The sequence below is a fragment of the Nonomuraea composti genome (genome assembly GCF_012034275.1).
GTDB lineage: Bacteria > Actinomycetota > Actinomycetes > Streptosporangiales > Streptosporangiaceae > Nonomuraea > Nonomuraea composti.
The window spans coordinates 167,600-223,152 of sequence record NZ_JAATEP010000005.1; the positions used below are offsets into that span (position 1 = coordinate 167,600).

A 55,553-nucleotide genomic window follows, 5' to 3' on the forward strand; every position below is an offset into this window, starting at 1 on the left:
TGCCTCGCGCGCGGCCTGGCGGTGCCGGGCCGACACGACGTTGCGTGCGATGCCGTACAGCCAGGCTGTCTCGTTGCCCCGGCCGGGCACGTAGGTGTGCGCGGAGTCCAGGGCCGCCAGGAAGATGTCGGCCGTCAGGTCGGCGGCGAGGTGAGGATCACTCACTCGCCGGACCACGAAACGCAACACGGCATCGACGTGGCGGCGGTAGAAGGCCTCAAAGGCCGCAGGGTCCTCGTGGAGGCGCACTGGCCTCGCTCCCTTCGTCGTTCGCCCTTACACCTTTACTTGGACCGGGCGACGAGGAGCGTTTCCGCGCAGGTCAGGCGGGTTTGCGGGGCTGGAAGAGCCAGGCGTCGAAGAGCGCGTCGAGGTTTTTGCCGGACAGCCGCTCGGCGAGCGCGACGAACTGCTCGGTGGTCACGTGACCGTAGCGGTGGGCGGAGGTCCAGGCTTTGAGCAGGGTGAAGAAAGTGGGGTCGCCGATGGCTCTGCGCAGCGCGTGCAGGGTCATGCCGCCGCGGATGTAGACGGACTGGTTGAACAGGTCGTCGGGCTTGGCGCGGCCCGGGGGATACTTCCACATCGGGTCGGCGGCGGGGCGCTTGAGCAGTTCTTTGTACGTGGCCTCCGCCGTCTTGGTGCCCTTGTGCTCGGCCCAGAGCCATTCGGCGTAGGTGGCGAAGCCCTCGTTGAGCCAGAGGTCCTTCCAGCGCTTGATCGTCAGGCTGTTGCCGAACCACTGGTGCGCCAGCTCGTGCGCGATGATCGTCTCGTCGGGCTGGAAGCCGCCGTACAGGGGCTTGGTCTGGTTCTCCAGGGCGTAGCCGGCGGAGTAGTCGTCGACGATGCCGCCGGTGGAGGAGAACGGGTAGGGGCCGAACACGGTCGCCCAGTAGTCGGTGATCTGCCCGGAGAGCGTGTAGAGCGGGCCGAGCGAGCTCTTGAACCTGGGGTCGGTGGCGGCGAGGTTGGGGATGCCGGCGGCGGTGCTGCCCTGGCGCAGGTCGAACTTGCCGAGCGTGGCCGTGGCCAGGTAGGTCGCCATCGGGTGGCGCTCGCGCCAGCGGTAGGTGGTCTTGCCGCCGGAGGTGACGGGCTGCCCGACCATCTCGCCGTTGGCGAGGGCGGTCACCCCGGCGGGCACGGTGATCGTGAAGTCGAACGTGGCCTTGTCGGCGGGGTGGTCGTTGCTGGGGAACCAGGTCTTGGAGCCGTTGGGCTCGGAGGCCACGAACGCGCCGTCGGCGGTGGGGATGAAGCCGTAGGTGCCGAGGTTGGCGTTGTCGTTGGCCGGCTTGGGCAGCCCGCTGTAGACGACCTTGACCTTGAAGGAGGCGTCGTCGGGGATGGCCCGCGCGGGCCGGACGGTCAGCTCGTCGCCTTTCCTGGTGAACGCGGCGGGCGTGTCGTTGACGGCGACCTCGCGCACGTCGAGCCCGGCCAGGTCGAGGTTGAGGCTGGTCAGCTCGTGCTTGGCGGCGGCGCTGAGCGTGGTGACGCCGTCGAGCCGCTTGGTGGCGGGCGTGTAGTCGACGACGAGGTCGTAGTGGGTGACGTCGTAGCCGCCGTTGCCGTCGCGCGGGAAGTCGGGGTCGCCGATGCCGGGCGCGCCCGCGCGCCGGTCGGCGACGCTCTGCCCGGCGGCGGGCGGGGTGGGCTCGTCGGCGGGTGAGCAGGCCAGCACGCTGACGAGCGTGACGAGCATGGCCACCCCGCGTCTCTTGGAACGCATGAGAGTAACGAGCCCCCTTCAGTCCGTGACCTGAATATTACGCTGAGTCAGGCGTTCACGACGACCGTCCTGGCGGCCTTGTCGTGTACGGCCTGTTTGCGGGGGTCGAAGAGGATCCAGCCGAGGTCCACGAGGGAGCCGACGCAGCACAGCCAGCCGAGCGCGGTGAACACGGCCTGCCTGACCGCTGCCTGCCCCACGCCTATTCTCCCGCCGAACTCGGACACGACACGGAGACCGAACAGCTTCTTGCCCAGAGTCTGACCGTTCCAGAAGGCGTGCAGCAGCCAGAAGTAGAGGAAGGCGACGAGGCCGGCCACGAAGGTGTGCTCAACAGGGTAGGGCTGCGTGCCGTCCCTGCTCCCGTCCCAGACGGGGCTCCAGCTCGTCCAGGTGAACGGACCGACGGCGACGTTGACGATGAGCAGGTCGAGGACGCCGGCGAACAGCCGTCGCCAGCGCCCCGCCAGCCCCGGTGGCGGCAATCCCATGATGTCTGGATGACCCCCACCAAGTCGGGACAAACTAAAGGTTGCCCCTGCGTTCCTGCTCCCGCTCGATCGCCTCGAACAGCGCCTTGAAGTTGCCCTTGCCGAATCCGAGCGAGCCGTGCCGCTCGATGAGCTCGAAGAAGACCGTGGGCCGGTCCTGGACGGGCTGGGTGAAGATCTGCAGCAGGTAGCCGTCCTCGTCGCGGTCCACCAGGATGCCGCGCTTCTTCAGCTCCTCGATCGGGGCGCGCACCTGCCCGATGCGGGCGCGCAGCTCGGGGTCGTCGTAGTACGAGTCGGGCGTCTGCAGGAAGCTCACGCCGGCGGCCCGCATGTGGTCGACCGTGGTCAGGATGTCGTTGGTGGCCAGCGCGATGTGCTGCACGCCCGGGCCCCGGTAGAACTCGAGGTACTCGTCGATCTGCGACTTCTTGCGGCTGATGGCCGGCTCGTTGAGCGGGAACTTGACCTTGCGCGTGCCGTCGGCCACGACCTTCGACATGAGCGCGGAGTACTCGGTGGCGATGTCGTCGCCGATGAACTCCGCCATGTTCGTGAAGCCCATCACCTTGCGGTAGAACTCCACCCACTCGTCCATCTTGCCCAGCTCGACGTTGCCGACGCAGTGGTCGATCGCCTGGAACAGCCGGCCGTTCTTCGTCGCGGGCGGCGCGACGAGCGGCTCGGCGGGGACGTAGCCGGGCAGGTAGGGGCCGCCGTAGTTGGAGGTGTCGACCAGGGTGTGCCGGGTCTCGCCGTACGTGGCGACGGCCGCGAGCACCACCTTGCCGTGCTCGTCCTCCACGGTGTGCGGCTCGGCCAGGCCCTTCGCGCCGTGGGCGACGGCGTAGGCGTAGCCGGCCTCCACGTCGGGCACCTCGATGGCCAGGTCGATGACGCCGTCGCCGTGCTCGGCCACGTGCCGCGCCAGGTCCGTGCCGGGGCGCAGTGAAGCCCGCAGCTCGAAGGTGGCGCTGCCCGAGGTCAGCACGTACGCGGCCACGTCGGGGCTGCCGTTCTCCGGCCCCTTGTAGGCCACGAGCCGCATCCCGAAGGCGGTGGAGTAGTAGTGGGCGGCCTGCCGGGCGTTCCCGACAGCGAACACCACGGCGTGCATGCCGTTGACCGGAAAGACATCACTCATACCCCTAACTCTTGATTTGGCTGGACGAGTTGCGCAAGAGTTACTTGAATGAGTAGACAATCTGCCTAGTGTTCGGGCGAACAGTGCGGTAGTTCTGTACAGCATGACGACGATCGACGAACTCGACTCCCGGCTGATCGCCCTGCTGACCGCCGAGCCCCGGCTCGGCGTGCTGGAGTGCTCGCGGCGGCTCGGCGTGGCCCGCGGCACGGTCCAGGCCCGGCTCGACCGGCTCATGGAGCGGGGAGTGATCACCGGCTTCGGCCCCGACGTGTCGCCCGCCGCGCTCGGCTACCACGTCACCGCGTTCGTCAGCATGGAGATCAGGCAGGTGGCCGGGCACGATCCGGTGGCCGACCGGCTGGCCCGCATTCCCGAAGTGCTGGAGGTGCACACGATCACCGGCGACAGCGATCTTTTGTGCCGCGTGGTCGCCAGGACGAACGCCGATTTACAGCGCGTCATCGATCGAATCGTCGATGTGCAGGGAGTGTTGCGGACGAATTCGATCATTGCGCTCGACACGCCGGTTCCCTATCGGGTGCTGCCGTTGGTCGCCGATGTTCCGCGTCGGGAGGGGCGATAGACGTACTATCGACAGGGGACTAGGCACCGTTGTCGATCGTTTACCCTTACCATTCGCCCAGCTTGCGGGGGTTGGACGAGGCTTGACGAGGGGGTCGAGGGTGCGGAGTGGCGGTGGTAAAGGAATGCGGAAGCGGCGGCGGATTCTCCGGGTTCTCCTGGTTTCCATAGGCACGGGAATCGTCGTACTGGCGGGGCTTTTCGCCATTGCCTGGGCATTGACTCCCATTCCCGACACGACGCAGAAGCAGGCGACCGCGCAGGGCTCGGTGATCTATTACCGCGACGGTAAATCCGTGCTCGCCCGGCAGGGCGTCGACCGCAGGAAGGTCGAGCTCGCCAGGGTGCCCGAACACGTGCGCGACGCGGTCATCGCGGCGGAGAACCGCTCCTTCTACGAGGACGCCGGCGTCTCGCTCAAGGGCACCGGCCGGGCCGTCTGGTCCACCCTCACCGGGCAGCAGCTCCAGGGCGGCTCCACCATCACCCAGCAACTCGTCCGCAACTACTACAGCGGGCTCAGCCAGGAACGCTCCGTCACCCGCAAGTTCAAGGAGATCCTCATCGCGATGAAGGTCGACCAGTCCAAGTCGAAGGACTGGGTGCTGGAGCAGTACCTCAACACGATCTACTTCGGCCGCGGCGCCAACGGCATCCAGTCGGCCGCCCGCGCCTACTTCGGCAAGGACGTCGAGGAGCTGACCGTGTCCGAGGGCGCCTACCTCGCCGCGGTGATCCAGCAGCCGAGCCGCTTCGCCGACCCCAAGGGCACCGACCTGGTCGCCGCCAGGGAGCGCTGGCAGTCGGTGATCAACGCCATGGGCCAGACCGGCGCCCTGACGGCCGAGCAGGTGGCCGCGCAGCAGTTCCCCGAGCTGACCACGCCGAAGAAGCCGTTCGAGCTCAAGGGCCAGGCCCAGTACATGCTGGAGCAGGTCACCGCCGAGCTGAACCGGCGCGGCTACACCGACGAGGACATCAACAGCGGCGGCCTCAAGATCGTCACCACGTTCGACAAGAAGCTCATGACCGCCGCCCAGCGCGCGGTCGAGGACACCCTGCCGGACGACACGCCCAAGAAGGTGCGTACCGGCCTCGCGGCCGTCGACCCCGCCACCGGCGAGGTCGTCGCCTTCTACGGCGGCAAGCCGTCGCAGTCCCGGTACTACGACAGCGCCTTCTCGGCCAAGGTCATGGCCGGGTCCACGTTCAAGCCGTACACGCTGGCCGCCGCGCTCGACAACGGCTTCGAGCTGTCCGACCGCGTCGACGGCAACTCGCCGCTGCGCGTCGCCTCGGCCTCCCAGGCCATCCCCAACGACGGCGACCGCTCCTACGGCCAGATCAATCTCATCAGCGCCACCCAGAACTCCGTCAACACCGCCTTCGTGGACCTCGGCCAGAAGGTCGGCCTGGACAAGGTGGCCAAGGTCGCCGAGGCGGCCGGCATCCCCGCCGAGCAGCTCGACAAGCAGAAGGAGGCTGCCTCCTTCCCGCTCGGCGTCTCCTCCGTCAGCGCCGTCCAGAACGCCTCCGGCTTCTCCACCTTCGCCAACAAGGGCGTGCACGTGGAGGCGCACGTGGTCAAGTCCGTCACCGACGCGGAAGGCCGCAAGGAGGTCGTCAAGCCCGTCGAGACCAAGGTGGTGGGCGGGCAGGCCGCCGCCGACACGACGTACGCGATGCAGCAGGTCGTCAAGTACGGCACCGGCACCGCCGCCCGCCTCTACGACCGCCCGGTGGCCGGCAAGACCGGCACCACCGACGACTCCAGGTCCGTCTGGTTCAACGGCTTCACGCCGCAGCTCGCGGTCGCGGTGAACATGTTCCGCGACGACAACGCCACCGTCACCATCCCCGGCTACGGCACCCAGTTCGGCGGCCAGCTGCCCGCGCAGATCTGGCGCGAGTTCATGACCGTCGCGATGGAGGGCAAACCCGTCGAGGAGTTCCCCGAGCCGTCCGAGTACGGCTGGACCTCCCGCTACTCCGAGCCCGACCGCGACACCCAGCAGCCCGACCAGGGCTACAGCCCGCCGCCCAGCCAGGACGGCTGGGACGACCGGCCCGAGCCCGGCACGACCCCGCCGCCGTTCTCCGACGAGCCACCCGTGACCGAGACCCCGGACGACGGCGGGCGCGGGCCCGACGAGCAGCCGGAGCAGACCTCACCGCCCGACCCCGACCTGCCCGACCAGCCGTCGGTGCCGGAGGGCGGCGTGGACCAGGGCAGGGGCGGCCGCCAGGAACAACCGGGCGGCGGCCGCTGACCCGCCGTCTCAGCCCCTCAGCCCGCGGTCAGCTCAGCCCGCGGTCAGCTCAGCCCGCGGTCAGCTCAGCCCGCGGTCAGCTCAGCCCGCGGTCAGCTCCGCGCGCAGCTCCTCGACGGTCGTCACCGGCATCCGGCAGGTGAACCCCCTGCACACGTACGCGGCGGGCGCCTCGCCCACCAGCCCCCGCCCCTCCAACAGGGCGGGGAAGGCGGCCTCGCGCGGCACCAGCGCGTCACCCGTGCCCCGGTCGACGGTGTCGCCCCTGCCGAGCGCCACCACGAGCCCCGGCACGTCCGCGAGCAGCGCCTCCCGGTGCAGCGCCGCCGTACGCGGATCGTCGGCCGGCCCGACGACGGCCACCTCCACGGGCCCCGACAGCGCCGCCCGCGCCACGGCCAGCCCCCACCCGGCGAACCTCGCGTGCCCGGCCGCCAGCACCGACACGGTGCCGAGCGCCGCCTGGGCGGCCTCGCGGTGGCGGGTGGAGCCGGTCAGCGCGCCGTAGGAGAGCAGCGCGCCCGCGGCCGCGTACTGGCCGGAGGGGGTGGCGTTGTCGGTCGGGTCCTGAGGGCGCTGGAAGAGGCGCTCGGCGTCGTCGGCGGTGTCGTAGAAGCCGCCGTCGTCGTCGGAGAAGCGGGCGAGCACGGTGTCGAGCAGCGTGCCCGCCAGCCGCAGCCAGCGCGGCTCGCCCGTCACGCCGTACAGGGAGATCAGGCCCTCGGCCAGGTTCGCGTAGTCCTCCAGCACCCCGGCGTTCTTGCCGGGCCTGCCGTCTCTGGACGTGCGCAGCAGCCGGTCGCCGCGCACGTGCGTGGCGGCCATCAGCTCGGCGGCCGCCGTGGCCGCCGCCACCAGGTCGGGGCGCTCGAAGACGGCGCCGGTCTCGGCCAGGGCCGCGATGGCCAGGCCGTTCCAGGAGGCCACGACCTTGTCGTCACGCCCCGGGCGCACCCGCAGCTCCCTGGCGGCCAGCAGCCGGGCCCGCACGTCGGCGTAGCGCGCCTGGTCTTCGGGGTCGCGCAGGAGCTGCAGCACCGACGTGCCGTGCTCGAACGTGCCCGTGGGCGTCACCTCGAACAGGCCGGCCGCCCACCGCCCGTCGTCCTCGCCGAGCACCTCGCGCAGCTCGCCGGGCGTCCAGACGTAGAACTTGCCCTCCACGCCCTCGCTGTCGGCGTCGAGGGCCGAGGCGAAGCCGCCCTCAGGCGTGCGCAGCTCGCGCAGCAGCCAGTCGGCCGTCTCCAGCGCGATCCGCCGGGCCAGCTCGCCGCCGCCCGCCTTCCACCAGTGCGTGTAGACGCGCAGCAGCAGGGCGTTGTCGTAGAGCATCTTCTCGAAGTGCGGCACGACCCACCGCGCGTCGACGCTGTACCGGGCGAACCCGCCGCCGAGCTGGTCGTACATGCCGCCACGCGCCATGGCGTCGAGCGTCTTGCCGCTCATCTCGCGCTCGCCCGAACGCAGCAGGAACTCCAGCACCATCGAAGGCGGGAACTTCGGCGCCCCGCCGAACCCGCCGCTCGCCGCGTCGAACGACTCCCGCAGGTTGTGCACGGCCTGCCGCAGCGTCTCCTCGCCCGGCAGCGGCCCGCTGGGCAGCGTGGTGTGCGTGTTGAGCGCCTCCACCACCTTCGCCCCCTGCTTGAGCACCGACTCCCTGTCGCCCGTCCACACGTTGTGGACCTCGGTGAGCAGGCGCTGGAAGTGGGGGCGCGGGAAGTACGTGCCGCAGTAGAACGGGTGCCCGTCGGGCGTCGCGAACACCGTCATGGGCCAGCCGCCCTGATGCGTCATGGCCTGCGTGGCGCCCATGTAGACGGCGTCGACGTCGGGCCGCTCCTCGCGGTCGACCTTGATGTTGACGAAGTGCTCGTTCATCAGCCGCGCCGTCTCGGCGTCCTCGAAGCTCTCGTGCGCCATGACGTGGCACCAGTGGCACGCCGAGTAGCCGACGCTGATGAGCAGCGGCACGTCACGCCGCCTGGCCTCCGCGAACGCCTCCTCACCCCACGGATGCCAGTCGACGGGGTTGTCGGCGTGCTGCAGCAGGTAAGGGCTCGTCGCGTCTTTCAAGCGGTTCATCAGGGACCTCCACCGCCCACCCTAGCCGGGCGGGCGGCGATGACTTGGCAGGCCGGTACGGCGTAGGTTACGCACGTGGATATGGACTTCGTCTGCGCCCAGGCCGGTCGTCCGGCGTCGGCCCTCACGCGCAGGGACGTGGCACGCGCGCTGCTCGCCGTGCCGTCGGGCGTGGCGCTCGTGGCGCTGCCCGACCTGCGGCGGGCCATGATGTCGGCGGGCAACCCGCTCTCCCTCGCCTTCTGGGAGTCGGCCAAGTCGACGCTCAGCTCGATCGAGGCGGGCGTGGCCACGGTGGGTGACGTGCAGCGGTGGGTGGAGTCCACGGGCACCGAGCCGATCCTCATGACGCCCAGCTACTTCGTCTGGCCGGAGGAGGACGAGCGCGGGCCCGTGGCGACCGAGATGTTCGCCCGGCTGGTGGCGTACCTGGAGGAGCGGGTCGAGGCGGGGGAGATCGACCCCGACGCGCTGGCGACCGGCGACCAGGACGCCCGCGCGGCCTACGAGGAGCTGCAGGAGCGCTGGCTGGGCACGCCGCTGCCCGACGGGCGGGTGCCCGGGTTCGCGGTCAGCGACGAGCAGGACGAGGAGCTGTTCGCGGCGTGGGACGAGGAGGAGGCGTTCGCGCTGTCGGAGCTGCGGCGGATCATGGCCGAGCTGCCCAAGCAGCCCGAGCTGCCCGTCGCGGAGCTGACGGCGGCCGCCGGACGGCTGCGCGCGCTGCTCGCCCTGCCCGGCTACCCGGCCAACGTGCTGCGGGCCTGCGCCGGCTTCGGCGACCGGCCGGTGCCGGACGACGACGTGGAGCTGTGGCTGGCGGTCGCGGCAGGCGTGGCGGGGCCCATCTCGGACCTGTCCGACGGCGAGGACATGCTGGAGGAGTTCGCCGACCTCGACGGGGACCTGAGCGACGAGGACACCGCGCTGGCCAACCTCTGCGCGATCCAGCACGCCGACTGGCTGGCGGGGGTGGCGGCGCTCGTCCGGCTGGGGCCCGGGGTGCTGGCCTCGCCGGAGCGGATGGCCCGGCTCATCGCCGAGTCGGAGGACATCGACATCGACGAGCAGGACGACGACGACCTCGACGCGACGGAAGGGTTGTTCGAGTCGGTGGTGAGCCTGTGGCGCCACCTCGGCATCGTCGACCAGGACGAGGTGCTCACCCCGCTGGGCTGGTGGGGGCTGCCCAAGGCGCTGGAACGCGCCTGGACGCCCTCCTCGGAGTGACCCGGATACAGGACGGCTACGCGTCCACCAGGCTCTGGAACTCGGGGTGGCGCTGGATGTACTTGGCCACGTAGGGGCAGCGCGGCTCGACGCGCAGGCCGGTGTCGGCGCTCGCCCGCAGGGCGTGCTCGACCAGCCGGCCCGCCAGGCCCTGCCCTTCGTAGGCGGGCAGCACCTCGGTGTGCGTGAAGACGATCTTCGTGGGCAGCAGGAGGTAGTCGGCGAACCCGGCGACCTTGCCGTCCACGAGGATCTCGAAGCGGCTCTCCGCCGAGTTGTCGACTGTTTCGATCGCCATCTACTTCTTGGCCTTCTCCTCGTCGCGGGCTTCGCCCTCGGCCTCGCCCTCGCGGGGCACCTGGATCTTCGACATCTGCTTGTTCATCGACTTGATCAGGATGTACAGGGCGAGCCCGAGCAAGGCCACGACGACGAACCCGAGCAGGCCCGGGCTCACTTCACCTGCTGCTAGAACCATCACCCCTCCAGTCTGCCACCAGGGGGTGATGGTCCGGCCAGAGGAGTCGTCAGTGGCAGGCGGGCTCGACCTCGTCGGCGTGGATGCCGGCGAACAGGTCGTCCTCGGGCAGCTCGGTGTCGACCAGCGAGCGGGCGAGGTGGTAGTCCTCCGTCGGCCAGATCTCCTGCTGCAGCTCGCGCGGGCAGACGAACCACCAGCTGTCGGGGTCGACCTGGGTGGCGTGCGCCTTCAGCGCCTCGTCGCGGATCTCGAAGTAGTCGCCGCACGGCACGCGCGTGGTGACCGGCCACTTGGCGGGGCGGTCCTCCCAGCGGGAGATCCAGTCGGCGTACGGGGAGCCGAGGCCGCGCTCGGTCATCGCCTCGTGCAGCGCCTCGAAGCGCTCCTTGGTGAAGCCCATCTGGTAGTAGAGCTTGAGCGGCTGCCACGGGTCGCCGGTGCCGGGGTAGCGGTCGGGGTCGCCGGCCGCCTCGAACGCCTCCACGGAGACCTTGTTGGTCATGATGTGGTCGGGGTGCGGGTAGCCGCCGTCGTCGTCGTAGGTGATGATCACGTGCGGCCTGAACTCGCGGACGGCGGCCACCAGCGGCGCCGCGGCGTCCTCCAACTTCTGCAGCGCGAAGCAGCCCTCGGGGAGCGGCTCGTCCTCGTTCTCCGGCAGCCCGGAGTCCACGAAGCCCATGAAACGCTGCTCCACGCCGAGGATCTCGCGCGCCCTGGCCATCTCGGCCCTGCGCACCTCCGCGATGTTCGCCACGATCTCGGGCCGGTCCATCTTCGGGTTGAGCACGGATCCGCGCTCGCCGCCCGTGAGGGTACAGACCAGCACTTCCACGCCTTCACGCACGTAACGCGCCATCGTGGCGGCGCCCTTGCTCGACTCGTCGTCGGGGTGGGCGTGAACGGCCATCAGCCTCAGCGGTGCACTCACGGGCTCGATGCTCCTCAGTAGGGACCGGTCAGTCGCCCAGAGAGGTTAGTTTCTGCTGGGCGGTCGCGAGGGCACACCCCTCGCGGGCGACAATTGTCTCGGATAACGCCGAGGGAGTGCAGGGAGATTCCGCCATGGTCACCAGAGATGCCGGGAACGGGCCAGTTCTCGGCACGCCCGACGACTTCCCAGACCGACCCAAACGAGGTGGCCGGCTGGTCGTCCACGTGGTGATCGGCGTGCTGGTGGCCATCATCGCCGGTGGCTGGGGCTACGTCATGTGGTCGATGACGGCCGGCGGGTCGGAGGCGCCGGCGCAGGTCGTGACGTTCAAAGTCAACGGTCCCAGCAGCGCCGAGATCACCTTTGAGGTATACAAGCCAGACGATAGGGTGGCCGTCTGCCGGATCAGGGCTCTGGACGTCAATCATGCGGAAGTGGGCAGCAAGGAAGTAAGAATCGCGGCTGGTGAGGGTAGTAAGCAGCTCAAGGAAAGCCTCGACACGAGCGGTCAGGCGACTTCCGTCCACATCCAGTACTGCAATCTCGTATAGTGAGACATTTGGGGAAGCGTTCGAGCGGTTAAGTTGTTAGCCTTTCGCAATTCAACCGTACGCAACCTCAAGTGATCTCAGGGCCCCCTAGGCAAGCAAGGAGAACCCGTGGCCGACTCTCGCGATGAGAACGTCACCTGGCTGACGCAGGAGGCGTACGACCGCCTGAAGGCGGAGTACGAGTATCTCTCCGGCCCCGGGCGCGTCGACATCGCCAAGAAGATCGAGGCCGCTCGTGAAGAGGGCGACCTGCGCGAGAACGGTGGATACCACGCCGCCAAGGACGAGCAGGGCAAGATGGAGGCCCGGATCTTCCACCTCCGGCAGATTCTCGACAACGCCCAGGTCGGAGAGGCCCCCAAGGCCGAGGGCGTGGTGGGCCCCGGCATGACCGTGACCATCCGGTTCGTCGGTGACGACGACGAGGTCACCTTCCTGCTCGCCTCCCGCGAGGAGAGCGGAGCGCCGATCGACGTCTACTCGCCCAAGTCCCCGCTCGGGGCGGCGATCAACGGGAAGAAGATCGGAGAGAAGGCCACCTACTCCCTGCCCAACGGACGGCAGAACACCGTCGAGATCCTCGAGGCTGTGCCGTACATCGGCAACTGACCCCCACGGACCACGACCGCCGGGCCCACGCTGGCCCGGCGGCGTTTTGGCATGGGCCCGCTCAGCATGGGCCGCATGGGCCTCATGGGGCGGGTCCGTACGCGCAGGGCTCCGGGATCCGGCAGGACCTCAGCTTCCTGGTCAAGAGCCGTAAGCGGCGCAACACGTACAAGCTGGTGCCGTTCATCGTGGTGGCCCTGGTCGCGGTGCTGACCGCCGACGTGCTGTTACTGACCCGGCCGGACGCCTCGCTGGCGCCCGGCGAGGCCGTGCGCGCCACCCCCAGGCAGACGCCGCTGGCGCAGAAGCGGCCCCTGCGGCCGCCCGCCCGGCAGACGCAGCCGCCGGCCCAGCAGCCGGTCACGACGGGGCAGCCGGTGGCGCCGCTGAGCAAGCTGCACAAGCCGAACCTGTTCGTGCTCACCAACAAGCCGTTCACGAACGAGATGCTGCAGAAGGTCGCCAGGCTCTCCGGCGTGCGGGCGCTGGAGCTGGCCGACGCGGCCTCGGTCACGCTCGACGGCAAGCGGGTGCAGACGCTGGCCGTCAACCCCTCCACGTTCCGGTCCTACACGCCCAAGGTGACCGCCTCGTCCGACGCGCTGTGGCAGAACGTCGCGGCCGGGGACGTGGCGGTCTCGTTCGTGCTCGGCAACGACGGCGGCCTGACGCTGCACAGCCGGGTGTCGGCGGGCGGGGCCCGGCAGCTGCGCATCGGCGCGTACGCCACCACGGGGTTCGGCGCCGTGGACGCGGTCGTGTCCAAGGAGGTCGGCCGCGCGCTGGGGCTGCCCCGCGACAACGCGCTCATCGTCAGCGCGCCGAAGGCGAACTCCGACACGCTGGCCAGGAAGATCAAGAAGGTGCTGGGCAAGGGCACGCAGGTGGCCACGGTCAACCCGGTGCTGCCGCAGCCGCGGCAGAAGGTGACCGAGCGGAGCTGGCCGGCGGGCTCGTTCATGTCCGGCGAGCAGCTCACGGTGGCGCTCCGGGCGGCGGTCTCCAAGCTGGGCCGCCCGTACGTGTGGGGCGCTGAGGGTCCCGACACCTTCGACTGCTCCGGTCTGGTCCAGTGGGCCTACGGGCAGGCGGGGGTGCGGATGCCGCGCGTGACGCACCAGCAGTGGGTGACGGGGCCGCAGGTGCCGCTGTCGCAGGCGCAGCCCGGTGACCTGCTTTTCTGGCGGAACGACCCGACGAACCCCGACTACATCTCCCATGTGGCGATTTATTGGGGTAACGGGAAGATGCTTCACGCACCCCGTACCGGTGACGTCGTGAAGATCGTCCCCGTGAACACCAGGAACCTGGCGGGCGTCGTCCGGGTCAGCCCCATAGCGGCGGCCAAGGTCCGCTGAGCCTTTCCTCCACGGCAGGTCCTCCTAGCCCTGCGTGCGTTGCGGCCCGCAAGAGTGTAATGATGATTACATGGCAACAGACGACACGACCGCGCAGGTGCGGGCCTGGTTCACCGGCCGCCTGCCCGAAGGCTGGTTCACCGCAGCGCCCGAGATCGTCAGGGACCGCGAGGAGATCGCGGTGCTCGGCACCCTGCCCGACCCCCCCGCCGACACGCCCGAGGCCGAGCGGCCGGCCCTGATCGAGGGGCTGGCCAGGCGGTTCAGGGAGGAGACGCGGGAGCGGCGCATCGAGATCGCCAGGGAGGCCGAGCGCCGGTTCCGCCAGAAGGTGTCGTGGGGCGTGGTCTGCGGCGGCGAGACTGTGATGTTCACCACACTCTCCGTGCCCGTGATGACGCGGCTGCGCCAGGCCGAGCGGCAGGTGCTCGACACGCTCGTGGCCGCCGGCGTGGCCAGAAGCCGCAGCGACGCGCTCGCCTGGTGCGTCCGCCTCGTCGGGAAGAACGCCGACGAATGGCTCGCCGAGCTGCGCGACGCCCTGCAGCACGTCGACCGCGTCCGCTCGGCGGGGCCCGACGTCCATTCATAGACCGTCCAGCGGAAACGGCTCACGGAAAGGACTAAACCACTGCGCTAATTGGTTTAGACCAGCTTAATTGGACTGGACCACTGGCCTCCGAAGGTGCTGGAAATTGCTCTTTTAAATCCTTCGCGGCTGGGTAGGCTCCCCCAATCATCAGGGCCGCTGCCTGCGGCGACACGCCCGGCCGACAGGTCTACGCCAATTGGCTTTCTGGGTGCTTCGTCGTTAATGATGACTGGGCCCTGAGAGAGTGGAGGAGTCAAGTCGTGTCCGTTTCCGTGGAAGTAGAAGCGCCCACCAGCAATAGCCAATTGGCCGCGTGGGTGAACGAGATCGCAGCCCTCACCCAGCCGGACCGCGTCGAGTGGTGCGACGGGTCGGAGGAGGAGTGGACTCGGCTCACCAACCTCCTCGTGGAGCAGGGCACGCTCACGCGTCTGGCCGCCCGGCCCAACAGCTTCTACGCCAAGTCCGACCCCACCGACGTCGCGCGGGTCGAGGACCGTACCTTCATCTGCTCCGAGCGCCGCGAGGACGCCGGGCCCACCAACAACTGGATCGCGCCCGGCGAGATGCGCCAGACGTTCGGCGAGCTGTTCAAGGGCTGCATGCGCGGCCGCACCATGTACGTGGTGCCGTTCTGCATGGGCCCGCTGGGCGGCGAGATCTCCCAGCTCGGGGTGGAGATCACCGACTCCCCGTACGTCGCCGTCTCCATGCGGATCATGACCCGCATGGGTGACAGGGCGCTGCGGCTGATCGAGGAGCGCGGCGACTTCGTCAAGGCGGTCCACTCCGTCGGGGCCCCGCTGGAGCCCGGCCAGGCGGACGTGCCGTGGCCGTGCAGCTCCACCAAGTACATCAGCCACTTCCCCGAGACCCGCGAGATCTGGTCCTACGGCTCCGGCTACGGCGGCAACGCGCTGCTCGGCAAGAAGTGCTACGCGCTGCGCATCGCCAGCGTGATGGCCCGCGACGAGGGCTGGCTGGCCGAGCACATGCTCATACTCAAGCTCACGCCGCCCTCAGGGGAAACCCGCTACATCGCCGCGGCCTTCCCCAGCGCCTGCGGCAAGACCAACCTCGCCATGCTCAAGCCCACGATCCCGGGCTGGAAGGTCGAGACGATCGGCGACGACATCGCCTGGATGCGGTTCGGCGAGGACGGCCGCCTGTACGCGATCAACCCGGAGGCCGGCTTCTTCGGCGTGGCGCCCGGCACCGGCCAGGTCACCAACGCCAACGCTATCGAGACGCTGTGGGGCAACAGCATCTTCACCAACGTCGCGCTCACCGACGACGGCGACGTGTGGTGGGAGGGCCTGACCGAGGAGCCGCCGGCCCACCTGACCGACTGGAAGGGCCGCTCCTGGACGCCCGACAGCGACGAGCCGGCCGCCCACCCCAACGCCCGCTTCACCACGCCCGCCGCGCAGTGCCCGACCATCGCGCCCGAGTGGCAGGACCCCAAGGGCGTGCCCATCTCGGCGATCCTGTTCGGCGGCCGCCGCGCCACCGCCGTGCCTCTGGTCACGGAGTCGCTGAGCTGGCAGCACGGCGTCTTCCTCGGAGCCAACGTCGCCTCCGAGAAGACCGCCGCCGCCGAGGGCAAGGTCGGCGAACTGCGCCACGACCCGTTCGCCATGCTGCCGTTCTGCGGCTACAACATGGGCGACTACTTCGGCCACTGGCTGGAGATCGGCCGCCGCGAGGGCGCCAAGCTGCCGCGCATCTACTACGTCAACTGGTTCAGGAAGAACGACGAGGGCAAGTTCGTCTGGCCGGGTTTCGGCGAGAACAGCCGCGTGCTCAAGTGGATCGTGGAGCGGCTCAACGGCGAGGCCAAGGCCGTGCCCACGCCGATCGGCCTGCTGCCCGCCGACCTCGACACGCAGGGCCTCGACCTGTCGGAGGATGACCTGCGCCTGCTGCTGACCGTCGACCGGGACGTGTGGCGCGAGGAGGCCGCGCTGATCCCCGCGCACTTCGACACGTTCGGCAGCCACCTTCCCAAGGAGCTGTGGGACGAGTACAACGCCCTGCTCGACCGCCTGGGCTGAGCTCCGGCCGAGCTCCGTGTGAGCTCCGTGTGAGCTCCGTCCGAGCTTCCGCTGAGCTTCGCCTGAGGAGCGCCTACGGCGCCGGCGTCCGCGTGACGGCCGGCGCCGTTCGCGTGTCGCCGCCACGGCACGGTGATGTAACCGGCGGGAGCTAAACGAGCAAAACCCCGGCCCCCGGCACCCCGGCCTCTACCTTGCGGATAAGTGTCTTTCCGGCACGCAGGCTGATCGGCCGCACGAGGGGAGGCCGCACATGGACCTGTTCCTGCTCATCGTATCGGTGGCCATCGCGGCTTACGCCGCCGTCACCACTTCCGCCATCACCCGCGCGCACGCCGCGATCAGGTCGGCCGCCACGGGATCCGGGCTGGGGGAGCTCGGCCACTACGACCTGGCGTACCTGGTCGGTGGCCCCAACAGGGTGGCCGACACGGCCATCGCCATCCTCGCGGAGCGGCACGAGCTCCGCGTCTCACGCGGTGGACGGGTGCACCGCGTCATCGCGAGCACGACCGCACGGGAGCCCATCGAGGAGGCGGTGCTGGGCGTGGTCGCCACCCGCTCGGGCCTGCCCGTGATGTCGCTCAGGATCGAGGCCGTCAGGAGCCTCGCCATGGAGGAGATCAAGCAGCGCCTCACGGCGCAGGGGCTGCTGCTGCCCGACGGGGCCTTCGTCCAGGCCCGCAGGCTGAGCGTACGGCTGCGGGCGCTGTCGGTGCCCGCGTACGCCGGGTTCGCGATCGAGGGCCTGACCATGGCCCTGGCCCCGAACCTGCACGCCCTGCTCGCCACGCTCGTCTTCCTGGGCACGATGATCGGCGCGGAGGCCGTGCTCGGCAACCACCGCCGCATCGTGCGCCACGCGCTGACCGAGTCCGGCCGGGACGCGCTGGACTCGGCCAGGCGAGCCCACGCCCCCGGCGCCGACGGGCCGGTGCCGCTCGCGCTCTACGGCCTCGGCGAGCTGCGCGACGCCAAGCTGCGGGCCGAGCTCAGCCGGCGGGCGCCCCAGCGGGAGCGGCGGCCCAGGAGCTCGTACGCGGGCAGCGGCTCGTCCCGGCGCGGCGGCGCCTGGTACGGCGGCGGCGGCTCGCACGGCGGCGGCTCCTACGGCTGCGGTGGCGGCTCGTCGAGCTGCGGAAGCGGATCGTCGGGCTGCGGCGGGGGCGGCGGCTGCGGCGGTGGTGGCTGCGGCGGGGGAAGCTGACCATGGCGAGCCTGGGAGTGGGCATCGGCTGGCGGTCCGAGCTGGACCTGACCATCGAGCGGATGGGCGGCGTCGACTTCCTCGAAGTGGTCGCCGAGAACATCCGGCCGGGCCGCCTGCCGGAGTCGCTGCGCGTCCTGCGGGCCAGGGGCCTGCCGGTCATCCCCCACGGGGTCTCGCTCGGGGTCGGCGGCGCGGAGCCGCCCTCCCCGGCCCGGCTGGCCCACCTGGCCGCGTGCGCGCAGGCCCTGGACGCGCCGCTGGTCAGCGAGCACCTGGCGTTCGTCCGGGGCGGCGGCATCGAGGCGGGGCACCTGCTGCCGGTGCCGCGCACCCGCGAGTCGCTGAAGGTCGTCATCGAGAACGTGCGCAGAGCCCAGGACGCGCTGCCCGTCCCGCTGGCCCTGGAGAACGTCGCGGCCGTCTTCGGCTGGCCCGATGACGAGCTGACCGAGGCGCAGTTCCTGGCCGAGCTGGTCGCCGCCACCGGCGTGGGGCTGCTGATCGACGTGGCCAACCTCTACACCAACCAGGTCAACCTGGGCCTGCCGGCCGTGGCGGCGCTGGACACGCTCCCGCTGGAGCACCTGGCGTACGTCCACGTCGCCGGCGGCTACGAGCACCACGGCATCTGGCACGACACGCACACCACGACGGCCCCCCAGGCCGTCCTCTACCTGCTGACCGAGCTGTGCTCCCGGGTCACGCCGCCCGGGGTGCTGCTGGAGTGGGACGACGAGTACCCGAGCGACGCGGTGCTGGCGGACGAGCTGTCCAGGATCAGGGCCGCGATGGTGGTGCCGGGGCAGGCGCGATGACCCCGATGGAGGCGCGGCGGCTCGCCGGCGCACAGGGGCCGCCGGCGCAGCCGCCGCAACTCACCGCCCCACCACTGGAAGTATCGGAGCAGGCCGCACGAGAGGACGCCGCACGTGAGCGCGTCTCACCGGAGGAGGCGCGGGAGCAGGGCGAGGAGCGGCGCAGGCGGCTGGCGGAGGCGCAGGGGCGGGTCGTGGCGGCCCTGGTGGCCGGGGCGGAGGTGCCCGAGGGTTTCGACCCGGAGCGCATGCGTGCCCAGGCCGTCAGCCTGATCTCCAAGCGGCGCGCGATCGTGGCCAGGCTCCGCCCGGACGCGGCCGCGGCGGCGGGCCCCGGCCTGGCCGCCGAGTTCGCCGCGTACGCGCAGGCCCGCGCCACGCCCCCGCCCGGCTACCGCGCCGACGCCGACGACTTCGCCGCCTGGCTGCGCGAGCGCGGCCGGATGCCCGGCGAGCCGCCCCCGAAGCGCCGCTGGTGGTCGCGCCTGCCTGGCATACGCTGATCCCGGCCGGGTTCGGCAGCAAGCGCTTGGGAGGCGGCATGCGGATCGTCAACATGGGCGAGTGGCCCCTGGGCCCGGAGGACGAGCGGCGGCACGCCCCCGGCGGCGAGCCGCTGTGGAACGAGTCCTGGTACTACCACTTCGTCTCCGAGGACGGCAGGGCGGGCGGCTACGTCCGCCTCGGCCTCTACCCGGCGTGGGGCCGCGCCTGGTACTGGGCCTGCCTGGTCACGGCCGACGGCGACCGGGCCGAGGTGATCGACCACGAGGCGGCACTGCCCCGGGGCGACCTGGCGGTGGCGGGCCCGGGTTACACGGCCGCGCACGCCGCGACGGACCCCTTCGAGCGCGCGCACATCCGGCTGAGCTCCGCCGAGCTCAGCCTGGACCTGGAGTTCCGCACGGCGGGAGGCGTCTACGGCTACGCGCTCACCCCGCGCTACGAGGTCCCCTGCGAGGTCACCGGCACGATCGGCGGCCTGCCGTTCCGCGGGCACGGCGAGCGCGACCACAGCTGGGGCGTGCGCGACTGGTGGTCGATCTCGTGGCTGTGGAGCAGCGCCCGCCTGGACGACGGCACGTACCTGCACGGGATGCGCGCGAACGTGGGCATGGAGCTGCCCTGGCCGGCGTTCCTGGCGGCCAAGGGGGACCTGGCGCACGTCGAGGGCTTCGGGGCGGCCACGGTGTTCGACGGTGACCGGCCGGTGGAGTCGGTGCTGCGCTTCCCCGGCTGCGTCACGACCGTGCGGCCGGTCGCCTTCGCCCCGGTGACGCTGACCTCGCCGGAGGGCGTGGCGGCCCGGTTCGCCAGGGCGCTGTGCGCCTACGAGACCGCGGACGGGCGCGTGGGCCACGGCTGGACGGAGTGGCACCAGCCGCCGGGCTGGCGCGAGCACGCGTGGTAGCCGCGGGTTCGGCGAGCACGCCTGGGGGACAGCGGGTTTAGCGCGGAGGGGCGGGGATACGGGGGAGGGCATGGGAGGTCTACGCTGTGTCGATGGGTCCTATCTGTCCGTAACGCCCGTCGCGTGCACGGACAGCGTCGGCGCGCCGTACGAGATCACCTTGGAGCTGCACCGCGACGGCACCCCGTACGGCAGCGTGGGTGAGCGTTGCGGCCACCTGCTGGCGCGCCTGGCGCGCGGGGTGGACGAGGCCCGCCAGGGGCGGGGCGCGGCCAGGCGCTGGGCCGACCCCGACGACCGGTTCCCCGGCGAGGGGCCCGACGGCGAGCTGTTCTCCTTCCGCTACCTGACCAGGGCCGGCCTGGGCGGCGGCGAGCTGCGCTGCCAGCTGCGCACCATCCCGGTCTGGCAGCCGGGGCCGGGGGAGTGGCGGGTGACCAGGAGGGCGTTCGTGGAGGCGTGGGGCGCCACGGGGGTGGGCATGCGGGCGGTCCTCACCTCGGCGGAGCTGTCGGTGTTCGTGCGCGAGCTCGTGGACGAGGCGGAAGGGTGTCTGAAAGGTAGAGACTCTGCGGAGGAATAGTGTAGACGGAGCAGGCACGGGCGTTTCGCGGTGATAATTGCCTGTTGGGGCATTGCGGCCAAGGGGCACAAGTCACCGCTGGGGAGGCACTCCGTGGGCCTGCGCGATCTGGTCTACCGGCTGTACGAGCGCCGGCTGGAGGCCAAGCTGTCGAAGGACAGCATCCCCCGGCATGTCGGGGTCATCATCGACGGCAACCGCCGCTGGGCGCGCGCCATGGGCCTGCGTGACGTGTCCACCGGTCACCGCAAGGGCGCGGACAAGATCTCCGAGCTGCTGGGCTGGTGCCGCGAGCTCGGCGTCGAGGTGGTCACGGTGTGGATGTTGTCCAACGACAACCTCAACCGGCCGAGGGAAGAGCTGGAGCCGCTGCTGCGCATCATCGAGGACGTGACGCGGGAGCTGGTGGCGGAGGGCTGGCGGATCAGCCCCGTCGGCGCGCTCGATCTGCTGCCGGACAGAACCGCCAATGTCCTAAAAAATGCAAAAGAAGCGTCATCACACCGTCCGGGCCTGATTGTGAACGTTGCAGTTGGGTATGGAGGAAGACGTGAGATTGCCGATGCGGTGCGCTCACTGCTCCAGGAGCACGCGAGCAGGGGAGCGAGCATCGAGGACCTCGTGGAGGTACTCGATGTCGAGCACATCGCGGAGCATCTTTACACTCGCGGCCAGCCCGACCCGGACCTCCTCATCCGGACCTCGGGCGAGCAGCGTCTGTCCGGTTTCATGCTCTGGCAGAGTGCTCACTCCGAGTTCTACTTCCACGAGGCCTACTGGCCGGACTTCCGCAGGGTCGACTTCCTGCGGGCGCTGCGCGATTACGCTGCGAGACACCGGCGTTACGGTTCCTGACACGACAATCGGGTATCCAGGACGTAACGTTGGAAGTGTCCGGTCACAGGTCGGACATTTCGGAGAGGGCCCGCCTTTGCACCAACACTTGCCGAGGGGGGCCGGACTCCGGCACCGACGGCAGCTCGCGGTCGGGGACGCGGGTCCGGTCCGATTCCCACCTCGTCTGCAGGGTGCCCGCACCTATGGGCGCCCGGGGGAGAACGTGTGGCAGTGTCCTCGAGCAACCCTACTCACCAGTCGGCCAAGCGCACGTACGTGCTGGACACCTCGGTCCTGCTAGCCGACCCGGCGGCGATGACCCGGTTCGCCGAGCACGACGTGGTCCTTCCCATCGTGGTCATCACGGAGCTGGAAGGTAAGCGACACCATCCGGAGCTCGGCTACTTCGCCCGCAAGGCCCTGCGCTACCTGGACGACCTGCGCGTTCAGTACGGCAGGCTGGACGAGGCGATGCCGACGGGGGACGGCACGATCAGGGTAGAGCTCAACCACAGCGATCCGTCCATCCTGCCCGCGGGCTTCCGCCTCGGCGACAACGACACGCGCATCCTGACGGTGGCCCGCTCGCTGGCCAGCGAGGGCTGCGACGTCGTCCTTGTCTCCAAGGACCTGCCGATGCGGGTCAAGGCCGCCTCGATCGGCCTGGCGGCGGAGGAGTACCGCGCCGAGCTGGTGCACGAATCAGGCTGGACGGGCATGGCCGAGGTCCAGGTGACCGCGGAAGACGTCGAGACGCTGTTCGAGACGGGCACCGCGGACATGGAGGAGGCCAGAGACCTGCCCACGCACACGGGCCTGCGGCTGCTGTCGGCCAAGGGCTCGGCGCTCGGCCGGGTGCAGCCGGACAAGTCGGTACGCCTCGTCCGCGGCGACCGCGAGGTCTTCGGCCTGCACGGCCGCTCCGCGGAGCAGCGCATCGCGCTCGACCTGCTGATGGACCCGGAGATCGGCATCGTCTCGCTGGGCGGCCGGGCCGGCACCGGCAAGTCGGCGCTGGCGCTCTGCGCGGGCCTGGAGGCCGTCCTGGAGCGCCGCCAGCACCGCAAGGTCATCGTCTTCCGCCCCATCTACGCCGTCGGCGGCCAGGAGCTCGGCTACCTGCCCGGCACCGAGGGCGAGAAGATGGGCCCGTGGGGACAGGCCGTCTACGACACGCTCGGCGCGATCACCTCGCCCGAGGTGATCGAGGAGGTGCTCGACCGCGGCATGCTGGAGGTGCTGCCGCTGACGCACATCCGCGGCCGCTCGCTGCACGACGCGTTCGTGATCGTGGACGAGGCGCAGTCGCTGGAGCGCGGGGTGCTGCTGACGGTGCTGAGCCGGATCGGCGCCAACTCGCGGGTGGTGCTCACCCACGACGTGGCCCAGCGCGACAACCTGCGCGTGGGGCGGCACGACGGCGTGGTCGCGGTGGTGGAGAAACTGAAGGGTCATCCGCTGTTCGCCCACGTCACGCTGACCAGGTCGGAGCGCTCCCCGATCGCCGCGCTGGTGACGGAGATGCTGGAAGACATCACGATGTAGTGCTCGGTCGAGCCTTTGAGCAGTGATGCTCAGTTGAGCACCGAGCAGTGGTGCTCAGTTGAGCTCAGAGCACGTGTGCCGCCCCTCGTCCTTCGGGGGGCGGCCCTCGTTCTCCCGCACGATCTTGACGACCTCGAACGCCGCGTCCTGCTGGGCCGTGCAGACGATCTGCGCCATGCCGAGCTTGGTCAGCGTGCCGTCGCCGCTGATGTAGACGGTCAGCGTCGAGGTGCGGGGGAGCTGGATCTCGTCGCGCTGCGGCGGGTTGATGGAGTTCCTGGTCCGCAGGTACGTGAAGCCGCGCAACGCGGTGTCCCGGTCGCCGAGCGGGTGGGCGGAGGCGTCGAAGAGCGCGGTCAGCACGCTGTCCACGGTGTCGTCCTCGACGTCGGCGGGCTCCCGCATGAGCTTGCCGTTCCTGAGCAGGAAGATCGTCTTGGTGGGCGGCGGGATCCGGACGGTGGGGGCGCTGCCCCGGTCCTGGACGTCGGTGGGCAGGATGCCGCAGCCGGTCATGGCCAGCAGCAGGACGACGGCGACGAGAGCTCTCATATGTGCGGCAGCCAGACCGTGAAGAGGGTGCCCGGGCTCTGCGGGCGTACGGAGATGGTGCCCCCGTGCAGCTGGACGTTGGCGCGGGCGATCGCCAGGCCGAGCCCGCTGCCCTGGCTGCGGGCCCGGCCCGCGCCGGCCTTGAAGAAGCGGTCGAAGACGTGCGGCAGCGCCTCGCGCGGGATCCCTTTGCCGTGGTCGCGCACCTTCACCTCCAGGCCGTTCTCGGTGGCCCTGGCGCTCACCACGACCGGGGGCAGGCCGTGCTTGAGCGCGTTGCCGACCAGGTTGGCCACGATGACGTCGAAGCGGCTGGGGTCGAGGTTGGCGGTCAGGCCCTGGGAGGCGGTGACCGTCACCTTGTCGGTCCAGGCGCGCACCTCCAGGCAGTCCTGGATGGAGTCGGCCACGTTGACCGGCTCCAGGTTGAGCGTGGCCGTGCCGGCGTCGAAGCGGCTGATCTCGATGAGGTGCTCGACCAGCTCGCGCAGGCGTTCGATCTCCCTGAGCACCAGCCGGACGGCCTGCGCGGGCGCCTCCGGCAGGTGCTCGGCCTCGTCGGAGAGCATGTCGGCCACGGCCGTCATGGCGGTCAGCGGCGTGCGCAGCTCGTGGGAGACGTCGGCCACGAACCTGCGGGACATGGCCTCCAGCGAGCGCAGCTCCGACACGCTCAGCTCCAGCGCGGCGGCGGCGTCGTTGAAGCGGGCGGTGAGCCCGGCCAGCTCGTCCTGGCCGTGCACGGGCAGGCGGGTGTCCAGGCGGCCCTGGCCGAGCGCCTGGGCGGCCGCGCTCAGCCGGCGCACCGGCAGCAGCACCTGCCGGGCCGACAGCAGCGCCACGACCAGGGCGATGAGCACGATGACCAGGCCGGTCCAGGCGAGTGTGGTCCTGAGCGCCTCCAGCTGGCGCTCGTCGTCGTGCATGGGGAAGAAGACGAACGCCCGCAGGCCGGTCGCCTCCGGCCCCGCGGAGCCGTCGCGGTAGACCTCGGCGCCGACGATCAGGTAGAGCTCGTTGTCGATGATCTTGCGTTGGGTGACGACGCTCTGCTTGGCCCTGCCGTGCAGCTCGTTGGGGACGTCGCTCATCGACAGGGGGCCCTCGGAGGCGATCATGGTGCCGTACTCGATCAGCGCGCTGCGGCCGGGGCCGCTGAGCGCGTGGGCGACCCGGTTCAGCTCCCTGGAGGTGGGGGCGGCCTCGCCGGGCCGCAGCTTGCCGATGGGGAAGTCGATGCTGCTGAGCTCCCTGGTCACCAGCTCCAGCGAGGTCGTCTCGGTCCTGGTGATGAGCGCGGTCTTGGCCAGCTCGTACCCGATGGTGGCGACCAGCAGGGAGGCGGTGACGGCGACGAGGGTGAAGGTGATGACCAGGCGGGCGCGCAGGCCCGTGGGGCGGGGGATCGCGCGGGGGATCAGGCGCGCCATCACGGAGGGCTGAACCGGTAGCCGAAGCCGCGCACGGTGTGGATGAAGACGGGCTCGGCCGGCTTGGGCTCGATCTTGGCGCGGATGCGCTGCACGCAGGCGTCCACCAGGCGGGAGTCGGCGATGTGCGTGTGGTCCCAGACGGCGCGCAGCAGGTAGCGGCGGTTGAGCACCTGGCCGGGGTGCCGGACGAGCTCCAGCAGCAGCCGCAGCTCCGTCGGCGTCAGGTGGATCTCCTTGCCGGCCAGCGTGACCTTGAGCGCGCCCCGGTCGATCACGAGGTCGCCGAACGTGATGCGGTCGGAGGCGGCGGACTCGGCGCGGCGCAGCACGGCGCGGATGCGGGCGTCCAGGACGCGCGGCTCGACCGGCTTGACCACGTAGTCGTCGGCGCCCGCCTCCAGGCCCACCACCACGTCGAGGTCGTCGCCCCTGGCCGTGAGCAGGATGACGGGGAGCTGGTCGAGCTTGCGGATGCGGCGGCACACCTCGACGCCGTCGATGCCGGGCAGCATGACGTCGAGGATCGCGATCTCCGGGCGCCGGGCCCTGATGTGGTCGAGCGCCTCCTCACCCGTCGCGTACGACGTGACGGAGTGCCCCTGCCTGGTCAGCGCCAGCTCAAGAGCCGTGCGGACCGAGGGGTCGTCTTCTACGAGGAGGATGCCAGCCACGCGCACATTATTATTCCTTGTCCCGAATACCCGGTATGTGTCACCAAACTGTGACACGGCGTGGATGAGATCCAGAAGATGGGCGGGGACCCTGAAAACGGCTTCCCTTCGGCGACGGGGGTGCGAAGGGGAGCCCCTCCGCGCTGTGACCAAAGTCACATATTTCCGGAAACGCGGAGGTTACCTGCTGGTTGGTGAAATTTACGCCAAGCGATTCCCGCGTTTAGGTTGCGGACCACCCCCCATGACAGGGCAAGCTCATGATTCGTGAGCCCCGGTCCGCAGTTGAGCGAGCGCCCCCCGAAGGAAGACCTCCCCTCGGCGCGCCGGCCTTCGCGCTTCACTCCCAAGCGCGTCATCATCAGCACCCTCTTGCTGGTGATCGTCATCGGTGGCGGCGGCTTCGTCGCCTACCGCGCCGTCCAGAACGCCAACGAGCCGAAGCAGACGCCGATGTCGCTCACCGACCTCGGCAAGCTCGCCAGCGGCGACCTGTACGCGCCCGACCCCGAGGCCGACCTGCTCAAGGCCGAGGCCGAGCAGGCCTACCGCGCCGACCAGCTCAAGAAGGAGCGCTCGGGAGCGGCCGGCAAGGGCCTCGACTGGGTGGTGCCGAAGAAGGCGCCCGGCGGCGACGGCTTCCCGGCACAGAACTTCCCGCCCGGCAGCAACCCGTCCCCCGGCAGTAACAAGGCCACCGCCAAGGCGATGCTGGCCTCGTTCGGGTTCGGCGCCGACCAGTGGGGCTGCCTGGAGAGCCTCTGGCAGAAGGAGAGCGGCTGGAACGAGCGGGCCATGAACCGCTACTCCGGCGCGTACGGCATCCCGCAGTCGCTGCCCGGCAGCAAGATGGCCAGCGCGGGCGCCGACTGGCAGACCAACGCCGCCACCCAGATCAAGTGGGGCCTGGGCTACATCAAGGGCCGCTACGGCTCGCCCTGCGCCGCCTGGGGCCACTCGCAGTCCGTCGGCTGGTACTGAGCCCGCCGGGGTCGGTGCTGGGCCCGCCGGTCGGTACCGAGCCGGGGTCGGTGCTGGGCCCGCCGGTCGGTACTGAGCCGGGGTCGGTGCTGGGTCCGTCGGTTGGTATTAGGTCCGGAGCGGGTCAACTTTCCTTCCCCAATCGGCAAGCCGTCGCGCCCGATCCTGTATACGGGCGCACGCTGGCCGCATGGGTGTGAAGGTCAGTGTGATCATCAATGTCCACAATCCGGGTGACACCGCCGACGCGTGCGTCCGCTCCGCGCTGGAGCAGACCATGCCCCCGGACGAGTACGAGGTCATCGTCGTGGACGACGGTTCCACCGACGGGACGGCCGAGCGCCTCGACACCCTCGCCTCCGTCAGGAAGAACGTGCGCGCGCTGCACCTGCCGTACACGGGCTCGCCCTCGCGGGCCCGCAACGTCGGCCTGGCCGCGGCCGCCGGCGACTACGTGTACTTCCTGGAGCCCGGCGACCGCCTGGAGCGGGACGCGCTGGAGCGCATGCACGACCGGGCCGTGGAGTCCGACGCGGACGTGCTGGTGGGCCGCCTGGTCCGCGACTTCGGGCCGCCGATGACCGCCTTCGCGCGCAGCACCGGCCGCGCCGACATCCTGCGTGACCGGCTGCTCACCCTGCTCTACCCGCAGCAGCTCTACCGGCGGGCCTTCCTGGAGGAGCACGAGCTGGGCTTCTCCGTGCCGGGCAGCCGGATGGGGGAGCAGGCGTTCGTACTGCGCGCCTACCTGCACGCCAAGGTGGTCGCGGTGCTGGCCGAGCACGTCTGCTGCCACCTGGGCGAGCGCCCGCGCGTCGAGGAGGAGCCGCGGGCGATCGTCAAGGAGCTGCTGAAGCTGCTCGACGACATCGACACCTACGTGGGCGAGGGGCGCCAGCGCGACCGCATGTACGCGTACTGGCTGCGCTACGCCGTCCTGCGCCCGCTGCTGACCGCCCGGTTCGCCGACTCGTCCGTGGACCGGGGCATGCACTTCCGCGTCGTGCAGGAGCTGGTGGGGCGGCGCTTCCCGGAGCGCCTGGACCGGTACCTGCCGGTGCAGCTGCGCGTCGTGGCCGCGTACGTGCGCATGGGCCGTCTCGACCAGATCGTGCTCATGTCGAACTCGACCAGGCGCGCGGGCCTGCGCGCCGACCTCACCGAGGTGCGCTGGGACGCCCATGTCCTGGTGCTCGGGCTGACCGCCGAGGTGCTGGCCGGCGACGGCAGCCCCGACCGGTACCAGGTGGACGGCGACCGCCTGCACTGGATCCCGCCGCGTTCCCTGGAGACCAGGAAGCTGCCCCCGGACGCCACCGACATCACCAAGGACGTCGAGCGGGCCCGCATCGAGCTGTACGTGCGCCACACCGAGACGGGCGTCGTGCACTTCCTGCCGCTCACCCAGCGCGTCGAGCGCGTCCCCGCGGGCCGCCGCCGGGTCCGCGTGCGCATCAAGGGCGAGACCCGGCTGGACGTCACCACGGCCGCCCTGGGCGGGCCGCTGCGGCCCGGCCAGTGGGAGGTGCACGTGCGCATGTTCAGCGGGGCCAGCCAGGCCAGGAGCCGCGTCAGCCACCCCGACGGGCCGCTCAACTGCCTGGGTGTGCTGGCCCAGCGGCCCAGGATGCGCCTCGTGGTGCCGTGCTGGAGCGACGCGGGCGAGCTGGGGCTGGCCATCGAGCCGCGCTCGTTCTCCGAGTCGATCAAGCTGGTGTCGCCGGGGGTGACGGTCAAGCACCTCGGGCGGCACCTGTACGTCGTGCTGCCGGTCCCGTACGTGCCGCCGAGCGGCGGCCCCGCGCTGGAGCTGGTCCTGCGCAACACCGGCAGGCGCGGCCGCGAGGTGAGCGCGCCCGCCCTGGTCGAGGCCGGGGTGCCGGGCCGGCTCGCCGGGCAGCTCGTCGCCAAGGTGCCGATCAAGCGCCTGATGCCCGGCGCCGAGGAGCTGGGGCCGGGCCGCTGGCAGTGCACGCTGCGCTCCTCCGACGAGGAGGTGGGGCTGCGGTTCGCGCTGGAGATGCACCGGGGCAGGATCGAGGTCAGGCCGGCCGCGGCCGTCGATCCCGGGCGCCGCTCGCCCCTGGGCCGCGACACGTTCCTGCACCGGCTCGGCCGCAGGCTGCCCGGCGCGCGGCACATCGTCCGCCTGGCGCGCGCGGGCAGGCACCGCTACCTCACGGACTGACCCAGCCCTCCAGCTCCTCGAAGGCGCTCCTGAAGGCCGGGAGCATCGGCTTGAGCCGGTCGGGGTAGACGTCCACGAGGCTGTCGAGATGGTTGCCGCCCTCCACCCGGTGGTAGCGGAACGGGCGGTGCGGGCCGACCATCTTCGCGTACACGTCGGAGTCGCGAGAGATCGGCAGCAGCGTGTCCAGCGTGCCGTGCAGGGTGATCAGCGGCTTGGTGATCCGGCCGGTCAGCGCGATCTTCGCGACCGCCGCGTACGGCCGGCGCTCGTCGTAGTCGTAGTCGGCGGCGGCGCCCTGGTAGGACGGGTCCAGCTCCTTCTGGTAGAGCTGCTGGGTCAGCTCCCAGTAGTACTGCCGGTGGAACGGCCACAGGAACTCCGAGCCCGCGGCGAACCCGGCCGCCCGCACCCCGGCCTCGTCCGGGTACGCCTTCAGCGCGGGCGGCAGGAAGTTGAGCAGATTGTCGCCCTTGACCCGCCAGAGTGTGCCCTCCCAGTCCACGCCGCCGTCGTAGAGCCGGCCCCGGTTCTCCAGCTGCCAGCGCACCAGGTAGCCGCCGTTGGAGATGCCCGCGGCGAACGTACGCGCGGGCTTCCTGCCGTACCGCTGCCTGACCACCGCCTTGGCGGCCACCGTGAGCTGGGTGACGCGCTCGTTCCACTCGGCGATGGCGTCGCCGGGGCGGCGGCCGTCCTCGTGGAAGTTCACGCCCACGTTGCCCTTGTCGGTGGAGGCGAACGCGTACCCCTTGGACAGCACCCAGTCGGAGATCGTGTAGTCGTTGGCGTACTGCTCCCGGTTGCCGGGCGTGCCGGCGACGACGAGGCCGCCGTTCCACTCGTCCGGCAGCCTGATCACGAACTGGGAGTCGTGGTTCCAGCCGTGGGTGGCGTTGCCGGTGGAGGTGTCGGGGAAGTAGCCGTCGATCTGGACGCCGGGCACGCCGGTGGGGTTGACCGTGGCCGCCGAGTGCAGCCCGGCCCAGTCCGCCGGGTCGGTGTGCCCGGTCCGCGTCGTGCCGGCCGTGGTCAGGTCGCCGAGCGCGGCGATCTCCACGTGCTCGGCGCCCGGCACCGCGAGCCGCGGCACGGGGGTCAGCAAGCTCGCCACGAGCGTGAGCGCGACCAGCATCTACGCCTCCCTCAGGTGCTCGGCCAGCAGCCGCTGGAACTCTTCCGGGTGCTCCAGGTGCGGGCTGTGGCCGCACTCGTCCAGCACCACCTCCCGGTACGCGCCGTACCGCGCCAGCACGGCCCTGGTCTGGCTCACCATGGGCTGGGCCGGGGTGCCGGGGGAGCCGGGCACGAGGCCGAGCGCGCCCAGGTGGGCGAGGTCGAACAGCGAGGTGTCGGAGACGATCACGTCGTCGGCGCCCCTGATCCACAGGATCGGCGGCCTGGGGCCGATCTCGTGCAGGTCGCCGAGGCGGAAGTGGGTGGGCGCGCAGGCGTTGAGCACGCCGGTCTTGCCCGGCGCCACGCCCGGCCAGGCGGCGGAGGTCGCGGCGTCGCCGGGGTAGTGGGCGTCGCCGACCCGCGTGGTGAGCATCGCCCGGACGTAGAAGTCCTCGTCGGGGATGGGGCGGTGGTTGACGTAGGCGGAGCGGAAGACGCTGCGCGGCGAGGTGGGCGACTCGTCGGACAGGTCGCCCGCCTGGAGCCGGGTCACGAAGTCGGGGTTCGCGGCGCCGGCGCCCGATCCCGTGCCGTCGGGGTGGGTGAGCCGCCCGTCCGGGCCCTCCGTGCCGCCGAAGCCGTACGGGGAGATCGGGTTGACCAGCGTGACGCTCCCGACGGCCTCAGGGCGGTCGCGCAGCACCTGCAGCACGATGCCGCCGCCCAGGCTCCAGCCCACCAGGTGCACCCGGTCGAGGCCCAGCGCCTCCACGAGCTCGATGACGTCGTCGGAGTAGTCGCGCAGGCCCCTCGTGGCGTCCACCGGCGCCGGGTCCGTCTCGCCGAACCCGCGCAAATCCACCGCCAGCGGCCGGTACCCGTCCGGCAGCGCGGCCATGGCGTCGCGCCAGAAGGCGGCGGAGGAGACGTTGCCGTGCACGAACAGCACGGGCTCGCCGGCGGTCCTGCCCTCGACGGTCAGGACGTGCTGGGTGAGCCTCGGCGTGGTGACCTTCATTTCACGTAAGTCCTCTCGGCCAGGTCGCTGCCCCGAGTCTCGCGGGCCGCGTACACCGAGGCCAGGGTGAGCAGCGCCGCGATCCCGAGGTAGGCCGAGATGGGCACGCTGCTGGCGTACTTCTGGAGCAGGGCGACCGCGATGATCGGGGCCAGCGCGCCGGCCACGATGGCCGAGAGCTGCGCGCCGATGGAGACGCCGGTGTAGCGCGTCCTGGTGCCGAACAGCTCGGAGAAGAAGGCCGCCTGCGGGCCGTACATCATGCCGTGGAAGAGCAGGCCGACCGTGACGGCCAGGGTGATCGCCAGGAAGTTGCCGGTGTCCACGAGCGGGAAGAACGCGAAGATCCACACCCCGATGCCGGCGGCGCCCGACAGGTAGATCGGGCGGCGGCCGAGCCGGTCGGACAGCGCCCCCCACAGCGGGATCGTCACGAAGTGGATGCCCGAGGAGACCAGCACCGCGTTCAGCACCGTGGAGTTGTCGATGCCGGTCTGCTTGGCGTAGGTGATGACGAAGACGGTCAGCAGGTAGAACGAGATGTTCTCCGCCAGCCGGGCGCCGATCGCGACCAGCACGTCCTTGCTGTGGTGACGCAGCACCCCGACGATCGGGGCCCGCGGCTCCGGCGGGGCCTCCTGGAAGACCCGCGACTCGGTGATCGTCAGCCGGATCCACAGGCCGATCAGCACCAGCACGCCCGACAGCAGGAACGGCACCCGCCATCCCCACGCCAGGAACGCCTCGTCCGACTGCCAGGCGGCCAGCGCCGCCAGCACGCCGGTGGCCAGCAGGTTGCCGCCGGGGGCGCCCGCCTGCGGCCAGGAGGCCCAGAAGCCGCGCCGCGCCGTGTCGCCGTGCTCGGAGACGATCAGCACCGCGCCGCCCCACTCGCCGCCGAGCGCGAAGCCCTGCACGAGCCGCAGCGCCGTCAGCACCAGCGCCGCCGCCGGGCCCAGCGTCTCGTACGTCGGCAGGCAGCCGATCAGGAACGTCGCCGTGCCCATCATCAGCAGGCTGACGACCAGCAGCGTCTTGCGGCCGACCCGGTCGCCGAAGTGGCCGAAGACCAGGCCGCCGAGCGGGCGGGCGACGAATCCGACGGCGTAGGTGAGGAACGACAGCAGCGTGCCGGTCAGCGGGTCGGACTCAGGGAAGAAGAGCTTGTTGAACACGAGGGCGGCTGCCGAGCCGTACAGGAAGAAGTCGTACCACTCGATGGTGGTGCCGATCAGGCTCGCGGCGACGATCTTCTTGATGGAAGTGGCCATGCCGGTCACCGTAGGTTGTGACCGGGGTCACTCATATGGTGCTGGGGCCCATAGTGTCGGGCGTGTCTGTGTGGCCGAGCCGGTGCAGGCGGAGGGCGAGCTGGATCTCCAGCGCCCGCTCCGGCGCCGGCCAGCCCTCGCCGAGCAGCTTGCCGATCCGGTCGAGGCGCTGCGTGACGGTGTTGACGTGGATGTGCATGGCCTCGGCCGTGCGGGACGGCGAGCCGCCGGTGCCGAAGTACGCGGCCAGCGTGTCGACCAGGGCGGTGCCCCTGCGGGCGTCGTAGTCGATCACCGGGCCCAGCGTCCGCGCGACGAAGCCGGGCACGTCGCGGCCGTCACCGACGAGCAGCCCCACGAAGCCCAGCTCGCTCGCGCTGGCCCCGTCGCCGGCCCGCCCGAGCGCGATCAGCGCCTCCGCGCACCTGCGCGCCTCCTGGTAGGCGGCGGCCACGTTCGCCGGGTCGCCCGCGCGGGACGCGCCCGCCGTGGCGGGGCTGTGCAGCGACGCCGTCAGCTCGCGCGCCACCCGCTGCGCCAGCCCGCCCGCGTCGTCGCCCGGCAGCAGCAGCACCACCTCGTCGGCCCGCCCGGCCGCCAGCCCGTGCCGCAGCGTCGCCTGCGAGGAGGCCCAGAACGCCGCCCGCTCGCGCTGCCCGGAATGCTTGGCGACCACCAGCACGTGCGGCGCGCCCAGGTCCATGCCCAGCCGCCGCGCCCGGTCGGCCAGCCCCGGCGAGCCGGGCCGCGAGATCAGGTCGTCGAGCAGCTCGCCCCTGACCCGCCCCTCGGCCTCGGCCACGCTCCTGCGGAACAGCAGCAGCAACGCGCACACCAGCGCCGCCCGCTCCAGGATCCGCTCGTCGGCGTCGTCGCTGCGCAGCAGCAGCGTGCACAGCGGCTCCCCGCCCACGTCCACCGACGCGATCAGCAGATCGCCCCTGCGCACGGTGCGCCCCAGCGCCCTGGACGCCTGCGCCGCCTCGAACACCCCGGAGTCGAGCTCGCCCACGTCGCCGCTGATGGCCCGCCCCAGGTCGTCCAGCACCGCCAGCGAGCCGCCCAGCACGTCGGTCACCACGGCCGCGACGTCCTCGATGCCGCCGCCGCGCAGCACCAGCGACGTCATCCGGTCGTGCGCCATCGCGGCCCGCTCCACGGCCTCGCCGTGCTCCCTGGCGGTCCGGTGCGCCTGGGACAGCTCCTCCAGCGCGTTCCTGGTCTCCTGCAGCAGCCGGGCGTTGTCGATCGCGACCGCGGCGTGCGCGGCCAGGCTGGCCAGCAGCGACACCTCCTCCTGGTGGAACGGCCGCGCGCTGCGGTTGGCCGCCATCAGCACGCCGATCACCCGCTGCCCCAGCCGCAGCGGCACCCCGAGGATGGCGACCAGGCCCTCCTCCTTGACCGCGTCGTCGATGTGCTCACGGTGCCGGAAGCGGGCGTCGGCGAAGTAGTCGGCCGTCGCGTACGGCACCGCCGTCTGCGCCACCAGCCCGCCCAGCCCGTGCCCCATCGCCAGCCGCAACGCCCGGAACTTGGCCGAGATCGACCCGTCGGTCACCCGCATGTAGGTGTCGCCCCGCTCCGGGTCGTGCAGCGTCATGTACGCGACGTCGGTGGCCAGGAGCTGCCTGGCCCGGTGCACGATGGCCTCCAGCACGGCGTCGAGGTCGCGCAGCGCCGCCAGGTCGCCCGCCGTGTCGTACAGGGCCGACAGCTCCGCCTCGCGCCTGGCCCGCCGCTTCAGCAGGTCGCGCACCTTGAGCGCCTCGACCTTGGCCCGCTCCAGCTCCTCGATCGTGGCCGGGTCCGCGCCGGACGCCCTGGCCTGGATGATCGGCCCCTCGAACTCGACCGCCGACGCCTCCCTGGCCAGCAACTCCAGGAACCGGATGCTCACTACCGGGCCGTCCAGCCACCGTCCACCGGCAGCGACACCCCGGTGATGAACGCCCCCGCCGGCCCGCACAGGTAGGCGACCAGCTCGGCCACCTCCTCGGGCTCGATCAGGCGCTTGATCGCCGCGGGGGCCAGCATGATGTCACGCACCACCTCGTCCTGCGCGATGCCGTGCACCTTGGCCTGGTCGGCGATCTGCGCCTCCACCAGCCCCGTGCGCACGTAGGCCGGGCAGACGCAGGTGGAGGTCACGCCGTGCGGGGCCCCTTCGAGCGCCACGACCTTGGAGAAGCCCTCCAGCGCGTGCTTGGCCGTCGTGTACGCCGACTTGAACGGCGAGGCCCGCAGCCCGTGCACCGACGAGATGTTCACGAACCGGCCCCAGCCCCGGGCGTACATGCCGGGCAGCACCCTGCGCGCGATCAGGAACGGCGCCTCGACCATCACCCTGAGCATCGTGGCGAACACCTCGGGCGGGAACTCCTCGATCGGCGCCACGTGCTGGAACCCCGCGTTGTTCACCACGATGTCCACCGGCTCGTCGGGCAGCGCCGCCACGAAGCCCGGATCGCTCAGATCGGCCACCACCGCGGTGCCGCCCACCTCGGCGGCCACCTTCTCGGCGGGCTCGGCCCGCAGGTCGACGACCAGCACCCTGGCCCCGGCCGCGGCCAGCCGCCGGGCGCACGCCGCCCCGATGCCGGCCCCGGCCCCCGTCACCAGCGCGGTGCGCCCCCTCAGCTCCTTCGCCATACCTCGCCACCCTAAGCGCTCACCCCGCCGCGACGCATGGGTGCCGGCGACATAGATGACTGGCTCGCTATGTGGATCAAGCGCTTCTGCTAAGGTGACGGCATGATCGCGTACTCGTTCCTGTGGTGGCCCGCCTCCTAGGCGGACCTCCGGCGCGATACGCACACGGCCGCCTCGACGAGGCGGCCGTCACCGTTGCTGTGGGTGCCCCCCGTCGAGACCAGACACGAAGGGGGCACTCATGACCACCACCTGGCCACGGATCCTCACCGCGCTGCTCGACGGCGCGTCCCTCACCGCCGCCCAGGCCGCCTGGGCCATGGACCAGATCATGTCCGGCCTGGCCACCGACGCCCAGATCGCCGCGTTCGCGGTCGCGCTGCGCGCCAAGGGCGAGACCGTGGCCGAGGTGTCCGGCCTGGCCGACGGCATGCTGGCCAAGGCCCTCGCCATCCGGGTGCCCGGCGACCCCGTCGACCTCGTCGGCACCGGCGGCGACCGCGCCAACACCGTGAACGTCTCCACCATGGCCGCCATCGTCACCGCCGCCGCCGGCGCCAAGGTGGTCAAGCACGGCGGCCGGGCCGCCTCCTCCATGGCGGGCGCGGCGGACGTCCTCGAAGAGCTCGGCGTGGTCATCGACCTGCCGCCCGCCGCCGTGGTGCGGGTGGCCGACGAGGTCGGCATCACGTTCTGCTTCGCCGCCGCCTTCAACCCGGCGCTGAGACGCACCTCCCGGCCGCGCCGCGAGCTGGGCGTCCCCACCGTCTTCAACTTCCTCGGGCCGCTCACCAACCCCGCGCTGCCCTCCGCGCAGGCCGTCGGCGTCTTCCACGCCTCCATGGCGCCGACCATCGCGGGCGTGCTCGCCGAGCGCGGCTGCTCCGCGCTCGTCTTCCGCGGCGACGACGGGCTCGACGAGCTGACCACCTGCGGCCCCTCGTCCATCTGGGTCGTCCGCCGGGGCCGTGTCACGCCCGCCGCCTTCGACCCGCTCGACCTGTCCATCCCCCGCGCCCGCATCGATGACCTGCGCGGCGGCGACGCCCGCCACAACGCCGGCGTGGCCCGCGCCGTGCTGTCCGGCGAGCGCGGCCCCGTGCGCGACATCGTCCTGCTGAACGCCGCCGCCGCCCTGGTGGCCGCCGACGGCACCCCGCCGGCGGCCGAGCTCACCCCCGCCCTGGCCGCCGGCTACAAGAGGGCCGCCGACGCCGTCGACTCCGGCGCCGCGCTCTCCCTGCTCACCCGCTGGGCCCACGCCACCCGGCAGGAGGCCGCCGCCGTGCGCTCGGTCAGGGCCTAGTTTTCTGAGGCCGGGTCATCGAGAGGACGTCGAGCGCGGCGTCGAGCTGCTCCTCCGTGAGCTTGCCCTCAGCCACGTGGCCGCGCTCGATGACGACCTCCCTGATCGTCTTGCGCTCCGCCAGCGCCTGTTTGGCGATCTTCGCCGCCTCCTCGTAGCCGACGTACTTGTTCAGCGGGGTGACGATCGACGGGGACGACTCGGCGTACTCGCGCAGCCGCTCCACGTTCGCCGTGATGCCGGCCACGCAGCGGTCGGCGAGCAGCCGCGAGACGTTCGCCAGCAGCCTGATCGACTCCAGGATGTTGCGCGCGATGAGCGGGAGCTGCACGTTCAGCTCGAAGTTGCCGGACGCGCCCGCGAACGTGATCGCCGCGTCGTTCCCGATCACCTGGGCCGCGACCATGGCCGTGGCCTCGGGGATCACCGGGTTCACCTTGCCCGGCATGATCGACGAGCCCGGCTGGAGGTCGGGCAGGTTGATCTCCCCGAGCCCGGCGCGCGGCCCCGAGCCCATCCACCGCAGATCGTTGGCGATCTTGGTCAGCGACACCGCCACCACCTTGAGCTGCCCCGACAGCTCCACGATGGAATCCTGCGCCCCCTGAGCCTCGAAATGGTCGGCCGCCTCCTGGAACGGGATGCCCGTCGCCTCACGCAGCTTGGCGATCGCCTCCTGCGCGAAACCCTGCGGTGTGTTGATGCCCGTGCCCACCGCCGTGCCGCCCAGCGGCAGCTCCAGCACATGCTCCAAAGCCGCCGACACTCGGACGACGCCGTGCTCCACCTGCGTGGCGTACCCGCCGAACTCCTGGCCCAGCGTCACCGGCGTCGCGTCCATCAGATGCGTGCGCCCCGACTTCACCACGCCGTCGAACTCGATCGCCTTCTCCCGCAGCGCCGCCGCCAGATGCCTGAGTGAGGGCAGCAGGTGGAAGGTCACCTCCGTCGCCGCCGCCACATGGATCGACGTCGGGAACACGTCGTTGGACGACTGTGAAGCGTTCACGTGGTCGTTGGCGTGCACCGGGCGGCCCAGCCGCTCCTCGGCCAGCGTCGCGATCACCTCGTTGGCGTTCATGTTCGACGAGGTGCCCGAACCCGTCTGGAAGACGTCGATCGGGAAGTCGGCGTCGTGCTCGTTCTCCGCCACGTCCGCGGCGGCCTGCGCGATCGCCTCGGCCATGTCCTTGTCGATCACGCCCAGCTCGCCGTTGACCTCGGCCGCCACCGCCTTGATCAGGCCGAGCGCGGCGATGTGCGACGGCTCCAGCGGCCGGCCTGAGATCGGGAAATTCTCCACTGCCCGCTGGGTCTGCGCCCGCCACTTGGCGCCGGACGGCACGCGTACCTCGCCCATCGAGTCATGTTCGATCCGGAACTCGCTCATGACGTCCAGTCTGACCCACGAGCCCCCGGACGGCCGGAAGGCCCCCCGCCCGCCTTCCTAGCTGGAGAACAGGGCCACGATCAGCACGGCGATCACCACGGCGGCCGCGGCGGCCACCGCCATGAGCACCAGCATGCCGTTGCGGTTGCCCGCCGGGCGCTGCTCCTCGGGGCCCGCGATCGCGAACAGGTCCGTGCCGAGGCCGTGCCCGCCGAACTGCGGCCCCGGACCGCCCTGCTGCTGCGGCTGGGGGCCTGACGGGGGCTGGGGCTGGGGGTGCGGCTGCGGCTGGCCGGGCGGGGGAGCGGGCACCGGGTAGACCTGCTGGCCCGGCGAGCCCTTCGGGATGCGGGTCGTCGCGTTCGAGCTGTCGTCGGTGAGGTGCTGCGCCGGCCGGCCGCCCTGCTGCTGTGCCCCGGGCAGCGGGCCCTTGGGGCGGGAGATGCTGACCGTCCGCTCGGGGTCGTAGTCGCCCTCCGGCCCGGCGGGCGCGCTGGAGGGTTGCCCCTGCGGGTAACCGCCGGAGGCGGCCTGCGGCACGGTCGGCGCATGCGCCCCACGCCCCGGCCCCTGCGTCCCCGCCGGTCCCTGCGGCCCGGTCGGTCCTTGCGGGCCTGGCCGTGCGCCTGGCCCTGTCGCGGCGTGCGGCCCCGACGGGCCGCCGGGTCCTGCGGCCTGCGGTCCGGACGCGCCGCCCGGTCCTGCGGCCTGCGGCCCCGACGGGGCACCCGGGCGCGGTGCGGCCTGCGGTCCTGTGGGGGCGTTCGGGCCTGAGCCGGCGGGGCCCTGGGCTCCTGGCGGCCGTTGTCCCGGGCCGAAGGCGCCCGGCCCGTTGAACGCGTTGGGGCCGCTGAAGGCGTTCGGCCCGGTGGGCTGCGGCCCGCTCATGCCCTGCATCGCGTGCCCCACAGCGGGGCCGCCCGGCCCGCCGGCGCCCGCGGGCACCGGGCCGCCGGGCCCCTGCCCAGGAGCGCCAGGACCCTGACCGGGGCCGCCCGGGCCGGGACCAGGAGCCCCCGCCCGCTGCCCAGGCGGCCCGTAGGGCGCCTGCCCGGCCGGGGCGCGGCCTCCAGGGCCCTGACGGGGCGCGCCGGGGCCTGCGGGGCCCTGAGGGCCTCCGGGGTTCTGCTGGGCGGCGAACGGATCGGGCAAAGCGGCCTCCTGCGCCATAAGAGCCTCGGCCGTCAGCACCGGCATCTCGCTCGTCGGGGTGTCGGCGACCATGCGCAGCAGGGTCTCCGCCTTGGCAGCGCTGAGCCGCTGCCGGTAGTCCTTGTTCAGCAGCCCGTTCAGAGCGGGCCTGAGCTGGCCCGCCCGCGTGGGCGGGTCGGCGCTCTCGGTGAGCAGCGCCGCCAGCGTCTCCGCGATGGTGGAGCGCTCGTACGCCGGCCGCCCCTCGACGGCGAAGTAAAGGGTGGCGCCGAGCGACCAGAGGTCGGACTCGGGACCGGTGTACTCGCCCCTGGCACGTTCCGGGGCGGTGTAGCCGGGTGAGCCGATCACCATGCCGGTCTTCGTCAGCCGGGAGTCACCCTCGGCCTTGGCGATGCCGAAGTCGGTCAGCACCACGCGCCCGCTCTCGGTGATGAGCACGTTGCCGGGCTTGACGTCGCGGTGGGTGATGCCCTGGGCGTGCGCGGCGCGCAGCGCCCCGAGCAGGTCGACGCCGATCTCGGCCACGAGCCGGGGCGGCAGCGGCCCCTCCTCCTCGATGACCTGCTCCAGCGAGCGGGCCTCGATGAGCTCCATGATGATCCAGGGGCTGTTGTCCTGGATCAGCACGTCGTGGATGGAGGCCACCGACGGGTGGCTGATGCGGGAGGCGAGGCGGCCCTCGCGCACCATACGTTCGCGCAGCTCGGCCCGCTGTTCCTCGGTGAGACTCGAGTCTTGGCGGATTTCCTTGACCGCCACCTCGCGCCCGAGCGCGCGGTCGCGGGCGCGCCAGACGGTGCCCATCGTGCCCCGCCCGAGCGGGGTGATGAGCTCGTAGCGCTCCGCGAGCAGGCGTGTCTGCTGTTCCGGCATGAGAAGAAGATATCGATTCTCGCTTGGGAAGTGCTTTACCCTCGCTTGCGAAGTTCTCTTGGCCAGAACCGCCGAGGAAGGCACAACTTTATCACCGTCGCTTTGAAACGGGCATAAGCCGACGGTGCGGGCCGGGGCTCGACGCGCTTCCTGTGGACGCCTTCACCGGCCTTGCGTTCCTGCCGGGGCGGGGGCACGTTCACGGCGCCCGCGGGCGGGTCGGCCCGGTGCAGCCCGCGGTGCGCGGGCCTGCGCACGAAAGGGCCTTGCGGGATGGGGATCGGCGACGCGGGCCGGCGCGGGCTCAGCGGCTCCTCGGCGGAGCCGCCGGCGGCGACCCTGGTCAGCATGAGCGAGGCGCGCACGGAGTCGAGCCTGGTGGCGGGGTCGATGCGGAGCAGCGCGTCGAGCACGGGCGCCAGCGGGCCCGCCTTGGTCATGGGGATCGGCTCGCCGCTGGTCAGTGCCGCGAGCGCGGCGGCGGCCGTACGCCTGCCGTGCAGGCCCCTGCCCTCGACGGCGGTGTAGAGGGTCGCGCCGAGCGACCACAGGTCGGCGGCGGGGCTGGCCTTCGCGCCGAGCACCCGCTCTGGAGCGATGTATCCGGCGGATCCGAGAACGATGCCCGCCTGGGTGATGGAAACGTCACCTTCGAGTGCGGCCAGGCCGAAGTCGGTGAGCACCGCGCGGTCCTCCGTCACCAGCACGTTGCTGGGCTTCACGTCGCGGTGCAGGATGCCCTTGGCGTGCACGGCGCGCAGCGCGCCGAGGATCTGCCGGCCGATCTCGGCGGCCCGGCGCGGGTGGAGCGGTCCTTCCTCCTGGATGAGCTGCTCAAGGGACTTGGCGCGCAGCAGCTCCATCACGATCCACGGCCGGTCGTCCTCGGTGACGACGTCGAAGACGGTGATCACGGACGGGTGCGCGACCATCGCGGTCGCGCGGCCCTCGCGCTCGGTGCGCGCGCACAGCTCGGCGCGCAGCTCCTCGTCGAGCACGGTGGGCAGGCGCACTTCCTTGACCGCCACGTCGCGGTCGAGCAGCTCGTCATGTGCCCGCCAGACGGTGCCCATGCCGCCGCGACCAACCGGCTCCATCAGCCGATAGCGCGCGGCGAGGAGGTATCCGGAGGGCGCACGCATGGCAGGCAGCTTACCTATTTGTGTAAACCGACCAGTAGAGGCGGGGCCGATAATTTGTTGCGAACTTAAGTCAACCCGTCTGACTCGTCACGTCAGCAAACCACCTGGCCGCATCCTCCCTGTTGGTGAGGCCATGCGCTTTCGCGACGGACTCTTGGGGCGGACGTTGCGACACCGAAGGTAGTACGCGGGCCGCGCCGCGTCGAGCCGATGCGGTCATCCGGAAGTCCGCACCCGTTCGGAAGCGGCGTTCCCGCCTACCACTCTCAGCGCGTTTCCGCAGCTCATCGGCCGTTTGTGCCGCTCAGCACAACTGCGGGCGGAATATTTGTGCATGATGCCTGGTAGGGGACATTCAGGTGTACGGCAGGCTGACTGACAGGAACCACGGGGCGCCGTCAGCGACTTGTAAGGGTGCCGTAAGGGGACGGGGGCATGGTTAGGAGCAGGAAAGAAGGCGAGCTTCCTCGCTGGCCGTCATCCACGAAAGTGTCGGTGGCGAACGTCAGACTGAGAGCAGCACGCCTGAGGTCCCGACCACTGAAGACCGACCACTGAGGACGTGATGAGGATGCGCCAGACCCAGGTTCGCCGCCGGCCGAAGAAGCCGACCAGAGCCGCCCTGGACCTCCGCACACCGTCAGGGCGCACGCTGCCCTTTTGAAGACCCGCAACCCGGAGCGCAATCTGAGAGGTGCGCCATGTGCAGCCACTACCCCGCTTGCCCCAGTGCCGACTCCCTCGACCGTGAGCGGTCGCACGTCGTCTCGGCCCACCCCGACCAGGGCTGGAGCCTTCTCTGCAACGGCGTCGTGCTGTTCGACGACACCGGGCTGCTGCTGCCCGACGGCACCGTCGTGGCGCCGCACCGGGCCCCGGTGGCCGCGTGATCGTCTCTCGGGCCACCGGGCCTGAGCGCAGCCGGGAGACCCCGGCCGGCGGGGTCGAGCCAGCCCCTGCCCCCCACCTGTCCTGCCGCGCCCCTCAGCGACGGCCGATCGTGAGCACCGGCCCCGTCTTGTCGGTGAAGAAGTCGTCACCCTTGTCGTCCACGACGATGAACGCGGGGAAGTCGACCACCTCGATCTTCCACACCGCCTCCATCCCCAGCTCGGGGTATTCGAGCACCTCCACCTTCTTGATGCAGTCTTGGGCCAGCCGGGCGGCGGGGCCGCCGATGGAGCCCAGGTAGAAGCCCCCGTACTTCTGGCACGCCTCGGTGACCTGCTTCGAGCGGTTGCCCTTGGCCAGCATCACCATCGAGCCGCCCGCCGCCTGGAAGCGCTCCACGTACGAGTCCATCCGGCCGGCCGTCGTCGGGCCGAACGAGCCCGAGGCGTAGCCCTCGGGAGTCTTGGCCGGGCCGGCGTAGTAGACCGCGTGGTCCTTGAGGTACTGCGGCATCTCGCCGCCGTTGTCCAGCAGCTCGGCGATCTTGGCGTGTGCGATGTCTCGGGCGACGACCAGCGGGCCCGTCAGCGACAGCCGGGTCTTCACCGGATACTTCGTGAGCTCGGCCAGGATCTCCGGCATCGGCCGGTTGAGGTCGATCGAGACGACGTCGTCCGACAGGTGCTCGTCGGTGGTCTCCGGCAGGAACCGCGCCGGGTCCGTCTCCAGCTTCTCCAGGAACACGCCCTCAGGCGTGATCTTCGCGAGGGCCTGGCGGTCGGCCGAGCAGGAGACGGCGATGGCGACCGGGCAGGACGCGCCGTGCCGGGGCAGGCGGATGACGCGCACGTCGTGGCAGAAGTACTTGCCGCCGAACTGCGCGCCGATGCCCAGCTTCTGCGTCAGCTCGAAGACCTTGGCCTCCATCTCCAGGTCCCTGAACCCGTGCCCGGACGGCGAGCCCTCCGTGGGGATCGAGTCGAGGTAGCGGGCGCTGGCGTACTTGGCGGTCTTCAGCGCGTACTCGGCGGAGGTGCCGCCCACGACGACCGCCAGATGGTACGGCGGGCACGCCGCCGTGCCGAGCGAGCGGATCTTCTCCTCCAGAAAGGCCATCATGCGCTTCTCGTTGAGCACGGCCTTGGTCTCCTGGTACAGGAACGACTTGTTGGCAGAGCCGCCGCCCTTGGCCATGAACAGCAGCTTGTACTCGTCGGGGTGCCCGTGCGGGTCCTCGGCGTACAGCTCGACCTGGGCCGGGAGGTTGTTGCCGGTGTTCTTCTCCTCCCACATGGTCAGCGGGGCCATCTGGGAGTAGCGCAGGTTGAGCTTGGTGTAGGCGTCGTACACGCCGCGCGAGATGTGCTCGGCGTCCTGCCCGTCGGTCAGCACGTGGCGGCCGCGCTTGCCCATGACGATGGCGGTGCCGGTGTCCTGGCACATCGGCAGCACGCCGCCGGCCGAGATGGAGGCGTTCTTCAGCAGGTCGAGGGCGACGAAGCGGTCGTTGCCGCTCGATTCGGGGTCGTCGACGATCTTCCTGAGCTGGGCGAGGTGCGAGGCGCGCAGGAAGTGCGAGATGTCGTGGATGGCCGTCTCCGTCAGCAGGCGCAGCGCCTCGGGGTCCACTTCGAGGAACGTCCGCCCGGCCGCCTCGACCTTCCGCACCCCCTCGGCGGTGATCAGCCGGTATTCCGTCTCGTCGGCTCCGAGCGGCAGCAGGTCGGTGTAGTCGAAGTCGGCCATGTCCATCCTTTCGGTCGCTCAAGAGATTACGCGCACCGGATGGAGGGCAAGGCCGCCAGGTGTTCGGAGGGTCGGCCGGCGGGCGTTCGAGGATCGGCCGTCAGGCTTCGGACGGCCGTACCGCCGCTTTCGCGCCCGCCCGTTCCGCGCTGAGGCCGATCAGGATGCCGGCGACCACGAGCCCGGCGCCCAGCAGGTCGTACGCGGTGGGCATCGCCACCCCGAGCACGGCCCCCGTGACGATGGCCGCCACCGGGATGAGCCCCGCGAACAGCCCGGCCCGCCCCGGCCCCAGCTTGGGCAGCGAGTTGTACCAGAGGAAGAACGCCACGACGGTCACGACGACCGCCAGGTAGGCGAACCCGAGCGCCTCCGCGACCGTCGGCACCCTGAGCATGCCGGTGCCCGCGTCGACCAGCCCGACCACGGCCAGCATGGGCACGGCCAGCGTCGTCGAGTACGCCGACACCCGGATCGGCCCCAGCTTCGGCAGCAGCGGGATGGCCAGCAGGGAGAAGCTCACCTCGCCGACGAGCGCGCCCAGCGCCCACAGCAGGCCCTCGGGGGTGCCGCTGCCGAGCCCCGTGGCCAGCGTCGCCCCGGCCACCACCACGCCGGCCCCGAGCAGCAGCCGGGGCGCCGGACGGCCCCCGGCCAGCGCCAGGGCCAGCGGCACGGTGCCGAGCACGGTGCCCACCAGCGCGGGCCCGGAGGCGCGCGTGGACTCCACCACGGCCACGTTGAAGAACACCAGGCCCAGCAGCGTCAGCCCGAGCAGGCAGAGCACCTCGCGCCCCGTCATGCGCACGAACCGCAGCCCCATCACCCTCGTGATGATCAGCAGGATGACCGCGGCCACGAGATACCGGACCGCCTGGCCGCCGTATATGGGGTAGGCACCGACGAGCCCGGAGACCCCTGCCAGCGTCCCGACCAGGAACATGGCGGCGGCGGCGCCCATGATGCCGTTTTTCATGCCGTTTCTCATGCGATGAAGGCTAGGGAGACAATGGTTCGCGTAAACAGTCCAATGTCCGGCCGGGAGACAGGACCAATATGGCCGACCTCCACATCCAGATAGACCGCGGCAAGGGTGGCATCGCCGGGCAGGTCGCGTCCGAGCTGCGCGCCTCCATCCGAGGTGGCCGGCTCACGCCGGGCACCCGCCTGCCCGCCACCCGCGACCTCGCCGCCGATCTCCAGGTCTCCAGGGGAGTGGTCGTGGAGGCGTACGAGCAGCTGGTCGCCGAGGGGTTCCTGGTCTCCAGGGTGGGCGTCGGCACCCAGGTCGCGCCCAAGAGCCCTGTCCCCAAACCGCCGCCCGAGCCCGCGCGGCCGCAGGCCACGCCCGCGCCCCGGCGGGCGCCGATGGGTCAGATCTGCTACTCGTACTACGGCCATCGCCCTACCTCCCCCGACCTCGGCCACTTCCCCCGTGAACGCTGGCTCGCGGCCGTCAGGCATGTCCTGACCACCGTACCTTCGGACGCCTTCGATTACGGGGACCCTGGCGGCGTGCCTGAGCTGCGAGAAGAGCTGGCCGCCTATCTCCGGCGCGTCCGGGCGGCCGACGTGCGCCCGGAGAACCTGATCATCGTCGGCGGCGTGGCGCAGGGGCTGAGCCTGGCCTTGCACGTGCTGACCCAGCAGGGCGCGCTGCGGCTGGCCGTCGAGGACCCGACCAGCCACCGCCAGGTGCCGCTGCTGCGGCGGGCCGGCGCGCATCTGGTGCCGGTGCCGGTGGACGAGCAGGGCCTCGACGTGGCCGCGCTGAGCGGCGACGCCGTGCTGGTGACGCCCGCCCACCAGTTCCCGACGGGGGTGGTGCTCTCGCCGCCGCGCCGGGCGGCGCTGATGGAGTGGGCGTACGCGGGCCACCGGGTCGTCCTGGAGGACGACTACGACGCCGAGTTCCGCTTCGACCGCGACCCCGTCGGCTGCCTCCAGGGCCTGGCGCCCGACCGGGTGATCCTGTCGGGCAGCGTGAGCAAGGCCCTGGCCCCCGGCCTGCGGCTCGGCTGGGTGGCCGCGCCTCCCGACCTGGCCGAGGCCATCCGGCGGGCGCGCGGCGAGCTCGACCTGGGCTCCCCGGTGATCGAGCAGTACGCGCTGGCGCACTTCCTGCGTACCGGGGGCTACGACAAGCACCTGCGGCGCATGCGCAGGGAGTACCGCCGCCGCCGTGACGCCCTGGTCGCGGCGCTGGCGCAGGAGCTGCCGCGGATCACGGTCAGGGGCATCGAGGCGGGGCTGCACGTGTACCTGGAGCTGCCGCCGGGCTGGGACGAGGAACGCACCGCCGAGGCGGCGCGCCGGCTCGGCATGTCGGCCGAGCCGGTCGGGCCGATGCGGCACCGGCCCGGACGGGAGGCCGTGGTGGTGGGGTTCGCCCGGTTGCCGGCGCACCGCGCGGCGGAGGTCGTTCGCGCGTGGAAGGTCAGCATGTCAGGACAAGCGGTTGACTGAAAGAGATCCGCTCGCTTAGAAAGAAGGCCGGACGTCCTGACGGGAGGCGCGCATGCGTGTGGGACTGCTGGGCCTGGGCCGGATCGGTGCCTTCCACGCCGCCACCCTGGCCGCGCATCCGCTGGCGGACGAGCTGATCGTGAGCGATCCCGTCCGCAGCTCCCCCTACGGCCGGCCGGGCGACGCGTTCGAGGCGGACGCCGTCGTCATCGCCACCCCGACCAGCACCCACGCGGAGCTGATCGTGAAGGCGTGCCGGCTGGGCCTGCCGGTCTTCTGCGAGAAGCCGGTGGCGGGCACGGTCGCCGAGACCGTCGAGGTGCTGGCGGCCGCGGCGGGCAACCGGGTGCAGATCGGGTTCCAGCGCAGGTTCGACCCGGGCTACGTGGCGGCGGCGCGCGCGTTGCGGGCCGGCGAGCTGGGGGAGCTGCACCGCGTGCACCTCGTCACCGCCGATCCCGCGCCGCCGCCCGCCGCGTACCTGCCGGCGTCCGGCGGCATCTTCCGCGACTGCCACATCCACGACTTCGACATCCTGCGCTGGGTGACCGGCCGCGAGGTGACGTCCGTCTACGCGCGCGGCGCCAACCGCGGCGCCGCGTTCTTCGCCGAGGCCGGCGACGTGGACAACAGCGCCGCGCTGCTCACCCTCGATGACGGCACGCTGGCCACCCTCCAGGGCTCGCGTTACAACGGCGGCGGGTACGACGTGCGCATGGAGCTGGCGGGCACCGAACGCACCTGGGCCGTCGGCCTCGGCCCGCGCGCCCCGCTCCACAGCACCGAGGGCCTGCCCGCCCCGGAGTCGCCGTGGCCGGACTTCGTCACCCGCTTCGAGACCGCCTACCGGGCGGAGCTCGACGCGTTCCTGACCGGCGACCGCAGCCCGTGCTCGATCGAGGCCTCGCTGGAAGCGCTCTACGTGGCCGAGGCCGCCGACCTGTCGCTGCGCGAGGGCCGCCCGGTCGAGGTCGCCGAGGTCCGCCGGTAACCGCGTCCGCCGCCAGGTGGCGGGGCGCGTCGTGTGGCGGGCGTCGGATGGGGAGGCGCGTCAGGCGGCGGGCGTCGGATCGGGAGGCGCGTCGTGTGGCGGGCGTCCGGTCGTGGGGCGCGTCAGGTCGTGGCAGGGGCGCGCTTGGGCTCGAAGCCCGGCGCCAGGGCGATGATCGCGGCGGCCAGCACCAGCGGCGCCGCGAACGCCACCCGCAGGTCGGCCGCGTCCGCGATGCCGCCGACCAGGGCGGTCCCCACGATGAAGCCGATGTAGTTGAAGAGGTTCACGCGGGCGATCGCCACGCCGGTGCCCGCCGGGTCCAGCCGGCCCGCCGCCGAGAACGACTGCGGCGCCACCACTGACAGCCCCACGCCCGTGAGCCCGAACGCGACGATGCCCAGCGGCTGCGTCGGGGCCAGCACGACGCCGAGGAAGCCGACCGTGGCGATCACAGCGCCGATCCTGACGATGGCGGCCGGACCGTAGCGCCGCACGGCGAAGTCGCCGCCGAGCCGGACGGCCAGCGTGGTCGCCTGGTAGGCGGCGTAGGCCAGCGGGACCACGGCGGGGCCGGCGCCGAGCACGTCCTTCATGAAGACGGTGTTGAAGCTGGACACGGCGGAGTCGCCGACGTACAGGAAGCCCATGGCCAGGCAGAGCGGGATGATCGGCCGCCACGGGAAGCGGCCGGCGGCGGACGTGCTCGCGGCCTCGACCTTCTCCTCCTCGCGCGTGCACAGGCCCGGCCCGGCGTAGAGCGAGCCGGCCACGGCGAGCACCATGGGCACCGCCATGATGACCTGCAGCGGCAGCCCGGCGGCCGCCGACGCCCACAGCGCCGCGGCCATGCTGAACACGCTCCACACGCAGTGGAACCCGTTCAGCACCTCCACGCCGTACCGGCGCTCGACGGCCACGCCCTGCATGTTCATGCCCGCGTCCACCGCGCCGACCGCCACCCCGAACAGCAGCAGCACCGGCAGCAGGAGCGGCACGTTCGGCGCGAGCCCGGCCAGCACGACCGCGGCGGCCACGGCCGGCTGGGCGATCCGCAGCAGCAGCTTGCTGCCGAACCGGGCGGCGAACGTGCCCGCCGCCACGCTGCCGACCCCGGCGAAGACCGGCACGACCAGCAGCAACATCGTCAGCGAGCCCTCGTCGAGCCGATGCCTGGCCTGGAGGTTGGCCACCTGGATGAGCAACGAGGCGAAGGACAGGCCCTGCACGGCGTAGACGACGTACGTGGCGACGCGGGCCTGGCGATCACGTGCGGACGGCACAGTGGCCTCCTGATCGGGGGGTCATCAAACGTGAGGCGCGGTCAGGTTAACGGCTGCCGAAGTCCCCGCGCCAGCACGAGATAGGCTGCGCCGGGTGAGACGGGGCTACGCGACCGGTGCGGCGCGCAGGGAGCGCATCCTGGCCACCGCGCTGCTGGAGTTCGCCGAGCACGGCTACCGCGGCGCGTCGCTGGCCCGCATCGCCGAGCGGGCCGGGCTGTCGCAGGCCGGGCTGCTGCACCACTTCAGGAACAAGGAGCTGCTGCTCATCGCGGTGCTCGACTACCGGGACGAGCTCGACGCGCGCACGTTCGACATCGAGGGGGCCGGCGGCGTCGACGCGCTGCGCGCCATGGCCCGCGTCGTTGAGCACAACTCCCGGGTGCCGGGCCTGGTGCAGCTGTTCTCCGTGATCAGCGGCGAGGCCGTCACACCCGGCCATCCCGGGCACGACTGGGCCAGGCGGCGCTACCGGCGGCTGCGCGAGACGGTGGCCGCCGCCCTGCACAGGGGCGTCGAACGTGGCGAGTTCAGGGCCGGGCTCGACGCCGAGGCGCACGCCGACCGGCTGATCGCCATGATGGACGGCCTGCAGACGCAGTGGCTGATCGACCCGGAGCGGGTGGACATGGTGACGGTCTTCCAGGGCTACGTGGACGACCTCATCGCCACACTCCGCCCCTGACCGTCGGCCTCCGACCGGGCGGCGGCAGGTTCCGGAGGCTCCAGCCGGTGTTCGGCGGCGGCCCACACGCCGAGCGCCAGCAGCGCCGCCACCTCGGTTACGGCCAGCCCCCGCTCGACCAGCCCGAGCGGCATGACCCGGTACCAGGGCAGCCCGCTCTCGGCCCCGACGAGCACCGCCGCGCCGATGCCCACCACCCACAGCACCGAGCAGATCCCGAGCCCGAACGCCACCAGCGTGGCCCTCGACCGCTCCCGGTGCCGCCACGGCCGGGCGATGATCACGGCGGCCAGCGGCAGGCTGAGGAAGGCGATGAAGCTGCCCGCCCGGTGGATGCTGCCGCTCAGGCTCGGCCCGACCGACCAGTCGTGCTTCTCGAACCAGGCCGTGAGGAACAGCCCGACGCTCCAGCCTGCCAGCGCGAGCGTGCCGACGACCCCGGCCAGCCTCTTGCGCGCCAGCGACACGCCGATGGCCAGCGAGCCCGCCGCCAGCAGCCCCACCCCGAGCCCGAAGACCCAGCCGTCGGGCCCGAGGCCGTGCTCGCTGATGGTCCTTCTGAACGGGTTCGTCTCGTCGAAGCTGGTCAGGTCGAGGCCCAGAACGACCGCACTGCCCACGCCTGCCGCGCCGAGACCCCATCGCGCCGGTTGATGCACGCCCACCTCCCTGTGTCCGGGACAACGGCCGTGCGCGGACGGAGATTCCTAAGAAATTCGTGAGAAACGGGCTGTCACGCGGTCTTCAGCCGCCCTCCGCCGTCGATCGTCAGGACGGTGCCGGTCAGGAACGTGTTGCTTACCGCGTACTCGATGGTGCGGGCCACGTCGGCGGGCGTGCCGACGCGGCCGACCGGCAGCGTCGCGGCGGTGCCCGCCATGAACGCCGCCCGCGCCTCGTCCCCGAGACCCTCCCACCAGTCGGTGTCGATCACGCCGGGGGAGACCGCGTTCACCCGGACGGGCGCCAGCTCCACCGCCAGGCCGGGCACCGTGGCCTCGATGGCGCCGTTCACGGCCGCCAGCAGGGAGACGCCGGGGTAGGCGGCGCCCGCCGACGCGGCCGACACGAACGTGATCGAGCCCTGCCTGCTCAGCCCCGCCGCCAGCGCGGCCTGCGCGGTCATCAGATGAGGGATCAGCTTGCCCTGCACGGCCTCGGCGATGCCGCCGGCGGTCAGCTCGGCCAGCGGCGCGGCGCCGCCACGGCCCGTCACGGTGACGACCAGGTGGTCGAACGCGCCGACGCGCTCGAACAACGCCCGCATGGCCGCCCCGTCACGCGCGTCGGCGGCCTGTCCCTCCGCGCGACGGCCCAGCCGCTTCAACGCCGACTCCAGGCGCTCCTCGGAGCGGCCCGTGATGAAGACCTCGGCGCCGCTCTCGACCAGGCGTTCGGCCGTCGCCAGGCCGATGCCGGTGGTGCCACCCACGATCACAACTCGCATGACTGCTTCCTCCAAATACGAGACATCTTGCCTCGAATATAAACGAGGCACAATGTCTTGTAAAGTGGCGCCCATGGTTGGCAGACCACGCAGCGAAGAGGCCAGGAAGGCGATCCTCCGGGCCGCGCTCGACCTGTGCGCCCGCGACGGCTACCAGGGGGTGACGATGAAGGGCATCGCCGAGGCGGCAGGAAGCGGCAGGCAGACCGTCTACCGCTGGTGGCAGACCAAGGCGCAGGTCCTCCTCGAAGCGCTCACCGACGTCCTGGCCGAGCAGGTCGCCCCGACCCCCGACAGCGGCGACCCGCGGGCCGACCTCGTGGCGTTCCTGGAGCAGACGTTCACGCTGGCCCGCGGGGTCGCCGGGCAGATCGTCGTCGGGCTCATGGCCGACGCCCAGTCCGACCCCGAGCTGTCCGCCGACCTGCGCGCCCGGATCATCGGGCCGCGCCGCACCGCCCTGCGCGCCGTCCTCGCCCGCGGCGCCCTGCCCGCCGACGTCGACCTGGAACTCGCCGTCGATCTCGTGTTCGGGGTGATGTGGTACCGGTTGCTCAACCGCCACGCCGAGGTGAACGAGGACCTCGCGGAGGAGATGGCCGCGCTGCTGGCCAGAATCCGCTGACACCGGGTCAATCGGCACGAGCGAACTGGGCCAGAGCCGGATATCGTCAGAAGTGTGAACGAACGCGCGGGATCGTGGTTGCCCAAGCTGCAGGAAGTCGGCGAGCGGCTGGCCGAGGAATGGGTGTCCGCTCGCCGTCCCCAAGCGGCCGGCGACGTGCCGCAGCCCCACGAGCTGCGCGCGTCCGACGCCGACCGCGAACGCATCGCCCAGGTGCTCCAGGACGCCCACGCCGACGGCCGGATCACCCTCGACGAGCTCGAAGAACGTCTCGGCGTGCTCTACTCCGCGCGCACGCTCGGCGAGCTGGCCGCCCTCACCACCGACCTGCTCCCCGCCGAGGAGCAGCCACTCAACCTCGACGGCCGCCCCGTCGCCGCCATCTTCAAGAAGGAGCAGCGCGGCGGACGGTGGGTCGTGCCCGCCGAGCTGGGCGTGACGGCCATGTTCGGCACCACCCAGCTCGACTTCCGCGACGCCATCCTGCAGAACCGGCGGATCATCATCAACGCCACCCTCGTCTTCGGCGGCCTGGAGATCCACGTGCCCGAAGGGCTCGAAGTGATCAGGGTGGCCAAGGACAAGACGGTCCGGCTCACCAAGCAGCCCACCGAGCCGGGGGCGCCGGTCGTGGAGGTGCGGACGACGAACTTCGCGGGCGAGGTCAAGGTCAAGGAACCACCCCGCCGCAAGCGCCGCCGCTGACGCTCCTCCACCTTGGGTCAGCCTGCGGTGTCGAAGTTGATCGCGCTGTAGGCGCGCAGCTTCCAGAGCTGGTGCTCGCTGTCGATCTTGCGGATGGTGCCCGACCGGCCGCGCATCACCAGCGACTGCGTCACCGCCGAGCCGGCGCGGAACCGTACACCCTGCATGAGCTCGCCGTGCGTGATCCCGGTCGCGGCGAAGAACACGTCGTCGGAGCGGACCAGGTCGTTGGTGGTGAGCACCTGGCTGAGGTCGTGCCCGGCGTCGATGGCCTTGGCCCGCTCGGCGTCGTCACGCGGCCACAGCCGGCCCTGGATCACCCCGCCCAGGCACTTGAGCGCGCACGCCGCCACGATGCCCTCCGGCGTGCCGCCGATGCCGAGCATCAGGTCGATGCCGGTGCCCGCGCGCGCCGCCATGATCGCGCCCGCCACGTCGCCGTCGGTGATGAACTTGATCCGCGCGCCCGTCTCCCTGATCTCCTTGACCAGCCGCTCGTGCCTGGGCCGGTCGAGCACGACCACGGTCACGTCGGACGGCGAGCAGTGCTTGGCCCTGGCCACCGCGTTGATGTTGTCGGCCACGGGGGCCTCGATGTCCACCACGTCGGCCGCCTCGGGGCCGGTGACCAGCTTCTCCATGTAGAACACGGCCGACGGGTCGTACATGGAGCCGCGCTCGCTGACCGCGATCACCGACACCGCGTCGGGCATGCCCAGCGCCGTCAGCCGGGTGCCGTCGATGGGGTCGACGGCCACGTCGCAGTCGGGGCCGCTGCCGTCGCCGACCTGCTCGCCGTTGAACAACATGGGGGCGTGGTCCTTCTCGCCCTCGCCGATGACGACGACGCCGTTCATCGACACGGTGTTGATGAGCTGGCGCATGGCGTTCACGGCGGCGCCGTCGGCGCCGTTCTTGTCACCTCTGCCGACCCAGCGGGCCGCCGCCATCGCGGCCGCCTCTGTGACGCGGACGAGCTCCAGCGCCAGGTTTCGATCGGGGGCGTGCTCGCTCGTGGCGAGCGCCGGTGGCACGGACGTCTGGTCGGACATGATGAACGGCCCTCCTCGCGGGATCTCCCTCGATGGTAGTTGCCGGTCTCTGCCCGGCCGGAGTGGCGTTGAACGGCGCCGCCCAGGCGCAGGTGGAGGCGGGAGTACGGGCGGCGGCGCTCACGTCAGGCGAGAAGTGAGCCTTCACCCCGCAACGGATGACTTACCGAGAATCGCCGGAGATTCAGCGAACGGATAATCTGCTGAGGGAGAACGCGGATTTGCGTCATACCCTGTGCGCGCCAAGGATCTTGCCTCCAACATGGAGCGTGGCGCCCCCGCCGTGGAGGAGATCCCGAATGAGCCCTGATGTGGAGAACGCGGTCGCCCAGCCGCGTACGTCCGAGCGTGGCGCCGCCACGCGCAGTTCGCTGCTCGCCGCCGCCAGAGAGGTCTTCGTCTCGAAGGGGTTCGCGGAAGCGGGCGTGACGGACGTGGTGTCCAGGGCCGACGCCAGCGTGGGCAGCCTCTACCATCACTTCTCCGGCAAGGCCGACCTCTACCTCACGCTGTGGGAGGAGTTCCAGGCCAGGCAGACCCAGCGCACCAAGCAGGCGGTGCGCGCGGCCCGCGCCGAGGGCGAGAGCGACCCCATGCGGGTGTTCGTCGGCGCCGCCCGCGCGTACCTGGACGGCTGCCTGGAGGAACGCGAGACCGCCGCGCTGTTCCTGCGCGGCGACGGGCCGCCCGGCTTCGAGGTCGTCATGCGCGATCGGCTGCGCAAGTGGGCCCAGCGCAACGCGGCGCTGTTCGAGAACGAGCCCGCCCTCGTCGTCGTGGTCACCGGGGCGCTCGCGGCCGCCGTGTCCGAGGTGGTGCGCTCCGGCGACCGCGGGCTGGCCGAGGAGGTGCTGGCCATCATCGGCCAGATCCGCCCGGCCACTTCGGCGACCACGCCCTCCAACGGGTAACCTCGCCAACTGTGCGACGGTTCACCCAAGGTCTGTACGGCTACGCGGTAGCCCTTTTCGTGTGCCTCGCGGGAGCCGGCCTGTTCCTGCTGGTCGCCCCGCAGAGCCGCGAGGAGCACATCCCGCGGCTCGACTACTCCATCACCGTCGCCAACTTCGGCCACACGGTGCCCTTCGGCGTGTGGGCCCCCCGCCAGGACCCTCCCGGCTGGGTGCCCAACAGCAACCGCATCGCCAAGGGCGAGGGCGGCGCCCAGGTTCTCTACCTCGGCTACGCCACCGCCAAGCGCGAGCACGCCATGTTCGCCCAGAGCAACGAGCAGCCCGCGGCCGGCTTCGCCAACCGCATGACCAACACCGACAAGACCCAGGGCACCCGGCAGATCGGCGGGGCCACGTGGGAGCAGCGCTACCGCGAGGACAAGAAGCAGCGCTCGCTCGTCCGGGTCCTGCCCGACGTGACGCTCGTCATCACCGGCACGGCCGACTGGCCCGAACTGGAGCAGCTGGCCACCCAGCTCCAGCAGCGCCCCAAGGGCTGACGGCCGCTTGTCCGGCGGCGCTCCCGGGGCGGTCTAGGGTGGTGGCCGTGGCAGACGAATCAGGCGAGAAGACTCCGTCTTACGAGCAGGCCCGCGAGGAGCTCACCGAGGTGGTGCGGCGACTGGAGACCGGGGGGCTGACGCTGGAGCAGTCGATCGAGCTTTGGGAGCGGGGGGAGAAGCTGGCGGCCGTCTGCGAGGAATGGCTCCAGGGGGCCCGCGTCAAGCTCGCCGCCGCCATGGCCCGCCGCTCCGACCCGACGTCCGGCCACCCCAACGACGCACCCTTCTAGCCGGCGCGCGGGCCCCGGGCCGCGCCCGCCAAGCCACATCATGCCCGCGCAGCGCCCCGCTCGGGTCCAGCGCGCCGCAGCTGCGGCAGCGACAGCAGGGTGGTCAGGCGACGAGTTCCGGCGGCTGCACCTCGGCATCGTGCTGGCCGCGGGATCGTGCTGGGCCGTCCTGGTCGCGTGGTGCGCAACGTGCGGGCGAGGCCGTGAAAGCGCCGGCGGGGACGTCAGGCGGCGGTGCGGTACAGGGCGACGACGGGGATGCGGCGGGTGGTCTTGGCCTCGTACTCGGCGAAGCCGGGCGCCTGGGCGACCATGCGGGCGTAGAGCTGGTCGCGCTCCTCACCCTCCACGAACTCGGCCTTCACCTCGAACGTCTCCGTGCCGATCTCGGCCGTCGCCCCCGGGTTGGCGCGCAGGTTGTGGTACCAGGCGGGGTGGTTGTCGGCGCCGGCGTTGGAGGCGATGACGATGTAGCGGTCCCCGTCCGCAAGGTACATGACGGGGGTGGTGACGGGCTTGCCGCTCTTCGCGCCCGTGGTGGTGAGCAGCACCAGCGGGGCGCCTTCGAACATGCCGCCGACCCGGCCCTCGTTGGCCCGGAACTCGTCGATGATCTGCTGGTTGAAGTCGCTGGGCATCCTGGGCTCCTCATGGTCGAAAATCGGAGAGTTCTCCGCTTGAGCAAGATTAACCGGAGAATTCTCCGCTTACAACCGGTATGCTGCGCCCGTGCGCGAACGTCGATCTCTGCCCGTTCTCGGGCAACCCCCACCGGAGCGGGCCGATGCCGCACGGAACCGGCAGAAGATCATCGAAGCGGCGTCCCGCATGGTCGCCGCGAGCGGCGCCGGCGACCTCTCGCTGGACGAGGTGGCCCGCGAGGCGTGCGTCGGCGTGGGCACCGTCTACCGGCGGTTCGGCGATCGTACGGGGCTGCTGCTGGCGCTGCTCGACGAGCGGGAGCGGCGCTTCCAGGCGGCGTTCCTGTCGGGGCCGCCGCCGCTCGGCCCCGGGGCGCCGGCCCGCGAGCGGATCGTGGCGTTCCTGCACGCGCTCGCCGATCGGATCCTGGCGGACGAGGCGTTGTTCCTGCTGCTGGAGAAGGGTACGGCGAGGCGCTTTTCCGGGCCGTACCGCGTGCACCACGTCCACCTGGCCACGTTGCTCGCGCAGGTGTGCCCGGGGGCCGACACCGTGTACCTCGCCGACGCGTTGCTCGCGCCCGTGAACGCGCACCTGATCGCCTGCCAGCGGGAGGAGCGGGGCATGACGGTCGAGCGGGTCAAGGCCGGGCTGGAGGCCCTGGTCGCGGCCGTCACCCGCCCCACGCCGTAGGACGCGGTCAGGCTTCGGGGTCCTCCGCGCGTACCGTGACGCGGTCGTCGGTGAGGCGGATGGTCAGGAGGGTGCCGGGCGTGACGTCCTTGGCCAGGCGGACGACCTCGCCCGACGGGTGCTGCACGATGGCGTAGCCGCGTTCCAGCGTGGCCGCGGGCGACAGGGCGACGAGGCGGGCGCGCAGGTGGGCGAGGTCGTCGGCGGCGCGGTCGAGGGAGGACGACAGCGAGCGCCTGGCCCGGTCGCGCAGCGCCTCCGCCTGCTCGGCCCGGCGCTCCAGCTCGCGTACGGGATCGGCCAGCGCGGG

55 protein-coding genes (2 of these 55 running past the window's edge) are annotated in these 55,553 nt (G+C 71.4%); 28 read left to right on the forward strand and 27 right to left on the reverse strand.

Features of this window, described 5'->3' with window-relative positions:
- The 4 genes from HCN51_RS09770 to hppD all read right to left on the reverse strand — a co-directional run.
- Window positions 1–249, reverse strand: the 5' end (the start) of a protein-coding gene (locus HCN51_RS09770) for a sigma-70 family RNA polymerase sigma factor (RefSeq protein WP_168008903.1). The gene continues 297 nt to the left of window position 1, outside the view; only the first 249 of its 546 coding nucleotides appear in the window; the start codon lies at window positions 247–249; its stop codon lies beyond the left edge, outside the window.
- A gap of 73 nt (window positions 250–322) precedes the next feature.
- Entirely contained in the window at window positions 323–1,735 is a 1,413-nt protein-coding gene (locus tag HCN51_RS09775) for a M1 family metallopeptidase (protein ID WP_240972642.1), read from the reverse strand.
- Between the two features lie 47 nt (window positions 1,736–1,782).
- Complete coding sequence (locus HCN51_RS09780) at window positions 1,783–2,226, reverse strand: RDD family protein (protein ID WP_168008905.1); 444 nt, start codon at window positions 2,224–2,226, stop codon at window positions 1,783–1,785.
- A gap of 34 nt (window positions 2,227–2,260) precedes the next feature.
- Window positions 2,261–3,370 (reverse strand): 4-hydroxyphenylpyruvate dioxygenase, encoded by a 1,110-nt coding sequence (gene hppD / locus HCN51_RS09785; RefSeq protein WP_168008907.1) that lies wholly within the window; start codon window positions 3,368–3,370, stop codon window positions 2,261–2,263.
- Between the two features lie 103 nt (window positions 3,371–3,473).
- Between hppD and HCN51_RS09790 the strand changes: the two genes are divergently transcribed.
- The gene (locus tag HCN51_RS09790; protein ID WP_080045125.1) at window positions 3,474–3,956 is read left to right on the forward strand and encodes an Lrp/AsnC family transcriptional regulator; all 483 of its coding nucleotides are present in this window, start codon (window positions 3,474–3,476) and stop codon (window positions 3,954–3,956) included.
- A 217-nt stretch (window positions 3,957–4,173) separates the two neighbouring features.
- The gene (locus tag HCN51_RS09795) at window positions 4,174–6,225 is read left to right on the forward strand and encodes a transglycosylase domain-containing protein (protein ID WP_240972643.1); all 2,052 of its coding nucleotides are present in this window, start codon (window positions 4,174–4,176) and stop codon (window positions 6,223–6,225) included.
- A gap of 81 nt (window positions 6,226–6,306) precedes the next feature.
- On the opposite strand, the gene HCN51_RS09800 is transcribed toward HCN51_RS09795, so the two are convergent.
- Window positions 6,307–8,310, reverse strand: coding sequence for a thioredoxin domain-containing protein (locus HCN51_RS09800; RefSeq protein ID WP_206066784.1), 2,004 nt, complete (start codon window positions 8,308–8,310; stop codon window positions 6,307–6,309).
- Window positions 8,311–8,391: 81 nt separating this feature from the next.
- Between HCN51_RS09800 and HCN51_RS09805 the strand changes: the two genes are divergently transcribed.
- Complete coding sequence (locus HCN51_RS09805) at window positions 8,392–9,540, forward strand: hypothetical protein (RefSeq protein ID WP_080045128.1); 1,149 nt, start codon at window positions 8,392–8,394, stop codon at window positions 9,538–9,540.
- 16 nt (window positions 9,541–9,556) lie between these two features.
- Here HCN51_RS09805 and HCN51_RS09810 read toward each other — a convergent pair whose 3' ends face one another.
- From HCN51_RS09810 to mca, 3 genes are read right to left on the reverse strand one after another with little or no spacing between them, the layout of a single operon-like run.
- Complete coding sequence (locus tag HCN51_RS09810) at window positions 9,557–9,838, reverse strand: GNAT family N-acetyltransferase (RefSeq protein WP_168008909.1); 282 nt, start codon at window positions 9,836–9,838, stop codon at window positions 9,557–9,559.
- Window positions 9,839–10,018, reverse strand: coding sequence for a hypothetical protein (locus HCN51_RS09815; RefSeq protein ID WP_080045130.1), 180 nt, complete (start codon window positions 10,016–10,018; stop codon window positions 9,839–9,841). It abuts the gene before it with no gap.
- Between the two features lie 49 nt (window positions 10,019–10,067).
- Window positions 10,068–10,952 carry a mycothiol conjugate amidase Mca gene (gene mca, locus HCN51_RS09820; protein WP_168008910.1) on the reverse strand — a complete coding sequence of 295 codons (885 nt, stop codon included), beginning with the start codon at window positions 10,950–10,952 and terminating at the stop codon, window positions 10,068–10,070.
- Window positions 10,953–11,086: 134 nt separating this feature from the next.
- Between mca and HCN51_RS09825 the strand changes: the two genes are divergently transcribed.
- The 12 genes from HCN51_RS09825 (at window position 11,087) to phoH2 (ending at window position 22,520) form a co-directional block, all read left to right on the forward strand.
- Window positions 11,087–11,506 (forward strand): DUF4307 domain-containing protein, encoded by a 420-nt coding sequence (locus tag HCN51_RS09825; protein ID WP_080045132.1) that lies wholly within the window; start codon window positions 11,087–11,089, stop codon window positions 11,504–11,506.
- 108 nt (window positions 11,507–11,614) lie between these two features.
- Complete coding sequence (greA, locus tag HCN51_RS09830; RefSeq protein ID WP_043628806.1) at window positions 11,615–12,115, forward strand: transcription elongation factor GreA; 501 nt, start codon at window positions 11,615–11,617, stop codon at window positions 12,113–12,115.
- Between the two features lie 176 nt (window positions 12,116–12,291).
- Window positions 12,292–13,473, forward strand: coding sequence for a C40 family peptidase (locus HCN51_RS62205; protein ID WP_346433592.1), 1,182 nt, complete (start codon window positions 12,292–12,294; stop codon window positions 13,471–13,473).
- A gap of 70 nt (window positions 13,474–13,543) precedes the next feature.
- Entirely contained in the window at window positions 13,544–14,065 is a 522-nt protein-coding gene (locus HCN51_RS09840) for a hypothetical protein (protein WP_168008912.1), read from the forward strand.
- Window positions 14,066–14,325: 260 nt separating this feature from the next.
- Window positions 14,326–16,119: a phosphoenolpyruvate carboxykinase (GTP) gene (locus tag HCN51_RS09845; protein WP_168008914.1), complete on the forward strand. Its 1,794-nt coding sequence runs from the start codon at window positions 14,326–14,328 to the stop codon at window positions 16,117–16,119.
- A gap of 253 nt (window positions 16,120–16,372) precedes the next feature.
- A complete protein-coding gene (locus HCN51_RS58060; RefSeq protein ID WP_206066785.1) occupies window positions 16,373–17,326 on the forward strand; it encodes a TIGR04222 domain-containing membrane protein in 954 nt (317 codons plus the stop codon).
- Between the two features lie 2 nt (window positions 17,327–17,328).
- Window positions 17,329–18,144, forward strand: coding sequence for an MbnB/TglH/ChrH family RiPP precursor modification enzyme (locus HCN51_RS09855; RefSeq protein ID WP_168008916.1), 816 nt, complete (start codon window positions 17,329–17,331; stop codon window positions 18,142–18,144).
- Entirely contained in the window at window positions 18,141–18,647 is a 507-nt protein-coding gene (locus HCN51_RS09860; RefSeq protein WP_206066786.1) for an SCO6045 C-terminal-like domain-containing protein, read from the forward strand. The genes HCN51_RS09855 and HCN51_RS09860 overlap by 4 nt, the downstream gene beginning before the upstream one ends.
- A gap of 38 nt (window positions 18,648–18,685) precedes the next feature.
- Window positions 18,686–19,555 carry a DUF7064 domain-containing protein gene (locus HCN51_RS09865; protein ID WP_168008918.1) on the forward strand — a complete coding sequence of 290 codons (870 nt, stop codon included), beginning with the start codon at window positions 18,686–18,688 and terminating at the stop codon, window positions 19,553–19,555.
- Between the two features lie 70 nt (window positions 19,556–19,625).
- Window positions 19,626–20,138, forward strand: a complete 513-nt coding sequence (locus HCN51_RS09870) for a hypothetical protein (protein WP_080045138.1) — start codon at window positions 19,626–19,628, stop codon at window positions 20,136–20,138.
- A gap of 93 nt (window positions 20,139–20,231) precedes the next feature.
- The gene (locus tag HCN51_RS09875; protein WP_080045139.1) at window positions 20,232–20,993 is read left to right on the forward strand and encodes an isoprenyl transferase; all 762 of its coding nucleotides are present in this window, start codon (window positions 20,232–20,234) and stop codon (window positions 20,991–20,993) included.
- 258 nt (window positions 20,994–21,251) lie between these two features.
- Complete coding sequence (gene phoH2, locus HCN51_RS09880) at window positions 21,252–22,520, forward strand: RNA 5'-3' helicase PhoH2 (protein ID WP_080047482.1); 1,269 nt, start codon at window positions 21,252–21,254, stop codon at window positions 22,518–22,520.
- A gap of 54 nt (window positions 22,521–22,574) precedes the next feature.
- Here phoH2 and HCN51_RS09885 read toward each other — a convergent pair whose 3' ends face one another.
- Genes HCN51_RS09885 through HCN51_RS09895 form a run of 3 tightly spaced genes read right to left on the reverse strand, consistent with a single transcriptional unit; the run spans window position 22,575 to window position 25,176 of the window.
- A complete protein-coding gene (locus HCN51_RS09885; RefSeq protein ID WP_168008920.1) occupies window positions 22,575–23,072 on the reverse strand; it encodes a hypothetical protein in 498 nt (165 codons plus the stop codon).
- Window positions 23,069–24,502, reverse strand: coding sequence for a sensor histidine kinase (locus HCN51_RS09890; RefSeq protein ID WP_168008922.1), 1,434 nt, complete (start codon window positions 24,500–24,502; stop codon window positions 23,069–23,071). Before HCN51_RS09890 ends, HCN51_RS09885 begins: the two co-directional genes overlap by 4 nt.
- Window positions 24,502–25,176: a response regulator transcription factor gene (locus HCN51_RS09895; protein ID WP_080047483.1), complete on the reverse strand. Its 675-nt coding sequence runs from the start codon at window positions 25,174–25,176 to the stop codon at window positions 24,502–24,504. The genes HCN51_RS09890 and HCN51_RS09895 overlap by 1 nt, the downstream gene beginning before the upstream one ends.
- 378 nt (window positions 25,177–25,554) lie before the next feature.
- On the opposite strand from HCN51_RS09895, the gene HCN51_RS09900 reads away from it, so the two are divergent.
- On the forward strand, window positions 25,555–26,157 hold the full coding sequence (locus HCN51_RS09900) for an aggregation-promoting factor C-terminal-like domain-containing protein (RefSeq protein ID WP_471633761.1): 603 nt from the start codon (window positions 25,555–25,557) through the stop codon (window positions 26,155–26,157).
- Window positions 26,158–26,347: 190 nt separating this feature from the next.
- Entirely contained in the window at window positions 26,348–28,345 is a 1,998-nt protein-coding gene (locus HCN51_RS09905) for a glycosyltransferase family 2 protein (protein ID WP_168008924.1), read from the forward strand.
- Here the strand turns inward: HCN51_RS09905 and HCN51_RS09910 are convergent.
- From HCN51_RS09910 to HCN51_RS09930, 5 genes are read right to left on the reverse strand one after another with little or no spacing between them, the layout of a single operon-like run.
- Entirely contained in the window at window positions 28,335–29,480 is a 1,146-nt protein-coding gene (locus HCN51_RS09910; RefSeq protein WP_168008926.1) for an alpha/beta hydrolase family protein, read from the reverse strand. The genes HCN51_RS09905 and HCN51_RS09910 overlap by 11 nt on opposite strands.
- Entirely contained in the window at window positions 29,481–30,482 is a 1,002-nt protein-coding gene (locus HCN51_RS09915; RefSeq protein WP_168008928.1) for an alpha/beta fold hydrolase, read from the reverse strand.
- Complete coding sequence (locus HCN51_RS09920; protein ID WP_168008930.1) at window positions 30,479–31,753, reverse strand: MFS transporter; 1,275 nt, start codon at window positions 31,751–31,753, stop codon at window positions 30,479–30,481. The genes HCN51_RS09915 and HCN51_RS09920 overlap by 4 nt, the downstream gene beginning before the upstream one ends.
- A gap of 31 nt (window positions 31,754–31,784) precedes the next feature.
- Entirely contained in the window at window positions 31,785–33,653 is a 1,869-nt protein-coding gene (locus tag HCN51_RS09925) for a helix-turn-helix domain-containing protein (RefSeq protein WP_230465787.1), read from the reverse strand.
- Window positions 33,653–34,405: a 3-hydroxybutyrate dehydrogenase gene (locus HCN51_RS09930; RefSeq protein ID WP_168008932.1), complete on the reverse strand. Its 753-nt coding sequence runs from the start codon at window positions 34,403–34,405 to the stop codon at window positions 33,653–33,655. Before HCN51_RS09930 ends, HCN51_RS09925 begins: the two co-directional genes overlap by 1 nt.
- Before the next feature lie 241 nt (window positions 34,406–34,646).
- Here HCN51_RS09930 and trpD point away from each other — a divergent pair, with 241 nt between their 5' ends.
- Window positions 34,647–35,711, forward strand: coding sequence for an anthranilate phosphoribosyltransferase (trpD, locus tag HCN51_RS09935; protein WP_168008934.1), 1,065 nt, complete (start codon window positions 34,647–34,649; stop codon window positions 35,709–35,711).
- Here the strand turns inward: trpD and HCN51_RS09940 are convergent.
- From HCN51_RS09940 to HCN51_RS09950, 3 genes are read right to left on the reverse strand one after another with little or no spacing between them, the layout of a single operon-like run.
- Window positions 35,701–37,101, reverse strand: coding sequence for a class II fumarate hydratase (locus tag HCN51_RS09940; protein ID WP_168008936.1), 1,401 nt, complete (start codon window positions 37,099–37,101; stop codon window positions 35,701–35,703). The genes trpD and HCN51_RS09940 overlap by 11 nt on opposite strands.
- A gap of 57 nt (window positions 37,102–37,158) precedes the next feature.
- Window positions 37,159–39,129 (reverse strand): protein kinase domain-containing protein, encoded by a 1,971-nt coding sequence (locus HCN51_RS61225; protein WP_168008945.1) that lies wholly within the window; start codon window positions 39,127–39,129, stop codon window positions 37,159–37,161.
- 35 nt (window positions 39,130–39,164) lie between these two features.
- Entirely contained in the window at window positions 39,165–40,271 is a 1,107-nt protein-coding gene (locus HCN51_RS09950) for a serine/threonine-protein kinase (protein ID WP_168008947.1), read from the reverse strand.
- Between the two features lie 701 nt (window positions 40,272–40,972).
- Here HCN51_RS09950 and HCN51_RS09955 point away from each other — a divergent pair.
- A complete protein-coding gene (locus tag HCN51_RS09955; RefSeq protein WP_168008949.1) occupies window positions 40,973–41,161 on the forward strand; it encodes a DUF5999 family protein in 189 nt (62 codons plus the stop codon).
- A 94-nt stretch (window positions 41,162–41,255) separates the two neighbouring features.
- Here HCN51_RS09955 and HCN51_RS09960 read toward each other — a convergent pair whose 3' ends face one another.
- Complete coding sequence (locus HCN51_RS09960; RefSeq protein ID WP_080047487.1) at window positions 41,256–42,908, reverse strand: fumarate hydratase; 1,653 nt, start codon at window positions 42,906–42,908, stop codon at window positions 41,256–41,258.
- Window positions 42,909–43,008: 100 nt separating this feature from the next.
- Window positions 43,009–43,896: a DMT family transporter gene (locus HCN51_RS09965; RefSeq protein ID WP_240972644.1), complete on the reverse strand. Its 888-nt coding sequence runs from the start codon at window positions 43,894–43,896 to the stop codon at window positions 43,009–43,011.
- Between the two features lie 68 nt (window positions 43,897–43,964).
- Between HCN51_RS09965 and pdxR the strand changes: the two genes are divergently transcribed.
- Together pdxR and HCN51_RS09975 are read left to right on the forward strand one after the other, a co-directional pair.
- Window positions 43,965–45,374 carry a MocR-like pyridoxine biosynthesis transcription factor PdxR gene (pdxR, locus tag HCN51_RS09970; RefSeq protein ID WP_168008951.1) on the forward strand — a complete coding sequence of 470 codons (1,410 nt, stop codon included), beginning with the start codon at window positions 43,965–43,967 and terminating at the stop codon, window positions 45,372–45,374.
- Between the two features lie 52 nt (window positions 45,375–45,426).
- A complete protein-coding gene (locus tag HCN51_RS09975) occupies window positions 45,427–46,365 on the forward strand; it encodes a Gfo/Idh/MocA family protein (RefSeq protein WP_168008953.1) in 939 nt (312 codons plus the stop codon).
- 122 nt (window positions 46,366–46,487) lie between these two features.
- On the opposite strand, the gene HCN51_RS09980 is transcribed toward HCN51_RS09975, so the two are convergent.
- The gene (locus HCN51_RS09980; RefSeq protein WP_168008955.1) at window positions 46,488–47,648 is read right to left on the reverse strand and encodes an MFS transporter; all 1,161 of its coding nucleotides are present in this window, start codon (window positions 47,646–47,648) and stop codon (window positions 46,488–46,490) included.
- Window positions 47,649–47,742: 94 nt separating this feature from the next.
- Between HCN51_RS09980 and HCN51_RS09985 the strand changes: the two genes are divergently transcribed.
- Window positions 47,743–48,333, forward strand: coding sequence for a TetR/AcrR family transcriptional regulator (locus tag HCN51_RS09985; protein ID WP_346433593.1), 591 nt, complete (start codon window positions 47,743–47,745; stop codon window positions 48,331–48,333).
- Here HCN51_RS09985 and HCN51_RS09990 read toward each other — a convergent pair.
- On the reverse strand, window positions 48,297–48,992 hold the full coding sequence (locus HCN51_RS09990; RefSeq protein WP_168008957.1) for a DUF998 domain-containing protein: 696 nt from the start codon (window positions 48,990–48,992) through the stop codon (window positions 48,297–48,299). The two genes, HCN51_RS09985 and HCN51_RS09990, sit on opposite strands and share 37 nt — an antisense overlap.
- Before the next feature lie 74 nt (window positions 48,993–49,066).
- On the reverse strand, window positions 49,067–49,780 hold the full coding sequence (locus HCN51_RS09995; protein WP_168008959.1) for an SDR family oxidoreductase: 714 nt from the start codon (window positions 49,778–49,780) through the stop codon (window positions 49,067–49,069).
- 73 nt (window positions 49,781–49,853) lie between these two features.
- On the opposite strand from HCN51_RS09995, the gene HCN51_RS10000 reads away from it, so the two are divergent.
- Both HCN51_RS10000 and HCN51_RS10005 read left to right on the forward strand, forming a co-directional pair.
- The gene (locus HCN51_RS10000) at window positions 49,854–50,405 is read left to right on the forward strand and encodes a TetR/AcrR family transcriptional regulator (RefSeq protein WP_168008961.1); all 552 of its coding nucleotides are present in this window, start codon (window positions 49,854–49,856) and stop codon (window positions 50,403–50,405) included.
- A 54-nt stretch (window positions 50,406–50,459) separates the two neighbouring features.
- On the forward strand, window positions 50,460–51,110 hold the full coding sequence (locus HCN51_RS10005) for a DUF1707 domain-containing protein (protein ID WP_168008963.1): 651 nt from the start codon (window positions 50,460–50,462) through the stop codon (window positions 51,108–51,110).
- A 17-nt stretch (window positions 51,111–51,127) separates the two neighbouring features.
- Here HCN51_RS10005 and glpX read toward each other — a convergent pair whose 3' ends face one another.
- Window positions 51,128–52,162, reverse strand: coding sequence for a class II fructose-bisphosphatase (glpX, locus tag HCN51_RS10010; protein WP_168008965.1), 1,035 nt, complete (start codon window positions 52,160–52,162; stop codon window positions 51,128–51,130).
- Between the two features lie 299 nt (window positions 52,163–52,461).
- Here glpX and HCN51_RS10015 point away from each other — a divergent pair, with 299 nt between their 5' ends.
- Genes HCN51_RS10015 through HCN51_RS10025 form a run of 3 tightly spaced genes read left to right on the forward strand, consistent with a single transcriptional unit; the run spans window position 52,462 to window position 53,908 of the window.
- Entirely contained in the window at window positions 52,462–53,073 is a 612-nt protein-coding gene (locus HCN51_RS10015; RefSeq protein WP_080045161.1) for a TetR/AcrR family transcriptional regulator, read from the forward strand.
- 11 nt (window positions 53,074–53,084) lie between these two features.
- Window positions 53,085–53,615, forward strand: a complete 531-nt coding sequence (locus HCN51_RS10020; protein ID WP_080045162.1) for a DUF4245 domain-containing protein — start codon at window positions 53,085–53,087, stop codon at window positions 53,613–53,615.
- 47 nt (window positions 53,616–53,662) lie between these two features.
- Window positions 53,663–53,908, forward strand: a complete 246-nt coding sequence (locus tag HCN51_RS10025; RefSeq protein ID WP_168008967.1) for an exodeoxyribonuclease VII small subunit — start codon at window positions 53,663–53,665, stop codon at window positions 53,906–53,908.
- Window positions 53,909–54,132: 224 nt separating this feature from the next.
- Here HCN51_RS10025 and HCN51_RS10030 read toward each other — a convergent pair whose 3' ends face one another.
- On the reverse strand, window positions 54,133–54,546 hold the full coding sequence (locus HCN51_RS10030; protein ID WP_168008969.1) for a nitroreductase family deazaflavin-dependent oxidoreductase: 414 nt from the start codon (window positions 54,544–54,546) through the stop codon (window positions 54,133–54,135).
- Between the two features lie 91 nt (window positions 54,547–54,637).
- Between HCN51_RS10030 and HCN51_RS10035 the strand changes: the two genes are divergently transcribed.
- Entirely contained in the window at window positions 54,638–55,243 is a 606-nt protein-coding gene (locus HCN51_RS10035) for a TetR family transcriptional regulator (protein ID WP_168008971.1), read from the forward strand.
- 7 nt (window positions 55,244–55,250) lie between these two features.
- On the opposite strand, the gene xseA is transcribed toward HCN51_RS10035, so the two are convergent.
- Window positions 55,251–55,553, reverse strand: partial view of an exodeoxyribonuclease VII large subunit gene (gene xseA / locus HCN51_RS10040; protein ID WP_080045165.1) — the 3' portion only. 909 nt of this gene lie beyond the right edge of the window; 303 of the gene's 1,212 nt are visible here — the last part of the coding sequence; the start codon falls outside the window, past its right edge — the gene reads right to left on this strand; its stop codon occupies window positions 55,251–55,253.

Excerpts from the sequence above, each read along its gene's own strand:
- HCN51_RS09950 (WP_168008947.1), bottom strand. The coding sequence starts at position 40,271 with ATGCGTGCGCCCTCCGGATACCTCCTCGCCGCGCGCTATCGGCTGATG.
- HCN51_RS09885 (WP_168008920.1), bottom strand. The coding sequence starts at position 23,072 with ATGAGAGCTCTCGTCGCCGTCGTCCTGCTGCTGGCCATGACCGGCTGC.
- HCN51_RS09855 (WP_168008916.1), top strand. The coding sequence starts at position 17,329 with ATGGCGAGCCTGGGAGTGGGCATCGGCTGGCGGTCCGAGCTGGACCTG.
- HCN51_RS09790 (WP_080045125.1), top strand. The coding sequence starts at position 3,474 with ATGACGACGATCGACGAACTCGACTCCCGGCTGATCGCCCTGCTGACC.
- HCN51_RS09920 (WP_168008930.1), bottom strand. The coding sequence starts at position 31,753 with ATGGCCACTTCCATCAAGAAGATCGTCGCCGCGAGCCTGATCGGCACC.
- HCN51_RS09915 (WP_168008928.1), bottom strand. The coding sequence starts at position 30,482 with ATGAAGGTCACCACGCCGAGGCTCACCCAGCACGTCCTGACCGTCGAG.
- HCN51_RS09960 (WP_080047487.1), bottom strand. The coding sequence starts at position 42,908 with ATGGCCGACTTCGACTACACCGACCTGCTGCCGCTCGGAGCCGACGAG.
- pdxR (WP_168008951.1), top strand. The coding sequence starts at position 43,965 with ATGGCCGACCTCCACATCCAGATAGACCGCGGCAAGGGTGGCATCGCC.
- HCN51_RS09805 (WP_080045128.1), top strand. The coding sequence starts at position 8,392 with ATGGACTTCGTCTGCGCCCAGGCCGGTCGTCCGGCGTCGGCCCTCACG.
- trpD (WP_168008934.1), top strand. The coding sequence starts at position 34,647 with ATGACCACCACCTGGCCACGGATCCTCACCGCGCTGCTCGACGGCGCG.
- HCN51_RS09815 (WP_080045130.1), bottom strand. The coding sequence starts at position 10,018 with ATGGTTCTAGCAGCAGGTGAAGTGAGCCCGGGCCTGCTCGGGTTCGTC.
- HCN51_RS09995 (WP_168008959.1), bottom strand. The coding sequence starts at position 49,780 with ATGCGAGTTGTGATCGTGGGTGGCACCACCGGCATCGGCCTGGCGACG.
- HCN51_RS09775 (WP_240972642.1), bottom strand. The coding sequence starts at position 1,735 with ATGCGTTCCAAGAGACGCGGGGTGGCCATGCTCGTCACGCTCGTCAGC.
- HCN51_RS09825 (WP_080045132.1), top strand. The coding sequence starts at position 11,087 with ATGGTCACCAGAGATGCCGGGAACGGGCCAGTTCTCGGCACGCCCGAC.
- HCN51_RS09955 (WP_168008949.1), top strand. The coding sequence starts at position 40,973 with ATGTGCAGCCACTACCCCGCTTGCCCCAGTGCCGACTCCCTCGACCGT.
- glpX (WP_168008965.1), bottom strand. The coding sequence starts at position 52,162 with ATGTCCGACCAGACGTCCGTGCCACCGGCGCTCGCCACGAGCGAGCAC.
- HCN51_RS09905 (WP_168008924.1), top strand. The coding sequence starts at position 26,348 with ATGGGTGTGAAGGTCAGTGTGATCATCAATGTCCACAATCCGGGTGAC.
- HCN51_RS09940 (WP_168008936.1), bottom strand. The coding sequence starts at position 37,101 with ATGAGCGAGTTCCGGATCGAACATGACTCGATGGGCGAGGTACGCGTG.
- HCN51_RS09975 (WP_168008953.1), top strand. The coding sequence starts at position 45,427 with ATGCGTGTGGGACTGCTGGGCCTGGGCCGGATCGGTGCCTTCCACGCC.
- HCN51_RS09910 (WP_168008926.1), bottom strand. The coding sequence starts at position 29,480 with ATGCTGGTCGCGCTCACGCTCGTGGCGAGCTTGCTGACCCCCGTGCCG.
- HCN51_RS09965 (WP_240972644.1), bottom strand. The coding sequence starts at position 43,896 with ATGAGAAACGGCATGAAAAACGGCATCATGGGCGCCGCCGCCGCCATG.
- HCN51_RS10030 (WP_168008969.1), bottom strand. The coding sequence starts at position 54,546 with ATGCCCAGCGACTTCAACCAGCAGATCATCGACGAGTTCCGGGCCAAC.
- HCN51_RS09930 (WP_168008932.1), bottom strand. The coding sequence starts at position 34,405 with ATGGCGAAGGAGCTGAGGGGGCGCACCGCGCTGGTGACGGGGGCCGGG.
- HCN51_RS58060 (WP_206066785.1), top strand. The coding sequence starts at position 16,373 with ATGGACCTGTTCCTGCTCATCGTATCGGTGGCCATCGCGGCTTACGCC.
- HCN51_RS09890 (WP_168008922.1), bottom strand. The coding sequence starts at position 24,502 with ATGGCGCGCCTGATCCCCCGCGCGATCCCCCGCCCCACGGGCCTGCGC.
- HCN51_RS10015 (WP_080045161.1), top strand. The coding sequence starts at position 52,462 with ATGAGCCCTGATGTGGAGAACGCGGTCGCCCAGCCGCGTACGTCCGAG.
- HCN51_RS09800 (WP_206066784.1), bottom strand. The coding sequence starts at position 8,310 with ATGAACCGCTTGAAAGACGCGACGAGCCCTTACCTGCTGCAGCACGCC.
- HCN51_RS09870 (WP_080045138.1), top strand. The coding sequence starts at position 19,626 with ATGGGAGGTCTACGCTGTGTCGATGGGTCCTATCTGTCCGTAACGCCC.
- HCN51_RS09780 (WP_168008905.1), bottom strand. The coding sequence starts at position 2,226 with ATGGGATTGCCGCCACCGGGGCTGGCGGGGCGCTGGCGACGGCTGTTC.
- HCN51_RS09865 (WP_168008918.1), top strand. The coding sequence starts at position 18,686 with ATGCGGATCGTCAACATGGGCGAGTGGCCCCTGGGCCCGGAGGACGAG.
- HCN51_RS09810 (WP_168008909.1), bottom strand. The coding sequence starts at position 9,838 with ATGGCGATCGAAACAGTCGACAACTCGGCGGAGAGCCGCTTCGAGATC.
- hppD (WP_168008907.1), bottom strand. The coding sequence starts at position 3,370 with ATGAGTGATGTCTTTCCGGTCAACGGCATGCACGCCGTGGTGTTCGCT.
- HCN51_RS10000 (WP_168008961.1), top strand. The coding sequence starts at position 49,854 with ATGGTTGGCAGACCACGCAGCGAAGAGGCCAGGAAGGCGATCCTCCGG.
- HCN51_RS61225 (WP_168008945.1), bottom strand. The coding sequence starts at position 39,129 with ATGCCGGAACAGCAGACACGCCTGCTCGCGGAGCGCTACGAGCTCATC.
- HCN51_RS09860 (WP_206066786.1), top strand. The coding sequence starts at position 18,141 with ATGACCCCGATGGAGGCGCGGCGGCTCGCCGGCGCACAGGGGCCGCCG.
- HCN51_RS09840 (WP_168008912.1), top strand. The coding sequence starts at position 13,544 with ATGGCAACAGACGACACGACCGCGCAGGTGCGGGCCTGGTTCACCGGC.